General features: G+C 66.4%; 45 protein-coding genes and 1 other RNA gene (1 of these 46 running past the window's edge). 17 read left to right on the top strand and 29 right to left on the bottom strand.

All coding sequences use genetic code 11. The annotated features are described in order from the left end of the window. Window positions 1-456, bottom strand: the 5' portion of a protein-coding gene (locus AVMA1855_RS20595) for a phasin family protein (RefSeq protein ID WP_272568836.1). Its footprint begins 105 nt before the window's first position; the window shows 456 of its 561 coding nt (coding positions 1-456); it begins with the start codon at window positions 454-456; its stop codon lies off the left edge, out of view. Between the two features lie 225 nt (window positions 457-681). Between AVMA1855_RS20595 and AVMA1855_RS20590 the strand changes: the two genes are divergently transcribed. After that, window positions 682-1152 (top strand): acyl-CoA thioesterase, encoded by a 471-nt coding sequence (locus AVMA1855_RS20590; protein ID WP_284427139.1) that lies wholly within the window; start codon window positions 682-684, stop codon window positions 1150-1152. A 113-nt stretch (window positions 1153-1265) separates the two neighbouring features. On the opposite strand, the gene ggt is transcribed toward AVMA1855_RS20590, so the two are convergent. After that, a complete protein-coding gene (gene ggt, locus AVMA1855_RS20585; RefSeq protein WP_272568839.1) occupies window positions 1266-3278 on the bottom strand; it encodes a gamma-glutamyltransferase in 2013 nt (670 codons plus the stop codon). Between the two features lie 317 nt (window positions 3279-3595). On the opposite strand from ggt, the gene pncB reads away from it, so the two are divergent. The 6 genes from pncB (at window position 3596) to AVMA1855_RS20555 (ending at window position 11423) form a co-directional block, all read left to right on the top strand. After that, on the top strand, window positions 3596-4807 hold the full coding sequence (pncB, locus tag AVMA1855_RS20580) for a nicotinate phosphoribosyltransferase (protein WP_284427138.1): 1212 nt from the start codon (window positions 3596-3598) through the stop codon (window positions 4805-4807). A 110-nt stretch (window positions 4808-4917) separates the two neighbouring features. After that, window positions 4918-6327: a sodium:proton antiporter gene (locus AVMA1855_RS20575; protein WP_284427155.1), complete on the top strand. Its 1410-nt coding sequence runs from the start codon at window positions 4918-4920 to the stop codon at window positions 6325-6327. Window positions 6328-6340: 13 nt separating this feature from the next. Beyond that, the gene (locus AVMA1855_RS20570; protein WP_284427137.1) at window positions 6341-7327 is read left to right on the top strand and encodes a 2-hydroxyacid dehydrogenase; all 987 of its coding nucleotides are present in this window, start codon (window positions 6341-6343) and stop codon (window positions 7325-7327) included. A gap of 119 nt (window positions 7328-7446) precedes the next feature. Then, the gene (locus AVMA1855_RS20565; RefSeq protein WP_284427136.1) at window positions 7447-8877 is read left to right on the top strand and encodes a DNA recombination protein RmuC; all 1431 of its coding nucleotides are present in this window, start codon (window positions 7447-7449) and stop codon (window positions 8875-8877) included. A 1-nt stretch (window position 8878) separates the two neighbouring features. Next, a complete protein-coding gene (locus tag AVMA1855_RS20560; protein WP_284427135.1) occupies window positions 8879-10057 on the top strand; it encodes an MFS transporter in 1179 nt (392 codons plus the stop codon). Window positions 10058-10607: 550 nt separating this feature from the next. Next, window positions 10608-11423, top strand: coding sequence for a hypothetical protein (locus tag AVMA1855_RS20555; protein ID WP_284427134.1), 816 nt, complete (start codon window positions 10608-10610; stop codon window positions 11421-11423). Between the two features lie 54 nt (window positions 11424-11477). On the opposite strand, the gene AVMA1855_RS20550 is transcribed toward AVMA1855_RS20555, so the two are convergent. The 7 genes from AVMA1855_RS20550 to AVMA1855_RS20520 all read right to left on the bottom strand — a co-directional run bounded on the left by AVMA1855_RS20550 (window position 11478) and on the right by AVMA1855_RS20520 (window position 18027). Continuing rightward, window positions 11478-12341, bottom strand: a complete 864-nt coding sequence (locus AVMA1855_RS20550) for an LOG family protein (protein WP_272568845.1) — start codon at window positions 12339-12341, stop codon at window positions 11478-11480. A 50-nt stretch (window positions 12342-12391) separates the two neighbouring features. After that, entirely contained in the window at window positions 12392-12772 is a 381-nt protein-coding gene (gene crcB, locus AVMA1855_RS20545) for a fluoride efflux transporter CrcB (protein ID WP_284427133.1), read from the bottom strand. A gap of 90 nt (window positions 12773-12862) precedes the next feature. Continuing rightward, entirely contained in the window at window positions 12863-14176 is a 1314-nt protein-coding gene (locus tag AVMA1855_RS20540; RefSeq protein ID WP_284427132.1) for a TRAP transporter large permease, read from the bottom strand. A gap of 57 nt (window positions 14177-14233) precedes the next feature. After that, window positions 14234-14767, bottom strand: coding sequence for a TRAP transporter small permease (locus tag AVMA1855_RS20535; RefSeq protein WP_284427131.1), 534 nt, complete (start codon window positions 14765-14767; stop codon window positions 14234-14236). Beyond that, window positions 14767-15777: a TRAP transporter substrate-binding protein gene (locus AVMA1855_RS20530; RefSeq protein ID WP_284427130.1), complete on the bottom strand. Its 1011-nt coding sequence runs from the start codon at window positions 15775-15777 to the stop codon at window positions 14767-14769. The genes AVMA1855_RS20535 and AVMA1855_RS20530 overlap by 1 nt, the downstream gene beginning before the upstream one ends. A 364-nt stretch (window positions 15778-16141) precedes the next feature. Further along, on the bottom strand, window positions 16142-17278 hold the full coding sequence (locus AVMA1855_RS20525; protein WP_284427129.1) for a sensor histidine kinase: 1137 nt from the start codon (window positions 17276-17278) through the stop codon (window positions 16142-16144). A gap of 59 nt (window positions 17279-17337) precedes the next feature. After that, the gene (locus AVMA1855_RS20520; protein ID WP_284427128.1) at window positions 17338-18027 is read right to left on the bottom strand and encodes a response regulator; all 690 of its coding nucleotides are present in this window, start codon (window positions 18025-18027) and stop codon (window positions 17338-17340) included. Window positions 18028-18239: 212 nt separating this feature from the next. Between AVMA1855_RS20520 and AVMA1855_RS20515 the strand changes: the two genes are divergently transcribed. The 4 genes from AVMA1855_RS20515 (at window position 18240) to AVMA1855_RS20500 (ending at window position 24828) form a co-directional block, all read left to right on the top strand. Continuing rightward, window positions 18240-19757, top strand: coding sequence for an efflux transporter outer membrane subunit (locus AVMA1855_RS20515; RefSeq protein ID WP_284427127.1), 1518 nt, complete (start codon window positions 18240-18242; stop codon window positions 19755-19757). Between the two features lie 25 nt (window positions 19758-19782). Next, on the top strand, window positions 19783-20601 hold the full coding sequence (locus AVMA1855_RS20510; RefSeq protein WP_284427126.1) for a MipA/OmpV family protein: 819 nt from the start codon (window positions 19783-19785) through the stop codon (window positions 20599-20601). Between the two features lie 76 nt (window positions 20602-20677). Next, window positions 20678-21739 (top strand): efflux RND transporter periplasmic adaptor subunit, encoded by a 1062-nt coding sequence (locus AVMA1855_RS20505; protein ID WP_284427125.1) that lies wholly within the window; start codon window positions 20678-20680, stop codon window positions 21737-21739. Then, window positions 21736-24828, top strand: a complete 3093-nt coding sequence (locus AVMA1855_RS20500; RefSeq protein ID WP_284427124.1) for an efflux RND transporter permease subunit — start codon at window positions 21736-21738, stop codon at window positions 24826-24828. The genes AVMA1855_RS20505 and AVMA1855_RS20500 overlap by 4 nt, the downstream gene beginning before the upstream one ends. 37 nt (window positions 24829-24865) lie before the next feature. Here AVMA1855_RS20500 and AVMA1855_RS20495 read toward each other — a convergent pair whose 3' ends face one another. The 3 genes from AVMA1855_RS20495 to AVMA1855_RS20485 are packed head-to-tail and all read right to left on the bottom strand — an operon-like array spanning window position 24866 to window position 27945. Then, window positions 24866-26650 (bottom strand): M14 family metallopeptidase, encoded by a 1785-nt coding sequence (locus AVMA1855_RS20495; protein ID WP_284427123.1) that lies wholly within the window; start codon window positions 26648-26650, stop codon window positions 24866-24868. Between the two features lie 57 nt (window positions 26651-26707). After that, complete coding sequence (locus AVMA1855_RS20490; protein WP_284427122.1) at window positions 26708-27391, bottom strand: hypothetical protein; 684 nt, start codon at window positions 27389-27391, stop codon at window positions 26708-26710. Then, a complete protein-coding gene (locus AVMA1855_RS20485) occupies window positions 27388-27945 on the bottom strand; it encodes a pesticin C-terminus-like muramidase (RefSeq protein ID WP_284403732.1) in 558 nt (185 codons plus the stop codon). The genes AVMA1855_RS20490 and AVMA1855_RS20485 overlap by 4 nt, the downstream gene beginning before the upstream one ends. Before the next feature lie 210 nt (window positions 27946-28155). Between AVMA1855_RS20485 and AVMA1855_RS20480 the strand changes: the two genes are divergently transcribed. Continuing rightward, a complete protein-coding gene (locus tag AVMA1855_RS20480) occupies window positions 28156-31881 on the top strand; it encodes a hydantoinase B/oxoprolinase family protein (RefSeq protein ID WP_284427121.1) in 3726 nt (1241 codons plus the stop codon). Between the two features lie 246 nt (window positions 31882-32127). Here AVMA1855_RS20480 and mnhG read toward each other — a convergent pair whose 3' ends face one another. From mnhG to gyrA, 16 genes are all read right to left on the bottom strand, one after another. After that, a complete protein-coding gene (gene mnhG / locus AVMA1855_RS20475) occupies window positions 32128-32499 on the bottom strand; it encodes a monovalent cation/H(+) antiporter subunit G (RefSeq protein WP_284427120.1) in 372 nt (123 codons plus the stop codon). Continuing rightward, entirely contained in the window at window positions 32496-32780 is a 285-nt protein-coding gene (locus tag AVMA1855_RS20470) for a K+/H+ antiporter subunit F (RefSeq protein ID WP_284415051.1), read from the bottom strand. The genes mnhG and AVMA1855_RS20470 overlap by 4 nt, the downstream gene beginning before the upstream one ends. After that, entirely contained in the window at window positions 32777-33271 is a 495-nt protein-coding gene (locus AVMA1855_RS20465; protein ID WP_284401041.1) for a Na+/H+ antiporter subunit E, read from the bottom strand. Before AVMA1855_RS20465 ends, AVMA1855_RS20470 begins: the two co-directional genes overlap by 4 nt. After that, entirely contained in the window at window positions 33268-34950 is a 1683-nt protein-coding gene (locus AVMA1855_RS20460; protein WP_284404575.1) for a monovalent cation/H+ antiporter subunit D, read from the bottom strand. The genes AVMA1855_RS20465 and AVMA1855_RS20460 overlap by 4 nt, the downstream gene beginning before the upstream one ends. A 32-nt stretch (window positions 34951-34982) precedes the next feature. Further along, complete coding sequence (locus tag AVMA1855_RS20455) at window positions 34983-35348, bottom strand: Na+/H+ antiporter subunit C (protein WP_272568874.1); 366 nt, start codon at window positions 35346-35348, stop codon at window positions 34983-34985. Next, complete coding sequence (locus tag AVMA1855_RS20450; RefSeq protein ID WP_284427119.1) at window positions 35348-38308, bottom strand: monovalent cation/H+ antiporter subunit A; 2961 nt, start codon at window positions 38306-38308, stop codon at window positions 35348-35350. The genes AVMA1855_RS20455 and AVMA1855_RS20450 overlap by 1 nt, the downstream gene beginning before the upstream one ends. 99 nt (window positions 38309-38407) lie before the next feature. Continuing rightward, window positions 38408-38740 carry a ComEA family DNA-binding protein gene (locus tag AVMA1855_RS20445; RefSeq protein WP_284427118.1) on the bottom strand — a complete coding sequence of 111 codons (333 nt, stop codon included), beginning with the start codon at window positions 38738-38740 and terminating at the stop codon, window positions 38408-38410. Next, window positions 38737-39894 (bottom strand): lipopolysaccharide assembly protein LapB, encoded by a 1158-nt coding sequence (gene lapB, locus AVMA1855_RS20440; protein ID WP_284401038.1) that lies wholly within the window; start codon window positions 39892-39894, stop codon window positions 38737-38739. Before lapB ends, AVMA1855_RS20445 begins: the two co-directional genes overlap by 4 nt. Further along, window positions 39884-40204, bottom strand: coding sequence for a LapA family protein (locus AVMA1855_RS20435; protein WP_272568882.1), 321 nt, complete (start codon window positions 40202-40204; stop codon window positions 39884-39886). Before AVMA1855_RS20435 ends, lapB begins: the two co-directional genes overlap by 11 nt. Before the next feature lie 114 nt (window positions 40205-40318). Further along, on the bottom strand, window positions 40319-40648 hold the full coding sequence (locus tag AVMA1855_RS20430) for an integration host factor subunit beta (RefSeq protein WP_284415059.1): 330 nt from the start codon (window positions 40646-40648) through the stop codon (window positions 40319-40321). A 103-nt stretch (window positions 40649-40751) separates the two neighbouring features. After that, complete coding sequence (gene rpsA / locus AVMA1855_RS20425; RefSeq protein WP_092739611.1) at window positions 40752-42437, bottom strand: 30S ribosomal protein S1; 1686 nt, start codon at window positions 42435-42437, stop codon at window positions 40752-40754. 183 nt (window positions 42438-42620) lie between these two features. Next, window positions 42621-44639, bottom strand: coding sequence for a bifunctional 3-phosphoshikimate 1-carboxyvinyltransferase/cytidylate kinase (locus AVMA1855_RS20420; protein WP_284427117.1), 2019 nt, complete (start codon window positions 44637-44639; stop codon window positions 42621-42623). Further along, window positions 44639-45526, bottom strand: coding sequence for a prephenate dehydrogenase (locus tag AVMA1855_RS20415; protein ID WP_284401035.1), 888 nt, complete (start codon window positions 45524-45526; stop codon window positions 44639-44641). The genes AVMA1855_RS20420 and AVMA1855_RS20415 overlap by 1 nt, the downstream gene beginning before the upstream one ends. 11 nt (window positions 45527-45537) lie before the next feature. After that, window positions 45538-46635, bottom strand: a complete 1098-nt coding sequence (gene pheA / locus AVMA1855_RS20410) for a prephenate dehydratase (protein ID WP_272547924.1) — start codon at window positions 46633-46635, stop codon at window positions 45538-45540. 38 nt (window positions 46636-46673) lie between these two features. Further along, window positions 46674-47783, bottom strand: a complete 1110-nt coding sequence (gene serC, locus AVMA1855_RS20405; RefSeq protein ID WP_284427116.1) for a 3-phosphoserine/phosphohydroxythreonine transaminase — start codon at window positions 47781-47783, stop codon at window positions 46674-46676. Between the two features lie 101 nt (window positions 47784-47884). Next, on the bottom strand, window positions 47885-50524 hold the full coding sequence (gene gyrA, locus AVMA1855_RS20400) for a DNA gyrase subunit A (protein ID WP_284427115.1): 2640 nt from the start codon (window positions 50522-50524) through the stop codon (window positions 47885-47887). A 224-nt stretch (window positions 50525-50748) separates the two neighbouring features. Between gyrA and ompA the strand changes: the two genes are divergently transcribed. The 5 genes from ompA to AVMA1855_RS20375 all read left to right on the top strand — a co-directional run bounded on the left by ompA (window position 50749) and on the right by AVMA1855_RS20375 (window position 55111). After that, the gene (gene ompA / locus AVMA1855_RS20395; RefSeq protein ID WP_284427114.1) at window positions 50749-51414 is read left to right on the top strand and encodes an outer membrane protein OmpA; all 666 of its coding nucleotides are present in this window, start codon (window positions 50749-50751) and stop codon (window positions 51412-51414) included. A 76-nt stretch (window positions 51415-51490) separates the two neighbouring features. Then, on the top strand, window positions 51491-52204 hold the full coding sequence (gene ubiG / locus AVMA1855_RS20390) for a bifunctional 2-polyprenyl-6-hydroxyphenol methylase/3-demethylubiquinol 3-O-methyltransferase UbiG (protein WP_284401032.1): 714 nt from the start codon (window positions 51491-51493) through the stop codon (window positions 52202-52204). After that, entirely contained in the window at window positions 52201-52878 is a 678-nt protein-coding gene (gene gph, locus AVMA1855_RS20385; RefSeq protein WP_284427113.1) for a phosphoglycolate phosphatase, read from the top strand. Before ubiG ends, gph begins: the two co-directional genes overlap by 4 nt. Window positions 52879-52890: 12 nt before the next feature. Continuing rightward, window positions 52891-53267: a transfer-messenger RNA gene (gene ssrA, locus AVMA1855_RS20380) on the top strand. Window positions 53268-53359: 92 nt separating this feature from the next. After that, window positions 53360-55111 (top strand): site-specific integrase, encoded by a 1752-nt coding sequence (locus tag AVMA1855_RS20375; protein ID WP_284427112.1) that lies wholly within the window; start codon window positions 53360-53362, stop codon window positions 55109-55111. Between the two features lie 3 nt (window positions 55112-55114). Here the strand turns inward: AVMA1855_RS20375 and AVMA1855_RS20370 are convergent, their stop codons facing one another. Then, window positions 55115-56620, bottom strand: coding sequence for a hypothetical protein (locus tag AVMA1855_RS20370; RefSeq protein ID WP_284427111.1), 1506 nt, complete (start codon window positions 56618-56620; stop codon window positions 55115-55117). Window positions 56621-57671 lie beyond the last annotated feature (1051 nt).

The raw sequence follows: 57671 nt of genomic DNA, 5'->3' as shown, positions 1-57671 counted from the left end.
CACGGCCTTTTGAACGGATTCGAAGGCGTTGTTGGCGGCAGAGACGGCGCTCTTGAACACGGCCACGCTGGTTTCGGAACCGGCGGGTGCATTCTTGGCGGCGCTGTCCACCAGGTTGCTGAAGTTGCGCTGCACTTCGGACGCCTGGGCTTCGAACGTGCGGCCGAATTCGGCGCTGGTGCTCGAGGCGATGTCGTACAGGTGTCGGTTGTAGGCAGCGGTCTTTTCTGCCAGGGGCTGGAACAGGCTGGCTTGCAGGGACAGCAGTTCTTGCGCATCCTTGGCGCTCAGCACGGCTTGGGTGTGCGTGGCGACTTCGGCCAGGGCAGCGCGGGAAGCGGTGACGTTCAGTTCCACCAGCTTTTCGACGCCTTCGAATGCCTTGTTGGTCAGGCCGAACAGGGTTTCGAGGTGGGCCTTGTGGGATGCGATGAGTTGTTCCGGGGTCAGCGACATGGTGTATCTCCTATTGATGAGTCCTCGAGGGACGGATGGTTGAGACATCTGCGCTGTCGTGACCTGGAAGTCATGTTGCAGTGCAGCATGGGACGGATTCTAGGCGGTTGAGTTCAGGAATCAAGCGATTTTGCTGCGTTGCAACATGATTAGAGTGCATAACCAAAAATGCCCGTCGCCTGAGGCACATCAAAGGGGGCGCCTCCACTGGCAGAATTTGCCGCCATGACTGTCCCCACCGTTTCCACGCCGCTCCGCCGCCTGCCGGAGCCGCGCTCCGCATATTCCGTGTTCCGCACGATTACCACCCGATGGGCGGATAACGACGCGTACGGCCATGTCAATAATGTCGTGTATTACAGCTGGTTCGATACCGCGGTGAATGCCTATCTGATTGAGCGCGGCGCCCTGGATATCCATGCGGGCGAGACGATCGGCCTGGTGGTCGAAACCCAGTGCCATTATTTCGCGCCGCTCGCTTTTCCCCAGACGGTGGAGGCCGGCATCCGCGTGGCGCACGTGGGCCGCTCCAGCGTGCGCTACGAAGTCGGGCTGTTCGCCGAGGGCGCGCCCGAGTCGGCGGCGGGCGGGCACTTCGTGCACGTGTACGTCGGCCGCGAGGACCGCCGGCCCCGGGCCTTGCCGCAGGCGCTGCTGGACGCCCTCGCACCCCTGCGCATTGCGGTCGGCACCTGACCTGGCCCCTTCCATGAAAAAAGCACCGGAACGCTCGCGCGGCCGGTGCTTTTTGGAGGGGGCGCAGCAGGCGGCAGCCTTTCGGCCGGGCCGCCTGGCGCTTCAATGCACGGTCAGGGCTTGTAGGTATCGCCCAGCACCACGCCTTCGCGGCGGGGATCGGCGCCGCCCTGCAGCACGCTCTCGCCGTTGCGCTGTACGCGGATGATGGTGCTCGTGCCGCTCGACTGCGCCGAGGTGGACACCGTGTGGCCCAGTGCCCGCAGGCCCGTGATCAGCGGGTCGTTGTTGCCGCCGTTGCTGCTGTCGATGGCCGGGTGTTCGCCGCCCAGCGAGGTCGTGGGGCTGTTGCTGGCGCCGAAGTCCACCAGCGAGGTGGCCTGCTGCGCATCGAGGCCCCAGTCGAGCGCGCCGACGACCGTCTTCACCACGTACTGGATGATGGTGCCGCCACCGGGCGAGCCCGTGCCCATCAGGAAGTCGCCCATGCGGCCGTCCGCGGTCTTCTTGAACACCAGCGTGGGTGCCATCGAGCTGCGGGGCCGCTTGCCGGCTTCGACGCGGTTCGCCACCACGGCACCGGTGCTGTCGGTCGGCGTGGCCGAGAAGTCGGTCAGCTGGTTGTTCAGCAAGAAGCCTTGCGTCATATGGAATGAACCCATGCCGGCTTCCACCGTCGTGGTCATCACCACGGCATTGCCCTGCTTGTCCACGATGGTGAAGTGCGTCGTGCCCTTCTCGTCGATCAGGCTCACGCCGGCAGGCTTGTTGCTCAGGTCGCCGGCCACGGCCGTGCCCATGCTCTTGGTCATGCTGATCAGGCCCGCGCGGTTGCGCAGGTAGGTCTTGTCCAGCATGGCTGCGGGCGAGCCGCCGGGCAGCGACACGAAGTCGGTGTCGGCGATGTACTTGTCGCGGTCGGCATAGGCCAGGCGCTCGGCCTCGCTTACCAGGTGCACGCCCATCACCGAAGGCTTGCCGCCTTCGATGTCGATGGCCGTGGGCTTGTAGTTGGCGAGGTTGAAGTTCTCCAGGATGCCGAGCGCCGACGCCACGGCGATGCCGCCGGAGGACGGTGGCGACATGCCGCACACCCAGTAGTCGCGGTAGGTCGTGCAGACCGGGTCGCGGCGCTTGGCGCGGTAGTTGGCCAGGTCGCTCATCTCGGTCAGGCCGGGAGTGATCGCCACGGTGGGCGTGCCGCCGCTGGTGACCTTGATCTTGTTCACGATGCCTTGCGCCACGGGGCCGGTGTAGAACGCATCGGCGCCGCCGCTGGCGATGGTGTTCAGCGTGGTGGCGTAGGCCGGGTTCTTGATCAGCGTGCCCAGGCCCTTGGGCGTGCCGTCGGCATTGAAGAAGTAGGCGACGGCCTCGGGATCGCGCGAGAGGCCGGTGGTGGCGCCGGCGATGGCGCTGGCCATGCGGCCGCTGATCTGGAAGCCGTCCGATGCCAGCTTGACCGCGGGCTGGAACAGCTCGCTCCACTTGAGCTTGCCGTGGTCCTGGTAGGCCATCTCCAGCATGCGCACGGCGCCGGGCGTGCCGATGGAGCGACCGCTGGCGCGCGCGCCGCCGGGCTGGGGCAGGGTGCGGTCGCTGTCGCTGACCCAGCGCAGGTAGTTTTCCGTCGCGGCCGCGGGGGCCGTTTCACGGCCGTCATAGGCCTGCACTTTCTTCTGCGCCGCATCGTAGTGCAGCATGAACGCGCCGCCGCCGAGGCCCGACGATTGCGGTTCGACCAGGCCCAGCACCATCTGCACCGCCACGGCCGCATCGACCGCGGAGCCGCCCTGGCGCAGCACTTCGCAGCCCGCGCGCGAGGCCAGCGGATTGGCCGTGCTCACCATGTACTGCTTGGCATAGACCGCGGTCTTGCCGACCTTGTAGCCGGAGGCGGGCTCCGGAGCTGCGGGATCGCCGGGCAGGCCGGAGCCGACCGTGACCGAGCCGCCATCGCTGACGACCGCGCAGGCCGAGTCCTGTCCAGGGGCCGAAGCGCTGCCACTGCCACCCCCGCCACCGCCGCAGCCGGCAAGGACCAGCAGGGCGGCCGTCAGCGTGGCGGTGTAGCGCCAGACAGGGCGCGTGGTGGAGGGTGTGATGGGCGGGCGGGAATGGCGCATTGGAAAAATACCTTTGTTCTTGAGGAAGGAAGTGCCGTCGTCTCTGCGGCGCATCGAGCATACGCGCTGCGCGGGCCCGTTCGGACCGGCCCCATTCCGCCGTGCGACATGTGCGAGATGCGATCGGCGGCGAAGCGGGTGGACACGAGCGCGTGCGCTGCGGGATGCGTGCAGGGCGGCGGCAGCGGTGCGGTGCAAGATCCGGACCAGTGCGGTGCCCGGCAATGGGGCGCCCTTGATGACACAATGCCATGCGACGGTGCGCCGCTGCCGTTCACTGCAGATGCCCAGCCGGCCCGCCGCGGCCGCTTCCACCCATGATCATCACCAGCCTGCTCGACACCGATCTCTACAAGTTCACCATGATGCAGGTGGTGCTGCACCAGTTTCCCGGCGCGCAGGTGGAGTACCGCTTTCGCTGCCGCAACCCCGGCGTTCAGCTGGTGCCTTTCGTCAACGAGATCCGCGAGGAGATCCGCTCGCTGTGCAGCCTGCATTTCAAGGATGCCGAGCTGGCCTACCTGCGGTCCATGCGCTTCATCAAGAGCGACTTCGTCGACTTTCTCGGGCTCTTTCGGCTCAACGAAAAGTACATCACCGTGAGCCCGCTGGCCTCGGGCGAGATCGACATCACCATCACCGGGCCATGGCTGCACACCATCCTGTTCGAGGTGCCGGTGCTGGCCATCGTGAACGAGGTGTACTTTCGCAATACGCAGAAGGTGCCCGACTTTCCCGAAGGCCGCCGCCGGCTCGACGCCAAGATCGCCCTGCTGCAGGCCGATGGCCTGGGCGACCTCAAGATCGCCGACTACGGCACGCGCCGCCGCTTCAGCCGCGCCTGGCACGAAGAGGTGCTGCGCGTGCTGTGCGCGCGCCTGGGCACGGGGGAGCGCCGCACGACAGGCGCGCCTTCGGGGCCGGGGCAGTTCGCCGGCACGAGCAACGTGCTCTATGCCATGAAGCTCGGCGTGACGCCGCTGGGCACCATGGCACACGAGTACCTGCAGGCCTGCCAGGCGCTGGGCCCGCGCCTGCGCGACAGCCAGATCTTCGGCTTCGAGATGTGGGCCAAGGAGTACCGCGGCGACCTGGGCATCGCGCTGTCGGACGTGTACGGCATGAGCGCCTTCCTGCGCGACTTCGACCTGTATTTCTGCAAGCTCTTCGACGGCGCGCGCCACGACAGCGGCGACCCTTTCGCCTGGGGCGAGCGCCTGCTCGACCACTACCGACGCAACCGGGTCGATCCGCTGACCAAGACGCTGATCTTCAGCGACGCCCTCACGGTGCCGCGCACCATCGAGCTGTACCAGCAGTTCCGCGGGCGCTGCCAGCTAGCCTTCGGGATCGGCACCAACCTCACCAACGACCTGGGCTGCGAGCCGCTGCAGGTCGTGATCAAGATGACGCGCTGCAACGGCCAGCCCGTGGCCAAGCTGTCCGACACCCCGGGCAAAGGCATGTGCGACGACGAGAAGTATCTGGCCTACCTGCGCCAGGTGTTCGAGATTCCGGCGCCGCAGTGAACGCATCGATTCGCATGCAGCGCACCGGTCGGCCGCCGGGTGCTCCGATGGCAATCCCCACCCCTGTCCCCACCACGCAGGCTGGCGACACCGTGCCCCTGTCGTTGCCGATGTCCCGCTTGCGCGGTTTGCTGCTGATCGCCGCGGGACTTCTGCCGGGCCTGGCGCGGGCCGCCGAGATCGACGGGAGCGCGCTGTCGGTGCTGTGGGGCGTGCCCTTCGCCGGCCTGTTGCTGTCGATCGCGCTGGTGCCGCTGTTCGCGCCCGCGTTCTGGCACCACCACTTCGGCAAGATCGCCGCGGCCTGGGCGCTGGCGTTCCTGCTGCCGTTCGCGGCGGTCTTCGGGGTCGGTGCGGCGGGTGTGAACCTGGTGCACGCGTTGCTGGCCGAGTACCTGCCGTTCGTGATCCTGCTGGCGGCGCTGTTCACCGTGGCGGGGGGCATCCACATCCGCGGCAACCTGCATGGCGGCCCCGGGCTGAACACGGCCATCCTGGCCATCGGCGCGGTGCTGGCGAGCTTCATGGGCACGACGGGCGCATCGATGCTGCTGATCCGGCCGCTGGTGCGCGCCAACGACCACCGCAAGCACGTGGCGCACATCGTCGTGTTCTTCATCTTCATCGTCTCCAACGCCGGGGGCTCGCTAACGCCACTGGGGGACCCGCCGCTGTTCCTGGGCTTTTTGAAGGGCGTGGATTTCTTCTGGACGGTCGGGCACATCCACCAGGAGACGCTGTTCCTCGTGGGTTCGCTGCTGGCGATCTTCTACGTGATCGACCGCTGGTTCCATGGCCGGCCGGGCGAGGCGGCACGGCCGGACCCCACGCCCGACACGCGGTCGATCGGCTTCGATGGCCAGGTCAATTTCTGGCTGCTGGGCGCGGTGATCGCCCTGGTGTTGCTCAGCGGGTTCTGGAAGTCGCCGGTGGCGTGGAGCATTGCCGGCACGCCCGTGGGCCTGCCCGGTCTGGTGCGCGACGTGGGGCTGCTCGCGGTGGTGGGCGCCTCGCTGTGGCTCACGCCGCGCCAGGTGCACGCGGACAACCAGTTCGGCTGGGCCCCCATGCAGGAAGTGGCCAAGCTGTTCGCGGGCATCTTTCTCACCATCATCCCGGTCATCGCGATGCTCAAGGCGGGCACGCAGGGACCGTTCGGCGCCATCGTGGGGGCGGTGACCCGGCCCGACGGCACCCCCGATCCGGCCATGTACTTCTGGGCCACCGGCCTGCTGAGCGCGTTCCTGGACAACGCGCCGACCTACCTCGTGTTCTTCAACACGGCCGGCGGCGACCCGGCCGTGCTCATGACCACGCTCGCCCCCACGCTGGCCGCGATCTCGGCCGGCGCCGTGTTCATGGGCGCGGGCACCTACATCGGCAATGCGCCCAACCTCATGGTCAAGGCCATTGCCGAAGAGCGCGGCGTGAAGATGCCCAGCTTCTTCGGCTACATGCTCTGGTCGTGCGGCATCCTGCTGCCGCTGCTCGTCGCCATGACATTCCTCTGGTTTCGCTGAAAGGTCCTGATCCATGTCCAAGCCCCGCATCCTGGTCGCCCGCGCCATCTTTCCCGAGGTGGTGGAGCGGCTTTCGCAGCATTTCGAGGTCGAGGCCAACCCCGCCGACGCGGTCTGGTCGCCGGCCGAGCTGGCCGAGCGCCTGCGGGACAAGGACGGCGCCCTGACCACCGGCAGCCAGCGCATCGACGCCGAGCTGCTGGCGCGCTGCCCGCGGCTGCGCATCGTGGCCAACATGGCGGTGGGCTACAACAACTTCGACGTGAACGCGCTCACCGCGGCGGGCGTGCAGGGCACCAACACGCCCGACGTGCTGACCGAAACCACGGCGGACTTCGGCTTCGCGCTGCTCATGGCCACCGCGCGCCGCATGGCCGAGAGCGAACACTATCTGCGGGCCGGCCAGTGGACGAAATGGAGCTACGACATGTTCGCCGGCTCCGACGTGCACGGCAGCACGCTCGGCATCCTGGGCATGGGCCGCATCGGGCAGGGCATCGCCCGGCGCGGCGCGCACGGCTTCGGCATGCGGGTGATCTACCACAACCGCTCCCGCCTCTCGCCCGCACTGGAGGGCGAATGCGGCGCGCGCTACGTCTCCAAGGAGGAGCTGCTGCGCACGGCCGACCACCTCGTGCTGGTGCTGCCCTACACGGCCGAGTCGCACCACGCCATCGGCGCCGCCGAGCTGGCGCAGATGAAGCCGACCGCCACCCTGGTCAACATCGCGCGCGGCGGCATCGTGGACGACGCGGCGCTGGCGGCGGCGCTGCGCGACAAGCGCATCGCAGCGGCCGGGCTGGACGTGTTCGAGGGTGAGCCGCAGGTGCACCCGGACCTGCTCACCGTGCCCAACGTGGTGCTGACCCCGCACATCGCCAGCGCCACCGTGCCCACGCGGCTGGCCATGGCCAACCTGGCGGCGGACAACCTGATCGCGTTCTTCGACGGCCGGGGCGCGCTGACGCCCGTGAACACGCCGGGCGAACGGCCGGTGTGACGGAGGCCGCCACGGTGCTTCCGCGCCGTAGTTTCGAGGCGAATCGGCCGCATGCCGGCGATTTTCATGCCGGTGTAGCTATCAAATAAATAGCAAAAAAGAAGTGTCGGGTTTTGGAAATGTTCGCTGTCCTGGGTTTGCTGGTGCTGGTCGTCCTGATGCTGGGGCTGCTGCTGCTGCTGCGCAGCCCGCGCGCCGAACTGCCCCCCGAGTGGCTGATGCGCCTGCAGCGCCTGGAGGCCACGGCCCAGGCCACGCAGCTGGCGGTGGCCAAGAACGATGGCGCGCTGGAGGGCATGGCCCAGCAACTGCGCGGCTTCACGCAGACCATGCAGGGCACGCTGGAAAGCGTGCGCCAGGCCGTGGACGAGCGGCTGGCCCAGGCGGTGCACGAGTCGCGCAGCGGCCGGGCGGAGCTGCTCGCGGCCTTCACCGCCTTCGAAGGCAAGCTGGAGCAGCGCCTGGCGCTGGGCCAGACCGATGCCGTCGCGGCGCGGCAGGAACTGGTGCAGGCGCTGGGCGCTTTCCGCGCCGAACTCACGCAGACCGGCGAAGCCCTGCGCGGCGTGCTCAACGAGCGCCTGTCCGCCATCCAGGCCGACAACGCCGCCAAGCTGGAGGAGATGCGCCGCACCGTGGACGAGAAGCTGCACGCCACGCTGGAGCAGCGCCTGGGCGAATCCTTCAAGCTGGTGAGCGACCGGCTGGAGCAGGTCCACAAGGGCCTGGGCGAGATGCAGACGCTGGCCGGCAGTGTGGGCGACCTCAAGCGCGTGATGACCAACGTGAAGACGCGCGGCACCTGGGGCGAGATGCAACTGGGCGCCATCATCGAGAACGTGCTCACCGTGGACCAGTTTGCGCGCAACGTGAAGGTCGTGCCCGGCAGCGACGACCTGGTGGAGTTCGCCATCCGGCTGCCGGGCCGGGGCGACGAGCAACCCGTGTGGCTGCCCATCGACTCCAAGTACCCGGTGGAGCAGTACCAGCGCCTGCTGGACGCGCAGGACCTGGCCGACAAGGCGGCGGTGCTCTCCGCGGGCAACGCCTTCGAGACCTCCATCAAGGCCGAGGCGCGCAAGATCTTCGCCAAGTACGTGTCGCCGCCGCACACCACCGACTTCGCCGTGATGTACCTGCCCACCGAGGGCCTGTTCGCCGAGGTGATTCGCCGGCCCGGGCTGGTGGAGGCGCTGCAGAACGACTGCCGCGTGATGATCACCGGGCCCGCCAATCTGGCGGCCATGCTCAGCAGCCTGCAGATGGGCTTCAAGACGCTGGCGATCGAAAAGCGCTCGTCCGAGGTGTGGGGCCTGCTCGGCGCGGTGAAGACGGAGTTCTCCAAGTTCGGCGACGTGGTCGAGGCCACGCGCAAATCCATTGACGCGGCGGCCCGGCGGTTCGACGAGGTGGGCGTGCGCACGCGCGCCATCCAGCGCCAGCTGCGCGAAGTGCAGGCCCTGCCAGCCCCGGGGGCGTCGGTGCCCCTGGCGGGGGCGGGTGCCACGGATGGCGGCCTGCCGCCCACCACCGAAGACGAGGCCGTTTGACATGAACACCGCCTTGGCCCGCCTGATCGCTGGACAGATCTGCATCCACGCCTGCATGGCCGGCATGCGGCTGGCCGCTCCGCTGCTGGCCCTGCGCGAGGGCTACAGCGCGGCGGCGGTCGGCATCCTGCTCGCGCTGTTCGCGCTCACGCAGGTGTTCCTGGCGCTGCCAGCGGGACGCTATGCCGACCGCCATGGCCTCAAGCGCCCGGTCGGCTATGCCGTGGTCGTGGCGGTGGTCGGGGCGGCCGGGGCGCTGGTGTGGCCGGCGTTTCCCATGCTGTGCCTGGCCGCGCTCATGACGGGCGGCGCCACGGGGGCCGCCACCATCGCGCTGCAGCGCCATGTGGGGCGCGCGGCGCACGACTCCACGCAACTGCGCCAGGTGTTCAGCTGGCTGGCCATCGGCCCGGCGGTGTCCAACTTCGTCGGGCCGTTCTGCGCCGGCCTGCTCATCGACCATGCCGGTCCCACGGCCGGCAGCACCGAGGGCTATCGCGCCGCCTTCGCACTGATGGCCGTGCTGCCCATTGCCACCTGGTTCTGGGTGCGGGCCACCGTGGAACTGCCGCCCGTGATCGCGGCGGCCGGCGGCGTGCGCCCCCGGGCCTGGGACCTGCTGGCCGAGCCCGGCTTTCGCCGGCTGCTCATCGTGAACTGGCTGCTGTCGTCGTGCTGGGACGTGCACACCTTCGTGGTGCCGCTCCTGGGCCACGAGCGGGGCCTGTCGGCGTCGGTGATCGGCACCATCCTGGGCGCGTTCGCCATTGCGGCGGCCGTCATCCGCGTGCTCATGCCCCTGGTGGCGGCGCACCTGCGCGAGGCGGTCGTGGTCACCTGGGCGATGATCACCACGGCGGTGCTGTTCGCGGTGTACCCCTTGCTGCCCAACCCGTGGGCGCTGGGCCTGTGCTCGGTGCTGCTGGGCTTCGCGCTGGGATCGGTGCAGCCGATGATCATGAGCATGCTGCACCAGATCACGCCATCGCATCGCCACGGCGAGGCGCTCGGCCTGCGGCTGATGGCCATCAACGGGTCGAGCGTGCTGATGCCGGTGCTGTTCGGTTCGGCGGGAGCGTTGATCGGGGTGGCGGGGCTTTTCTGGGTCGTGGGGGCGGTGGTGGGCCTGGGGGGGCGTATAGCGTGGCGGATGGGGGATTCCGTTTCGGCGCATCACTGATTGCAAGAGGTTGAACGGTGCGCGCCCATCGCGCAGTGATTCGCCGGACGCTGACAATCTTCGTTAACCCACCGGGTGGGTTGGAGTGCTTTTGCCATAGTTTCTCAACGCAATACCCCGAGGAAACCATGGTTCGAGTCAAGTCTCGCAACGCCGATATACCGTCTTCAAGCCGCAGCTCTGACGAGAAAGCCAGTTCATCTAAAAAAGAGAGCAGTTCCGCGTCTCTCTCGCGTGATGGGCAACTCAAGGATCTGCCAAGTCGCAATGCTTCCAGCCGCGCTGGCCAGTCAACATCTGCTCCCCGCGGACGTCTTCCTTCCGGCACTTCGCAGGCGCCAGACCGCGCAACCCCTGCGTCTTCCTTGCTTGGGAGAGCCGCTGAGGTGGCAGGCGGAGCGCTGCATCTCTCGTGGAAAACTTATGTGGGGGTGGCCGCAGTGGCTGCCGGATACGGGTTTTCAAGCAAGCCGGCACTGCGCAACCCAAGCAGTCAGGCCCCGGCCCATTGGTCGACATGCCGACATTACATCAAGCGAAAGCTGAGGTCATGGACCGGCACGCGGCCTTCATCCCGGCTGATAGTGCGTGCCATGCGGTCGAACCCCAGGTGACTTCGAATTTGCCGAATGGCTATCGTGGCCTGGTCAGACGCCACAAGTCTGAGCCAACGAGTTTGTCGGTCAGGGAAGGACTGGCACGCGATGTCGGCATCCACACGGCCCGCCATGAATTCCTGCATTGCTTCAGCCATCCGAATTTCGTGAAGGGGCTGGCGGGTAGCCCTCATCAGAATTCCATTGACGAGGCGTTGACAGAGTATTTCGCCGATCAGTTTCCAGATCATCCCAACACGATGACGGTCGCCGATCTGCCGCTGTCCAACGGAAAAACCGGAGTGGCGGCAGCGGCTGAACTGGAACGCGCTGTCGGTAAAAAAACGCTACAGCGCGCCTATTTCCAAGGCGAGCCTCGTGCCATGGCCAAGGTCGTTGACGCCCTCGTGGATATCTTTCCCAAAGAAACGACGCCGATGGCCTGGATCAGCATCATGCGGTTCGATCAGCAACCTGCCAAGCAAGCGTTGGCGGAGTGTTTCATTGGCGCAGCGCTTCTGTACACCGACCGCATGCCCGAGGAAAAAGAACGATTGGTCGTTCCGGGTCATTTTCTGCCACTGAGACATTTTGCAGATATCACTCCATCGCAGGCAGCCTCCCTCAGACAGCAGGCTGAGGCGGCCCAAGCGCGGCATGGGCGCATCTTCGATCAGGCCTTTTGTAATTTCGAGCCAGCCCGGCAACGTGCCGCGATGGACAAGATCGCTCAGGAACTGCAAGCCCAGTGGCGGCCGGTTTTGGCCTGACGCAGGACCCGTCCGTGCATTCGACAGCGAGGTTGCGTCGGGCCTTAACTGCCATCAAAGCTTGTAGAACGCCTTGACTATGTTCCAGGCTTCCTGCGGATCGTCCGTGTAATGGAACAGCTTCAGGTCGGCGGCGGAGATGGTCCCTTGTTCCACCAGGGCGTCGAAGTTGACGACCTTTTTCCAGAAGTCGGTGCCGAACAGCACGATGGGCACAGGCTTGGCCTTGCCGGTCTGCACGAGGGTGAGCACTTCGAACAATTCGTCCAGCGTGCCGAAGCCGCCGGGGAATGCCACCAGGGCCTTGGCGCGCATCATGAAGTGCATCTTGCGCAGCGCGAAGTAGTGGAACTTGTAGCTCAGCGAGGGCGAGATGAAGCGGTTGCCGCTTTGCTCGTGGGGCAGGGCGATGTTCAGGCCCACGTTGAGCGCGCCGACGTCGTGCGCGCCGCGGTTGGCGGCCTCCATGATGCCCGGCCCGCCGCCGGTGCACACGTAGATGCGGTCCGCCGGCTGCTGCTGTTCGCTGTGCTCGGCGACCACGCGCGCGAACTGCCGCGCCAGGTCGTAGTAGCGGGCGTTGCGCACGGCGAGCCTGGCGCGCGCGATGCGGCTGTCGTCGCCGCTGGCCTCGGCATCGGCCAATTGCTGCTCGGCTTCGTCGGGGGCGATGAAGCGCGCGCTGCCGTACACCACTACGGTGTTCTCAATGCCCTGTGCGGTCTGGCCCAGATCGGGCTTGAGCATTTCGAGCTGGAAGCGGATGCCGCGCGTTTCGCGCCGCAGCAGGAACTCGGGGTCCGCGAACGCCAGCCGGTAGGCATCGGCGTGCAGCGGGTTGCCGTTCACGGCGTGGTTGTTCAATTCGGCCCAGGCATTGGCCAGGCGGCTGTCGTTGAGTTCGGTATTGGAATCCATGGGGTGAGATTGTGGGGGCAAAAAAGAAGGGCCCGTTGCCGGGCCGTCGGTCAGCGGGCCGCCCACCACAGGGCCGTGCGCATGCCGGCCCAGGTGAGGGTGAAGGAGCCGCCCACGTGCAAAAGCAGCGTGGCCAGCGCGATGCCGTAGCGCTGCTGCAGCAGCATGGTGACGACTTCGGCAGAGAAGCTGGAGAAGGTGGTCAGGGTACCGAGAAAGCCGGTGATGATGAGCAGCCGCCAAGCCGGGTCGATGTCCGGCCGCTGGGTGAACACGGCGATGGCGATGCCGATCAGGTAGCCGCCGATGAGGTTCACCGCCAGCGTGCCCCAGGGCAGCAGGCCGCCGGGGTTGAGCCACAGGGCGAAGCCCCAGCGCAGCAGGGCGCCCAGGCAGGCGGCCAGGCAGATGACGGCGACGTTGAGCAGCATGCCGCAAAGTATCGCAAAAACCCGGGGCCTCGCCGCCGAGGCGCTGTCATCCGTGGAGTGGCGGCGGCCAGCGGCCCCGGCGGCCGGCGCCTAGCCGCCGTCCTTGCCCATCACCAGGTCCGGCAGCACGGTGACGATCTGCGGGAACACCGTGATGATCGCGATGCACACCACCAGGCAAAGGAAGAACGGAATGGCCGCGCGCGCGATCGTGTTGCTGTCCTTGCCGGTCATGTTCTGCAGCACGAAGAGGTTGAAACCCACGGGCGGCGTGACCTCGGCGATCTCCACCAGCAGCACGATGAAGATGCCGAACCAGATCAGGTCGAAGCCGGCCTTCTGGATCATGGGCAGCACTACCGCACTGGTGAGCACGATCATGCTGATGCCGTCCAGCGCCGTGCCCAGCACGAGGTAGACGATCGTCAGCACGCCGATCAGTGCGAAGGGCGAGAGGTTCATCGCATTGACCCATTCGGCCAGCTCGCGCGGAATGCCGGTGAAGGCCATGGTCTTGGTCAGGAAGGCCGCGCCGGCCAGGATGAACATGATCATGCAGCTGGTGCGCGTGGTGCTCATCAGCCCTTCGGTGAAGTTCTTCCACGTGAGCGAGCGGCTCCACAGCGCCAGCCCGAGCGAGCCCGCCACGCCGTAGGCGGCGCACTCGGTGGCGGTGGCGTAGCCGGCCACCAGCACCCACACGATGAAGACGATCAGGACCGCCACCGGAATCAGGTTGCCGGACTGCCGGATCTTCTGGCGGAAGGTCGTCGGTGCATCGGCCGGCGGCACCTTGTCGGGGTTGCGCAGGCTCCACCAGCCGATGTAGCCCGAAAACAGCAGCATCAGCAGCAGGCCCGGCAGGAAGCCCGCCAGGAAGATGCGGATGATGGAGGCATCTGCCGCCACCGCATACACCACCATGGTGATGGATGGCGGAATGAGAATGCCCAGCGTGCCTGCCGTGGCGAGCGAACCCAACGCCAGGCGCTCGTCGTAGCCGCGCTTGAGCAGCTCGGGCAGGGCCACCTTGCTGATGGTGGCGCAGGTGGCGGCGGACGAGCCCGACACCGATCCGAAAATACCGCACCCCAGGATGGTGGTGTGCATCAGCCGGCCCGGCACCCGGTTGAGCCAGGGGCGCAGGCCCTCGAACATCTCTTCGCTCAGCTTGGTGCGAAAGAGGATCTCGCCCATCCAGATGAACAGCGGCAGCGCCGCCAGCTCCCAGCTGGCGTTGCTTTCCCAGAAGGCCGAGAACAGGTTTTTGCCCGGCTGCGTGTTCGTGAAGAACGCCTGTCCGACCCAGCCGCAGATCGCCAGCGTCATCGCGATCCAGACGCCGCCCGAGAGCAGCACGATCATCAGCAGCAGCAAGATGCCGCCCACCATCAGAATGTCCATGGGATTCTTCTTTCGGGCCCGGCCGGGCCGCAGCGAGGGTTCAGGTCGGGTGGAGGGTCAGATGTCGGAAGAGAAATCGCCGCGCGCATGCCGCTCCTCGATCTCGCGCACGAAGGTGGGCACGCCGCCGCGCAGCACGATGATGAATTCATCGACCACCGCGACGAACAGCTGCACCGAACCCAGCGCGAAGCTCATCTGGGGAATCCACATCGGCAGCGGCAGCAGGCCCTGGGCCACATCGTTGAATTCCCAGCTTTCGTAGGTGAAGAGGCACGCCGACCAGGCCAGGTAAGCCACTGCCACCGAGCCGATGGCCAGCGAGACGATCTCGAACTGCCGGCGCCGGGGCGGCGAGAGCTTTTCCAGCAATAGCGTGACCCGCACGAAGTCGCCGTGCTTGAACGCATGCGCCATGGCGAAGAACGCCGCGGCGGCGCAGAACCACGCCACCACGTCGTTCAGCGCCCCGGTGCGCACCCCGACCTCGCGCAGCACGCTCTGCGCGATCATCAGCACGCAGATCAGGGCCACGAACGTGGCGCCCAGGGCGCCCGCGCCCAGGTACAGGCGGTCCAGGAAGCGGCGCATCACTTGGCTGCCACGGGGGCCGGCTTGCGGTAGGCGGCGATGATGGCCTCGCCATCGGGCCCGGCCTTCTTGAGCCAGTCGGCCAGCATGATGTCGCCGACCTGGCGCAGGTCGGTCACCAGCTTCGGCGGGGGCGGGAGGATCTTCATGCCCTTGTCGGTCAGAGCCTTCTTGTACCACTCGTTCTTTTCCGCGCTGACCTTCCAGCCGCGGGCCTCGGCCGCGGCGGCGCTCTTGAGCAACTCGTACTGCGTGGGCTTGTCGAGCGCGTCGAAGGCCTTCTTGCTCACGATGACCGCGTTCTTGGGCAGCCAGGCCTGGGTGTCGTAGAAGTACTTGATGCTCTCATAGAGCTTGCTGTCGTAGCCGGTGGAGCCGGAGGTCATCATCGATTCGACCGCGCCGGTGGCCGTGGCCTGCGACAGCTCGGCCGCCTGGATGGTGACGGGCTGCGCGCCGATCAGTTCGGCGATCTTGGCCGTGGCGGGGCTGTAGGCGCGCCATTTGATGCCCCGCAGATTGGCTACCGAGGTGATTTCCCGTTTGGAGTAGATGCCCTGCGGAGGCCAGGCCACGGTGTAGAGCAACCGCAGTCCCTGCGCATTCAGCAGCTTTTCCAGCACGGGTTTCTGCGCTTCGTACAGCCGCTTGGAATCGGCATACGAGGTGGCCAGGAAAGGAATGCCGTCCACGCCGAAGATGGGGTTCTCGTTTTCGAAGTTGGGCAGCAGGATTTCACCTGCAGGGGCCTGGCCGCCCTGCACCGCGCGCTTGATCTCGTTGGCCTTGAACAGCGATGCATTGGCATGCACCGTGATCTTGAGCTTGCCGCCCGTGGCGACGTCCACGTCCTTGGCGAACTCCGCCAGGTTCTCGGTGTGGAAGTTGGTGGCGGGATAGGCCGCGGCCAGGTCCCATTTGGTCTGCGCGAACGCGGTGGGGGCACACAGTCCGCAACCCAGGGCGCCGGCGAGGGCCCATGCGGACAGAGGGAGAGCGCTACGCTTCATCGATGAACTCCACAGTGGTAGTGAGACAGGGAAACGAAAGACCGCATTCAATGTAACCGCGTGTTTGCGATCCCACCCTCAGGTGTTTACCTGAACGACCGGCTGGCTGGAGCCCCGCCCTCGAGCCATCGCAATCACCTGGCCAGCTATGCACGGAGCATGCCAAGGGCGGGCTCCTGGGAAAACGGGGCGGTTCGCAAGCAGGGGGCTGCAGTGGCCGCGCGGTGGTGCGTCCGGCATGCACCAAGGCAGGGAGGAAGGGGCTCGGCATCGGACCGGCGACCGTCACCAAAGGGCGGCAAGGGCACGGCGGCGCAGGTGGCCGCGCCGCTGTGGCGCCGCCCCCTCGGTATGAACGACGGACCTAGGACGCGCGCTGCGGCGGATGCGGGAGTCGGACCCGGGCACACAATCCGCCCCCGCTGCGGCCGACCATTTCCAGGGAGCCGCCATGGGCCTCGCAGATGGCGCAGGCAATCGACAGACCCAGCCCGCTGCCGCCCAGATGGCGGTCGCGGGAGTGCTCGGCCCGCCAGAAGCGTTCGGTCATCCGGGCCAGGGATTCGGCCTCCACGCCCGGCCCCCGGTCGCAGACCGAGAGGTGGATATCGCCGTTCGATGCCTGCACGTCGATGGACAGCTGTTGGCCGGAAGCGGCGTATCGAATGGCGTTGTCGACCAGGATGAGCAGCACCTGGCCGATCCGGTCGCGGTCGCCGGTCAGCCGGGTGCCTCGGGGGATGGACACCTGCGGTGCGAGTCCCACGGCGTTCAGCCGCTGCGAGGCCCAGGCCAGCCGCTCCTGGATCAGGTCCTCGAGGAGGAAGTCTTCATGCTCCAGCGACAGCTGGCCTGCGCGGGCCAGGGAGAGCAGGTGCAGATCGCCCACCAGCCGGTTGAGCTGCTCCAGCTGGCGATGCACCATCAGCAGTTGCGATTCGTCGCAGGGGAACACCTGGTCCAGCATGCCCTGGAGCCGGCCCATGGCGGCGTTCAGCGGCGTGCGCAATTCGTGCGCGACCATGGCACTCGATTCGCTCACCTCGCGTTCGTAGCGCTGCAGCCGGGCCGTCATGTCGTTGAAATCCACCGCCAGCCCGATGAGTTCCTGCGGAGCGTCGGTCACCACCGTCGCCCGGGCGGAGAAGTCGCCCTCGCTCACGCGGCGTGCCGCGTGAGCGACCATGGTGAACTGCCGCGACAGCGGGCGCGAAACGTAGAGGCCGCACAGGACGATCACCGGGATGGCACCGATCACCATCGCCGCAAGCAGCCACCAGTCCCGGTTGGCGATGCCTGGCAGGAAATCGACGACGTCGTAGTACTGCGCAAACAGCTGCCACAGCCGCGAGGCATTGTGGTGCGGGTCGGCACGCAGTTGCAGCATTTCCTGACGGGCTTCGGGCGGCAGCTGGCCGAGCGCCACCGCGTCCGAGATCGCGAATCGAAACCACATCGCGAGCGCGATCGCGATGACGGTCACCACCGCCAACGCACTCATGCGAAAACCCACCCACCGCCAAAGCGGGGTGTGCCGGGGGCGTGGGGAGAACAGGCCTTTCATTGGAAGCGGTAGCCCACGGCCCGCACCGTGACCAGCACCCCGGTGATGCCGCGCTGCTCCAGCTTGCGGCGCAGGTTGTGGATGTGCGCATCGACCACGCGCTCCAGCGCATCGCTCTCGGGCAGGCACGCTTCCAGCAGCTCGCTGCGGGTGAAGGCCTTGAACGGCGTGCGCAGCAACGACGCCAGCAGGTTGAATTCGGTGGGTGTCAGTTCGAGCGCCACGGGCTGGCCATCGGCGTCGCTCACGGCCGCCACGAAGGCACTGGTGTCCACCGTGAGTCGGCCATGTTTGAGCGCGCCCTCGGGCGAGCGGGCCGCACCGGTGCGGCGCATCACCGCATACACGCGCGCCACCACTTCCTTCGGGCTGTAGGGCTTGACGACGTAATCGTCCGCGCCGTAGCGCAGCGCCCCCAGCTTTTCCGGCTCGTCGCCAATGGCGCTCACCATGATGACGGGCGTATCGCCCGCACGCCGGATGGCGGAGAGCACTTCGGTGCCGCCCAGCTTGGGAAGCATCACATCCAGCAGGACCAGGTCCGGTTTCCACTGGGCATGCCAGGTGACGGCCTGCTCGCCGTCGTTCGCCACGGCCACCAGGAACCCCTCCCGTTTCAAGTAGGCCTCCAGCACGCTGGCGCTGTCGGGATCGTCCTCAACCACCAACACTCGTTTTTGATTCATGGGTTTCGTGCGCCTTCGAAGCACTTGGCAAAACGCGCCGGGCACCGGTGCCCGGCTTTGCCGTGCGAATCGTACTGCCAGCCGCCCGCCGCGCGGTCGAATGCGAGCGGCCATTTTTTTGCGCGCGTCTTGATGAAATCTTGAAGATTCCCGAAAGCAATCTTGATCCCGCCTGGGGACACTGCCCGCCGAGTTGTCACCCACCCATCGACATGATTTCATTGCCCGCACACCCCGCACACCCCGCACACCCCGCACACCCCGCACACCCCGCACACCCCGCACACCCCGCACACCCCGTCCGCAGCGGCCTCTCGCTGGCATGCGCCACCTTGGCCTTGCTGGTCGGCGGGTGCTCGTTGACCCCGCCTTTCGAGCGCCCCGTTCCCCGGGTTCCGGCGACCTTCATGGCGGACCCGGCCGGGCGCGGCATGGCTTCCGAAGCGGCGACGGCCGAACTCTCGCAAGACGAGCGCCGGTTTCTTCAAGCGTTCTCGCCTGCGCGGGACCTCGCGCCGATGGTGGCCCGCGCGCTGGCCCACAACGCGGATTTCCGCCTGGCTGCGCTGAAGGTCGAGCAGGCCCGCGCGCAATATGGGATCGAAGACTCGGCGCGCCTGCCGCAGGTCGGACTCCATGTGCAGCGCGACCGGCAACGGTTCGGCAGCGATGCGCTGCAGGCGCGGTATGGACAGGATCAGGCCTATGCCAGCGTGGGAATTTCCGATTTCGAGATCGATTTTTTCGGCAAGATGAAGGCGCTGTCCGAAGCCGCCCGGCAACGGTACCTGGCATCGGCGCACGGGCAGCAGGCGGCGCGGGGCGCCTTGATCGCCGAGGTGCTGCAGGCCTACAGCCGGAAGCTGGCGGCGGCCCAGGCAGCGGGGCAGATGGCCGCCATTGACAGCGACAGCGCCGCGCTGCTGTCCATCGCCCAACGCCAGCACGAGGTCGGCACGATCTCGGCGGACGAACTCGATGCCCAGCGCACGCAGGCCGACCGAATCCACATGCGTGCGCTGCAGGCCGCCGACGACGATGCGGCGGCCCTGCGGGCCCTGCAACTGCTCACTGGCTACAGCACCGGCCGTGCCGAGGGGGACATCGATGGCCTGCTCCCTCGGGGCGCCCCGGTGGCGGCGCTGCGCAACCTGGACTCCCAGGTGCTGCTGCAGCGGCCCGACATCCAGCAGGCCGAGGCCGAACTGCGCGCAGGCAATGCGGACATCGGCGCTGCGCGTGCGGCCTTTTTTCCGTCCATTCGCCTCAGCACGTCGGTGGGCGTGGCCAGTGACAGCCTGAGCGGCCTTTTCAATGCCGGCAGCCGCATGTGGGCCTTCACGCCGCAACTGGTGTTGCCGATCTTCGACCACGGCCGCAACAGCGCGGGCCTGCAACTGGCCGAAGTGCGCCAACGGGCCGGCATCGCCGAATACGAAAAGGCGGTCCAGTCCGCTTTCCGCGAAGTCGCCGATGCCCTGGACAGGCAGGCCACGCTGGCCGCTTCCGAAACGCATGCGCGGGACAACGCCATGCGCGAGCGCGCGCGGATTCAGCGCTTGGCGGCCCGTACCGCCCAGGGCCTGCAAAACCGCAGCACCTTGCTGTCCGAACGGGTGCGGGCGAGCCAGTCCGAACTCGACCACCTGGGCATTGCCCGCGACCTCGTGCTGAACCGGATCGCGCTGTTCAGCGCGTTCTACGGCGTTCAGCTTCCGTCTTCCCTTTGACTCGACCACACCTCGCGAACCCATCATGAAACCAACTGCTCTGCGCCTCGCTCCCTGCCTGCTGGCGTCCGTTTTCGTGGCGATGCCCCACGCCGGGCATGCCCAAACGCTCGCGGGCTGGGGCTCCCGCCTGCTCGGGGACACGACCGATTTCAGCATCGGCGCCGCTGCGAGGGTGACCCCCCGCTATCCGGGGTCCGACGACCACCGCGTGGAGATTCTTCCGGTGCTGTCTGTCCAGCGAGGCATCTTCTTTGCCGATACCAGCCGCGGCATCGGCCTGCAATGGCAGTCCGAGAGCGGTTTCTACGCATCGCAATCGGTGTTCTACGACTTCGGCCGCGTGCAGCGCAACAGTCCGTTCCGCCCGGGCTCCAGAAAGCTGGCGGGCCTGGGCGACGTGCCGGACTCGGTCACCACCCGCACCTTGCTCATGCAGCAGTTCACTCCCGATTTCTCGGTCAGCGCTGAAGCGGAATTCGCCCTGGAAAGCGGTGCGCGCCGCAACCGGTACCGCCTGGGGGCCGAATACAACCTGCTGAAAACCTCGGCCGATACCGTCTCGCTCAGTGCCGACGTCCATGCGGGCGACCTGCGATACAACCAGGCCTATTTCGGCGTCACGCCGCAGCAGGCTTCGCGCACGCGCTTCGCCGCATTCAACGCCGGCTCCGGTGTGTACGGATATGCCATCGGCGCGAGCTGGAGCCACGCCCTGGCCCCGCACTGGACCACTTCCCTGCAGGTGTCCGCCTTGCGGTATGTCGACAACGCGGAGCACAGCCCGCTGGTCGTGCGCCGCACCTCCGTCACCGGCGGTGCCGCAGTGACCTACACCTACTGACGCATCGATGAACAGGAAGGCCACTGCCGTGAAATCCGTTCCTTGTCTTTTTCTCCTCCTTTGCGGATGGGCTTCCATGCTCCTGCTGACTGGCTGCGACGGGCAGGCCGCCCCTGCCGACACGGTTCCCCGGGCCGTCAAACTGGAAACCGTGGGGGCGGCCGCATCGGTCGAAACCCGGTTCACCGCCGTGGTCCGCCAGGAGCAGCGCGCCCAACTGGGGTTCGAGGGCGGCGGCCGCATTGCCGAGGTTCGCGTGGACGTCGGCGATCGCGTGCGCAAGGACCAGCTCCTGGCCCGCCTCGATCCGCAGCCGGCGCGGCTGAAGTGGGAGCAGGCCGACGCCAGCGTCCAGGCCGCCGTGGCGGATCTGGACGAGCGCAGAAGCCAGCTGCGCCAGCAGCAGGCCCTGTTCGAGGATGGGTCCCTTTCCGCCGCGGCATTGATCACCAGCCGGACCGCGTTCGAGGCCGCCCAGTCCAAGGTGCGCGCGGCGGAATCCGACCGCGCCCTGGCCCGGCGCGCCTTGCGGCAGGCGGACATCCGCGCGCCGTTCGCGGGCACCGTGGTCGCGCGCTTGCTGCAACCGCAGTCGGATGCCGCGCCGGGTCAGGCCGTCCTGCAGCTCGATGGCGAGGGCCGTGCGCAGGTGCTGACCATGCTGCCGGCCGATGTGGGTGCCGGCCTGGCCCCGGGTGCCTCGGCGACGGCCTACCGCAGCGGGGAGGGCGACCGGCCGTTCGCACTGCGGCTTCGCAGCGTGTCGGCCCAGGTCGAAGGCGGCGCCACCGTGCAGGCGATTTTCGATTTGCCCGAACAGGAGCGGCTCCCGCGCAGCGGTGAAAACCTGATGCTGGCGCTGCCCTCCGCGCCGGCCGGTCTGACCATTCCATTGACCGCGGTGGTTCCCGCCGCGGAAAAGGACAAGGCCGCTGTCTTCGTCCACGACGCGCTGACGGGGCATGTGCAGCGCCGCGAAGTGGTGCTGGGCCCTTTGGAGGGCACCCGCTTTCCTGTGCTTCGGGGGCTGGCCCCGGGCGAGCGCATCGTCAGCAAGGGCGCTGCCTTCCTGGTCAATGGACAGGCGGTCGCTCTGTTTCGTCCTGAAACCCGCCTGGGTGCCGGTGTGCCGCGATGAACCTCACCCGTGCAGCCCTTTCCTCCAGCCGCCTGACGCTGTTCGCCGCGCTGTTCATTCTGGTCGCTGGCATCGTCGCTTTCTTGGATTTTCCCTCGCAAGAAGAGCCCTCGGTCACGGTGCGCGATGCCCTTGTCTCCGTGGCTTTCCCTGGCATGCCCAGCGAGCAGGTCGAGAACCTCCTGGCCCGTCCGACCGAGGAGCGCCTGCGCGAGATTGCCGGCATCAAGAAGATCGTCACGACGGTGCGCCCGGGCAGCGCGATCATCCAGTTGACGGCCTACGACGATGTCAAGGACCTCGGCGCCCTGTGGCAGCGGGTGCGTGCCAAGAGTCTCGAAGCCGGCACCGCCTTGCCGACGGGCGCGCTGGGCCCCTTCGTGGACGACGATTTCGGCCGCGTCTCGGTCGCCTCGATCGCCATCGTGGCCCCGGGCTTCAGCATGGGCGAGATGCGCGGCCCGCTGCGGCGAATGCGCGAGCAGCTCTATGCCTTGCCAGGGGTCGAGCGGGTGACACTGCACGGCTTGCAGGAAGAGCGCGTGTATGTCGATTTCGGCCGGGGCCGCCTTCTCCAGGCGGGCCTCACGCCGGCCGCGGTGATCGGGCAGCTGCGCGCCCAGAACATCGTGGCGCCCGGCGGGCAGATCGCAGTCTCCGGTCTGGCGATGACCGTGGCCGTCTCCGGCGAATTGCGCACCCTCGATGACCTGCGCCAGTTCCTGGTGTCGGTCCCGGCCGGCAGCGGCCCTCGGGAGGTGCCGCTGTCCCAACTGGCCCAGTTGCAGGTCATGCCCGCCGATCCACCGGAAAGCGCCGCCATCTACCAGGGGCAACCCGCGGTGGTGGTGGCGGTGTCGATGGCCCCCGGCCGGAACATTGCCGCGTTCGGGAAGGCGCTGCGCCAGAAGCTCGACGAGACCGCCACCTTGCTGCCTGCGGGCTTCGAGCAGCACATCGTGACCTTCCAGGCCGACGTGGTCGAGCGTGAAATGGACAAGATGCACCACGTCATGGGCGAGACGGTGGCCATCGTCATGGCGGTCGTCATGCTGTTCCTGGGTTGGCGCACCGGCCTGATCGTGGGCGCCATCGTGCCGCTGACCATTCTTGGCGCGCTGGTGGCGATGCGCGCGCTCGGCGTGGAACTGCAGACGGTCTCGATCGCCGCGATCATCCTCGCGCTCGGCCTGCTGGTGGACAACGGCATCGTCATCGCGGAGGACATCGAGCGCCGGCTCGGCATCGGCGAGGACCGCCGGGCCGCCTGCATTGCTGCCGGCCGCACGCTGGCACTGCCGCTGCTCACGTCGTCGCTGGTGATCGTGCTGGCGTTCTCGCCGTTCTTCCTGGGCCAGACCAGCACCAACGAATACCTGCGGTCGCTCGCGATCGTTCTGGCGACGACGCTGCTGGGCTCGTGGCTGCTCAGCCTCACCGTCACTCCCTTGCTGTGCCTGTATTTCGCGCGGGCGCATGCGGCCGACGCATCGGGGAGCGCGGCCTACGATTCCTCGTTCTACCGGGGCTATCGCCGGGCCATCGAAAGCCTGCTCGCGCACAAGCCCTGGTTCGTCGGGGCGATGCTGGCGCTGCTGGCCGGCGCCATCGCAGTCCTCGCCAGCATTCCGTACGACTTCCTGCCGAAATCGGACCGCCTGCAGTTCCAGATGCCGGTCAACCTGCAGCCCGGCAGCGATTCCCGCCAGACGCTGCGGACAGTGCAGGCGATCAGCCAGTGGTTCGCCGACAAGACGGCGAACCCGGAAGTGGTGGACAGCATCGGCTACGTCGCTGATGGCGGGCCCCGCATCGTGCTGGGCCTGGCGCCGCCGCTGCCTGCGGCGGGCATGGCCTACTTCACGGTCAGCGTTCGGGCGGGCACCGACATCGACGCGGTCATCGCCCGCACCCGCGCCCATCTTCGCGCTCAGCATCCCGAAGCGCGTGCCGAACCCAAGCGCTTTTCGATGGGATCGACCGAGGCGGGCGTGGCGATCTACCGCGTGATCGGGCCGGACGAGACCGTGCTGCGGGGCGCTGCCGAGGCGATCGCCCAGGCCCTGCGCGCTTTGCCCGGTACCGAGGATGTCTACGACGACTGGAATGCGCGGATTCCCCGCTACCAGGTGCGCGTCGACCCACTGAAGGCGCGCCGCGCCGGCGTGACCAGCGAGGGCATCGCCCAGGCGCTGCAGATGCGGTACAGCGGCACGGACGTGTCGATGGTTCGCGACGATGGCGTCAACGTGCCGATCGTGCTGCGCGGCGATGCGGGCGATCGCGCCGGGCACGGCGATCCGGGCGACACCCTGGTGTCTGCGCAGGGCGGCGGATCGCCCGTGCCGCTGGCTTCGGTGGCCACCGTCGTGAGCGGCACCGAGCCGTCCGCCATCGTGCGCCGCAACCTGAGCCGTGCCATCACCGTGACCGGACAGAACCCCGGCCTGACCGCCACCGAGATCGTCAACCGCCTTGCCGGCCCCGTGGCGGCGATCCGGTTGCCGCCCGGCTACCGCATCGAGCTGGGGGGCGAGATCGAGGACTCGCGGGAAGCCAACGGCGCCTTGCTGCAGTATTTTCCGCACGCGCTGGGCGCCATCCTGCTGTTGTTCGTCTGGCAATTCAACTCGTTTCGCAAGCTGTTCATCGTGATGGCGAGCGTGCCGTTCGTGTTGATCGGCGCAGCGCTGGCGCTGCTCGTCACGGGGTATCCCTTCGGCTTCATGGCGACGTTCGGGCTGCTGGCGCTGGCGGGCATCATCGTCAACAACGCGGTGCTGCTGCTCGAGCGCATCGAGGAAGAGCTGCGCGAGGGCCTGGAGCGCCGCGAAGCGGTGGTGGCCGCGGCCATCAAGCGGCTGCGGCCGATCGTGATGACCAAGCTCACCTGCATCGTCGGGCTGGTTCCGCTGATGCTGTTCGCCGGCCCTTTGTGGACGGGCATGGCCATCACCATGATCGGCGGCCTGGCGCTGGGCACGCTGGTGACGCTGGGGCTGATTCCCGTTCTCTACGATCTGCTCTTTTCCTTGCGCATCGGCCGCGATGGTGGCGGTTCATCGCATGGGCCGGGAGCCACTTCGTGAGGGCCGAGCGTGCGGGCTTGCCCGGCCGTCCTGCCGGTCAGCCGCGTGCGGAAAGAATGGCCAGCCAAGCGTCCACCGCGGCCAGCACGGCGGCCTTCTGCACGCCGTGCGCGAAGCGGAAGGCATCGCCCGACACCGTCTCGTCGGGGAACTCGGTGATGAGCGTGACCGGCGCACCGCGCGGGTTCTCGGACTGCGTGCAGGCCGTGCCATGGATCACCTCGAACGGCAGCGCCCCCGCATGGTGCTCATACAGCGCCATCTGGCGGGCGTTGTACTCGGGCAGGCCGGGAACGGCCTGCAGCGCCGCGGCCACCTGCTCCAGCAGCGCACGGCCTTCGGCCTGCCAGCCCGGGTGGTGGCGCAGGATCAGAAAGAACCCCTTGGGCACCGTCCACAGGCCGAAGCCACGCGGCACATAGCCGGACAGCGGCCGGGTCCACTCGTGCGCGGGGTAGCCGTGCAGGTTGATGTGCAATTGCGCGCCGGAAAGGGCCAGGGCCTGTTCGCGGGCTTCGCGCTCGTAGAGCGGCGCCGTCTCGCGGTATTCGATGTCGTCGCCCAGCGCGCTGTAGCGCGCGGCATGCTGCATGTGGTGGGCGTGGTGCGCGCCCAGTTCGCGGTGCAGCGCATAGCCGTCGGGGTTCTCCAGCGCGATGAGGGCGAAGTGCGCGCCGGGCCGCGCATGCAGCGCCTCGGCCGCGCGCAGGGCCCCCACGACGCCGGAGGTTTCGTTGGCGTGCTGGCCGCCGCTCAGCAGGATCGGGGCCTCGGTGCCGGTGCGGTACAGGCCCAGCACCTCGCGCCCCTGGCGGCTGCGCGCGGAAAAGCGCTGGCCGCCCAGCCGCGCCATCGCTTGTGCGATGCGCTCGGGCGGCGGGGCCTGGCCCATGTCGTCCAGGGCCTGTCCGGCCGTGGTGTCCGCCCAGGCGCCAGCGTCCTGTGCGGCCACGTCGAAGGCGCGCAGCGCGATGCGCAGGCGTGGCGGGCCGTCGTGTTGGCGGATGTCGGGCACGATCTGCCCGGGCTGCAGCCGGCGGTCGCCCGCCGGGCGGCCGGAGTGCTGCTGAAAGAACTCGAGCAGCGAAAAATACAGGTCTTCGTGCAGGGCCTCGTGCAGGCTCATGCATTCGTGCGGCGTGGACAGCGGCTGCTCGAAGCCCGGCAGGTCGACGCGGATGTCCAGCCGTTCGAAATAGGGCTCCTGCGCGGGCCAGGCATGCTCCCGCAGCGTGCGCATGGCGTGCGCGAAGAGGTCTTCGAAATCGGTGGATTCGGCCGCATCCTGGTTGCTGTCCGGCGCACCGGACGCGTCCACGCGCAGCCAGCCCGTGGGCGACAGCAGCGGATCCGGGCTGGTGGGGTCTTCGTGCACCCGGTTGGGTGCGAAGACCCGATCGACCGTTTCGCGGCCATCGCGAAAGCGCAGCGCCACGCCGTAGTGCAGGTCGTCGCCCCCGGGTTCGAACCGCAGGTCGCACCCGGCCAGCAGGTCGGCCAGCGGATACGCCTCCAGCAGAAAACGCCTGGGCGAGCCAGTGGCCGGCACCGGGTAGCGCACCGTGGCGGCGGCCAGCTGGGCGGTATCGACCTCTTCCAGAAAGTAGTGCACCAGGGGCTTGTAGGCACTGCGAAACCGCGCCACCACGCCCACCGCCGCAAGGCGTTGCTCGGCCGCGCGCCGTGCGACCACGCCCTCGAACAGCCAGCCTTCGATGCGGGCGCCGCGAAACACGGGTTGGCCCAAACGTTCCACCCAGGCGGACAGGGTGCGGGGAAAGGTCTGGTCCAGCAAGGGACGGTGGGGGACGAAAGAGGCCATGCGATTCGGTACCTGCGGCGCCCCGGTGACGGGGCTAAAGGAAAGGAGCGCCCATTGTCATCGGGGCGATGCCGCCGCGGTGTACAGGCCGGACGCCGCACGGGGCGGATGCACGACGATGTTGCTGTACCCGCGGTAGGTGCCGTTCTTGAGCTCGTCCGTCACCCAGACGATCCATTCGGGCGGGCGGCCCCTGCCGTGGTCGATGGTGCCCACGACCTCCAGGCGGAAGAACTGCTCCGGGGTTTCCACCTGGACGGCGGTGCCTTCGGATTGTGGCGTGCCGGGCAGCAGCGCCTGGAGCGTGTGCTTTTTGCCATCGGCGCGATTGCGCAGCGACGAGGGGAACGACCGCAGGTCCAGTTTTTCGTACAGGGTTTTGCCCTGCTTGCCGGAGGCGGCGGCCTTCTGCGCGACGAAGTGCTTGCCGGTGATCACGCGGATGCTGTCGCACAGCCGGTATTCGCTGCGGATCTCGAAGTTGCGGGTCGACTCGACCGGCTGGCTCTTCGACAGCAGGTCCGAATATTCAAGGCAGTTCTTGGCCGACGCGCCGTTGTCGAACGCGAGCGGCGTGCGCTCTGCCGTGAGCGATGCCTTGAGGTTCTGCAGCGCCGAAAGCAGTTCCGGGTTGGTGACATGCACCACGCCGACCGCGTGGTCGGCGCCAGGGTTGGCAGGTGCAGCATGCAGGGCGGCGCAAGCCATCGCGGCGCTGGCCAGGGCGATCCATCGTTTCATTTGACTTTCTCCAGCAGGGCGGCTTCCTTGCCGCGGCGGGTGGGATACACATCCCCGAAGTTCTTGAGCAGCTTGACCGCTTCGGTCCAGTCCTGTTCGGTGACGGCCTTCCAGAATTTCGGCGTGGCGGCATCCAGGTTGACGCCGTACTGGAACGACACCGACGCGATGACGGTCTGCGCTTCCGCCGGCAGGTCGATGAAGTTCTTCTTGGCGGCCGTGGCCGAATCGTATTTGAGCTTCACGCTCGCGATGTGGCTGGCCTTGGTGGCCTTGTCGATGGATTCGGCCTCGGCGGCAGTGATCGTCAGCGGGGTCTTCTCGATCAGCGTCTTGGCGTCGGCGCCCTTGGTGCCGAGGTAGGGTTTGAGCTTGGTGACCAGGCCGCTGGCCAGGCCCAGGTTCTTCAGATCGCTCTCGGAGCGCTGGCCCAGGTCGAACCCGGTCGCGATGGTCACGCCGCTCTTGCTCACGTTGGCCGCCGGCACGTAGCCGGTGGTCAGCGAGCCGCCCTCCAGGGCGCTCAGGAAGGCATAGTCGATTTGTTCTGGCATGTCTGGTGGATGAAGGGGATCGGTGGCTGCCGCACTCGTTGGAATGGGCTGGTTCGTTGAGGGGGCAAGCGGGCCGCAGCGGCGTGCCGCGGGCCGAAGATATCATCGAAAAAGGTCGGCAGATCGTGGATGATCTCCTGTCTCGCAGGTGATGCCTGCGTCAATGTTGTCCAACCATTTCATTCGTAACAGGCTGAGGAAAGCATCGACATGGCAACGCAACTGTGGCAGTTCTGGGTGGACCGTGGCGGCACCTTCACCGACGTGGTGGGCCGCCGGCCCGACGGCACCCTGGTCACTCACAAGCTGCTGTCCGAAAACCCCGGGCACTATCGCGATGCCGCGGTGGCCGGCATCCGCCACCTGCTGGGCCTGCAGCCCGGCGCGCCCGTGTCGCCCACGCAGGTGGAGTGCGTGAAGATGGGCACCACCGTGGCCACCAACGCGCTGCTGGAGCGCAAGGGAGAGCCCACGCTGCTGGTGACCACGCGGGGCTTTCGCGATGCGCTGCGCATCGCCTACCAGAACCGCCCCCGCCTGTTCGAGCGCCGCATCGTGCTGCCCGAGCTGCTGTACAGCCGCGTGATCGAGGCGCAGGAGCGCGTGGGGGCCCATGGCGAGGTCGAGCAGGCGCTGGACGAGGCCCACCTGCGCGAGCGCCTGTGGGCCGCCCACGACGCGGGCCTGCGCAGCGTGGCCATCGTGTTCATGCATGGCTACCGCTACACCGCGCACGAGCAGGCGGCGGTGCGGCTCGCGCGCGAGGCGGGCTTCACGCAGGTGAGCACCTCGCACGGCACCAGCCCACTGATGAAGTTCGTGAGCCGGGGCGACACCACGGTGGTGGATGCCTACCTGTCGCCCATCCTGCGCCGCTACGTGGAGCAGGTGGCCGCCGAGATGCCGGGCGTGCCGCTGTACTTCATTCAGTCGTCGGGCGGGCTCACCGATGCGCACCGTTTCCAGGGCAAGGACGCAATCCTCTCCGGCCCGGCCGGCGGCATCGTGGGGATGGCGCGCACGGCGGAGCTGGCCTTCGCGGGCGAGGCAGGCGGCGCAGGAGGTGCAGGAGGTGCAGGAGGTGCCGGCGGGGCCGCGGGCCCGGGGGATTCGGTGCGCGTGATCGGTTTCGACATGGGCGGCACCTCCACCGACGTGAGCCACTACGCGGGCGAGTTCGAGCGCGAGTTCGAAACCCAGGTGGCGGGCGTGCGCATGCGCGCGCCGATGATGAGCATCCACACCGTGGCCGCCGGTGGCGGCTCGCTGCTGGAATACGACGGCGCGCGCTTTCGCGTGGGCCCGCAGAGCGCGGGCGCCAACCCGGGGCCGGCCAGCTACCGCCGGGGCGGGCCGCTGGCCGTGACCGATGCCAACGTGATGGTGGGCAAGATCCAGCCCGCGCACTTTCCGCACGTGTTCGGCCACGGTGGCAACGAGCCGCTCGATGCGGGCGTGGTGCAGGCCCGCTTTGCTGACCTCGCGGCGCAGGCCGGCCGCCCCGCGCACGACGTGGCCCACGGCTTCATCCAGATCGCGGTGCAGCAGATGGCCAATGCCATCAAGAAGATCTCGGTCGCACGGGGCTACGACGTCACGCGCTACACCCTGCAGTGCTTCGGCGGCGCGGGCGGGCAGCATGCCTGCCTGGTGGCCGATGCGCTGGGCATGCAGCGCGTGTTCGTGCACCCGCTGGCCGGCGTGCTGTCGGCCTACGGCATGGGCCTGGCCGACCAGAACCTGATCCGCGAGCAGGCGGTGGAGGCGCGCCTGTCGCCCGAGGCCCTGGGCGGAATCGCCCACACGCTGGATGCGCTGGCCCAGGCGGCCCGGGCCGAGATGGCACAGCAGCAGCAAGGCGGTGCGCCGGTGTCGGTGCGCCGCCGGGTGCATGTGCGGTACGAGGGCTCGGACGCGGCGCTGGTCGTGCCCGTCGGCGAGGTGCCGGAGGTGGCGGCCATCACGGCGGGGTTCGAGGCCGCCTACCGCCAGCGCTTCGCCTTTCTCATGCGGGGCCGGGCGTTGATCGTGGAGGCGGTCTCGGTCGAGGCGGTGGTGGCCGGCGACGCGCCGGTCGAGCCGATGCAGGCCCTGCAACCGCCGCGCGAGGCGCCGCGCCGTGGCACCGTGCGCATGTACACCGTGGGCGTGGACGGCATGCCCGCGTGGCACGACGCGGCCCTGGTGGTGCGCGAGGACCTGCGCCCCGGCGATGTGATCGCCGGCTCGGCCATCATTGCCGAGAAGAACGCCACCACCGTGGTGGAGCCGGGCTGGCAGGCCGCGCTGACGGCCCTCGACCATCTGGTGATCGACCGCACCACCGCGCGCAGCGTGCGGCATGCGCTGGGCACCACGGTGGACCCGGTGCTGCTGGAGGTGTTCAACAACCTCTTCATGAACATCGCCGAACAGATGGGGCTGCAGCTGCAGAACACCGCGCACTCGGTGAACATCAAGGAGCGCCTGGATTTCAGCTGCGCACTGTTCGACGCCGAAGGCCACCTGATCGCCAACGCGCCCCACATGCCGGTGCACCTGGGCTCGATGGGCGAAAGCATCAAGGCGGTCATCCACCGCAATGCCGGGCGCATGCAGCCGGGCGACGTGTACGTGCTGAACGACCCGTACCACGGCGGCACGCACCTGCCGGACATCACCGTCATCACGCCCGTGTACCTGGCGGAAGAGGCCGAGCCCACGTTCTACGTCGGCAGCCGCGGCCACCATGCCGACGTGGGCGGCACCACCCCCGGCTCGATGCCGCCGTTTTCCACGCGCATCGAGGAAGAGGGCGTGCAGATCGACAACGTCAAGCTGGTGGAGCGCGGCGTGCTGCGCGAGGCCGAAATGGTGGCCCTGCTGCAAAGCGGCGAATACCCCAGCCGCAACCCGCAGCAGAACCTGGCCGACCTGAAGGCGCAGATCGCCGCCAACGAGAAGGGCGTGCAGGAACTGCGGCGCATGGTGCAGCAGTTCGGCCTGCCCGTGGTGCAGGCCTACATGGGCCATGTGCAGGACAACGCCGAGGAGTCGGTGCGCCGCGCCATCGCCCGCCTGGCCGCCCGGCTCCAGGACGGTGCCTTCACGCTGCCGCTGGACAACGGCGCGCAGATCCAGGTCGCGGTGCGCGTGGACGCCGCCGCCCGCAGCGCGGTGATCGACTTCACCGGCACCTCGGCGCAGCAGGCCAACAACTTCAATGCCCCCACCGCGGTGTGCATGGCCGCGGTGCTGTACGTGTTCCGCTCGCTGGTGGACGACGACATTCCGCTGAACGCCGGCTGCCTCAAGCCACTGGAGGTCATCATCCCGCCCGGCTCCATGCTCAACCCCTTGCCGCCGGCGTCCGTGGTGGCGGGCAACGTGGAGACCTCCACCTGCATCACCAACGCGCTGCTGGGCGCTTTGGGCGTGTCGGCGGGCAGCCAGTGCACGATGAACAACTTCACCTTCGGCAACGACCGCCACCAGTACTACGAGACCATCTCGGGCGGCAGCGGCGCCGGTGGGGTGTTCGGCGACGGAGGGGAATTGGTGGAGGGTTTCGACGGCACCGGTGTCGTGCAGACGCACATGACCAACTCGCGCCTGACCGATCCCGAGATCCTGGAGTTCCGCTTTCCGGTGCGGCTGGAGAGCTACGCCATCCGCGCCGATTCGGGCGGGGCGGGGCGCTGGAAGGGCGGCAATGGCGGCGTGCGCCGGGTGCGTTTTCTCGAACCCATGACGGCTGGCATCCTCTCCAACGGGCGCCGCCACGGCGCGTTCGGCATGGCGGGCGGCCAGCCGGGGCAGCCGGGCATCAACCGCGTGGTGCGTGCGGACGGCCGGGTGGAGGTGCTGGAGCACATCGGCCAGGCGCAGATGGAGCCGGGCGATGTGTTCGAGGTGCACACGCCGGGTGGCGGCGGCTTCGGCGGGGCGGGTTCTTGATTCGAGCGGAAAAGGCCGCCAGCGCAGATTCCACTAGGGCATCAATGCTATTGAATTGGTAGCGTTCGGCTGTGTCCAGCCACCGATGCCGCTCGTCCGGTACGGACCGTTCGGCATGTGGTCAAACAGGCCGTGGCGGCATATTCTTCTAGGGGATCTTGCTATAAATTTGGTAGCAAATGCGTCGAAGAAGGCGCCGAGAAGATACGCCGAGAAACACGCCGAGAAGATGCGCCGACGATCGCCTCAGGAGTCTCGGTCGGTGCTCTCGTGCAGGCGGCTCAGGCTGGGCGGCACGTTCTGGCCGGCCCGGCGCGCGCGGAACAGGGCGGCGCGCATCAGGAAGATGTTGGTCACCGGCACGGTGACCGCCACGAACAGGCCGATGAGCAGCGCGTGCAGCGCCAGCCCGGCGCCCTGGACCGAAAAGTGCAGCAGCGTGGCCAGCACGATGCACCAGCACCCGAGGGTGGCGATCACGGACGGCGCGTGAACCCGCTCGAAGTAGGTCGGCAGGCGCAGCAGCCCGAGCGACCCCAGCAGGGCGATGCCGCACCCGGCCAGCACCAGGGCCGCGATGGCGATCTCGGCCCACAGGGGCAGGGTGGTGGCGGTCATTCGATCACCTCGCCCCGGAGCAGGAACTTGGCCATCGCCGTGGAGCTGGCAAAGCCCAGCAGCGCGATCAGCAGCGCCGCCTCGAAGTAGTTCGTGCTGCCGTAGTAGATGCCCAGCACCAGCATGCACAGCATGCCGTTCAGGTACATGCAGTCCAGGGCCAGCACCCGGTCCTGCGCCGACGGGCCCTTGAGCATGCGCACCAGGGCGCAGGACATCGCCAGCACCAGCAGGAAGACGGCGACCGGCAGCGCGATGGACAGGATGGAACCGTTGGTCATGATTCGAAAATCTCCATCAGGGGGCGCTCGTAGCGCGTTTTGACGTGATCGATGGCGGCCTGCTTGTCGTCCAGCTCCAGCACGTGCAGCATCAGCACCGAACGGTCCAGCGACAGTTCGGCCCACGACGTGCCGGGGGTGATGCACACGATCATCGCCAGCACCGCCAGGGCGTTCGGGTCGCGCATCTCCAGTGGAATCTGCACGAAGCCCGGCGGGTGCGGCCGGTGGCCCGATGGCGTCGCCAGAAAGCGCAGCAGCCGCAGGTTGGACACCACGCTGTCGGCGATGACGGACGCCACCAGCCGCAGCACGGTGCCGGGCCGGCGGATGCGCACCGGCAGGGGCCGCAGGCCACGCGTGAGCACCGGGATGGCGATGGCCACGCACGCCGCCAGCACGAGCTGCCCGGCACTCACCGAGCGGTTGAGCATCAGCCACATCACGAACAGCGCCACGGACAGCAGCGGGGCCGGGAACAGGCGCTTCATGGCGTTTCCTTCGCGGGCGGCTGTGCCGGCGTGACCGGCCCGGGCACGGGCCGCGCCGACATCACCGCGCGGATGTAGCTGGACGGGGTGTGCAGCGCGTTGGCGGTGGCCTGCGTGAACCGCATCACCGCGCCGGCGTACAGCGTGAGGCCGATGCACCCGGCCAGCAGCAGCGCGATCGGCAGGCCTTCCAGCACGCGCAGCTGGGGCGGGCGGCGGTCGTGCGTGGTCCAGAAATAGCGGATGCCGGTGCGGGTGAGGGCGATCAGCGCGAACAGGCCGGTGACGATCATCAGCGCCAGCAGCACCCATCCCGGCGTGCCGGGCTGGTAGCCGGACGACGAGCCCAGGCCCAGCGGGTTGAGCAGCGCCGTCAGCATGGCGAACTTGCCCACGAAGCCCGACAGCGGTGGCAGCCCGGCGATCACCAGCGTGCACAGCAGGTAGGCCAGGCCCAGGAAGGCGGCGGCGGCGGGAATGACCCGGCCGATCAGCACAGTCTCGTCCTCGTCGAGGTTCAGGCCCGCGGCGGGCACCAGCTCGGCCGTGAGGAAGGGTGCGTCGTCGTGCCGCTCGTGCGGCGCGAGCGTGGCGCCGTCGTTGCGCCAGCGGTCGATCAGGTCGCCCAGCAGGAACATCGCGCTGATCGCCAGCGTGGAGCTGGGCAGGTAGTACAGCAGCCCGGCGGTCAGCACGTTCTGCCCGAAACCGGCCGCCGCCAGCAGCGTGCCGGACGAAAGAATGGCCGCATAGCCCGCCAGGTGCGTGAGCCGCTGCGAGCCCAGCATGCCGATGCCGCCGAAGGCCATGGTGATCATGCCGCCGCCGATCAGCCACAGGCTGCCGAACAGCGCGGAGGCGCCGGCCTCGCTGCTGAACATGAGCGTCCACAGCCGCAGGATGGTGTACACGCCCACCTTGGTCATCAGCGCGAACAGCGCGCCGGCCGGCGCGGTGGCGGCGCTGTAGGCCGGCACCAGCCAGAAGTTGAGCGGCCACATCGCGGCCTTGATGAGGAAGGCCGTCGCCAGGATGGCTGCCGCCGCGTGCAGCAGGCCCCGGTCCGCCGCCGCCACCTTGGGAATGCTCTGCGCCAGATCGGCCATGTTCAGCGTGCCGGTGATGCCGTACAGCATCGACACGCCAATGAGGAACAGCGACGAGGCCGCCAGGTTGATGGCGATGTAGTGCAGCCCGGCCTGTACCCGAGTGCGTCCGGAGCCGTGCAGCAGCAGCCCGTAGGAGGCGGCCAGCATGATCTCGAAGAACACGAACAGGTTGAACAGGTCAGCGGTGAGGAATGCGCCCGCCAGCCCCATCAGCTGGAATTGGAACAGCGGGTGGTAGTGCACCCCGGCGCGGTGCCAGCGCGCGGCCGCGAAGACGATGGAGCACAGGGCGACGGCACTGGTCAGCACCAGCATCATGGCCGAGAGCCGGTCCAGCGCCAACACGATGCCGAATGGCGCGGGCCAGTTGCCCGGCAGGTACACGCCCATGGTGGTGGGCACGGTGGCCTGGGCCGTCCACAGCAGCAGCGCCGTGGCCACCACCAGGCCGAGGAAGGTGGATGCGATGTTCAGGCCCAGCTTGAGCCGCTGGCGCTCTTCGCGCAGCAGCAGCATCAGCGCGGCGGTGAGCAGCGGCAGCACGATGGGCACCAGCATCAGGTGCGGCATCCATGCGGAAAGGGCGTGCGCGAGGGCCGGGGTCACGGCATCTCCTGCACGTCGTGCGAGCGCGTGCCGTCCACATGGTCGGTGCCCGACATGCCGCGCGATGCCAGCAGCACCACGAGAAACAGCGCCGTCATGGCGAAGCCGATCACGATGGCAGTCAGCACCAGCGCCTGCGGCATGGGGTCGGCATAGTGCAGCAGGTCCTTCGGAACACCTTCCACCAGCACGGGCTCCTTGTTGATGGCCAGGCCCAGGCGGCCCATGCTGAAGATGAACAGGTTGACCGCATACGACAGCAGGGCCAGGCCCATGATGACCTGGAAGGTCCGCGGGCGCAGCAGCAGCCACACGCCGGAGCCGGTGAGCACGCCGATGGCAATGGCGAGAACGATTTCCATCAGCGGGCTCCTCCTTCGGGGGCGGTGGCGTCGGGGCTGGCCGCCAGTTCGGCCTCACGCTCCTCGGCCAGGCGCGCGTGGTAGCGGTGGCCCCGCACCGATTGGTGGGCGATGGCGGTGAGGATCAGCAGCGTCGAGCCGACGACCAGGGTGAAGACGCCGATGTCGAAAAACAGCGCGCTGGCGATGTGGATCTCGCCGATCACCGGCAGGCGCAGGTGCGCGGTGTGGCTGGTCAGGAACGGATAGCCCAGCGCGATGGCGCCCAGCCCGGTGCCCAGGGCGAACAGCAACCCCGTGCCGATCCAGCGGCGCGGGTACAGCGGCAGATGCGCCTCGACCCAGTGCGTGCCCGAGATGATGTATTGCAGCAGCAGCCCCACCGACAGCACCAGCCCGGCCACGAAGCCGCCGCCCGGCTCGTTGTGGCCGCGCATGAACATGTAGAACGACACCAGGGCCGTGAATGGCAGCAGCAGCCGCACCAGCACGGCGGGCACCATCAGGTAGCCGATGGCGGTGTCGGTCGCATTGCGCGGGTTGAGCAGGTCGGTCTGCAGATCGGCCGGCATGTTGCGCTGCTGCTCGGGCAGGTCCATGGTCTCGCGCGCGGGGCGGAAGCGGCGCAGCAGCGCATACACCGTCAGGGCGACGATGCCCAGCACCACGATCTCGCCGAAGGTGTCGAAGCCGCGGAAGTCCACCAGCATCACGTTGACCACGTTGGTGCCGCCGCCCTCGGTCTGCGCGCGCTCCAGGAAGAAGGTGGAGGTGCTTTCGGGGAACGGCCGGCTCATCATGGTGAAGGCCAGCCAGGCCATGCCGCCGCCGGCGGCCAGCGCCACCGCCATGTCGCGCAGCCGCCGTGCCCGCACGATGCCCGGGTGGGTGGTGTCCACGCCGCGCAGGCGCTCGTCGCGCCGTGGCAGCCAGCGCAGGCCCAGCAGCACGAGCACGGTGGTGACGATCTCCACCACGATCTGCGTGAGCGCCAGGTCGGGCGCCGAGAACCACAAAAAGGTGATGCAGGTGCACAGGCCCGCGCCGCCCATCAGTGTCAACGCCGCCAGCCGGTGGTACTTGGCCTGCCACGCGGCGGCCACCGCGCAGATCGAGCCCAGCGTCCACAGCACCACGAAGGCCGGCGACAGGGGCAGCGTGCCGCGGTCGCCGAGCTGCAGGCCCTGCGTCCACAGCGGCAGGGCCGCGCCGGCCAGCGCCGCCAGCACCAGCCACAGCATTTGCCACTGCAGCCGCGGCGTGGCCATCAGCCGCCGCCCGTTGTGCCCGCACAGCGTGAGCCAGGTGAGGGCGATCTCGAACAGGCGCCGTCCGCTCACGCGGTAGATGAGCGGGGGCGCATCCACCTTGCCGGCGGCGCGCTGGCGGCGCAGCAGAAGGTAGAGCGCGGTGCCGCCGCCCAGGGCGACCAGGCTCATCACGAAGGGGGTATTGAAGCCGTGCCAGATGGCCAGGCTGAACTCGGGCAACGGGCCGCCGACCACCGGCCGTGCCGCCGCGTCCAGATACTGGCCGACCGACCACGCGGGAAAGATGCCGACCACCAGGCAGGCCAGCACCAGCAGTTCCACGGGCACGCGCATCCAGTGCGGCGGCTCGTGCGGCTGGCGCGGCAGGTCTTGCGCGCGCGGGCCCCAGAACACGTCCACGATGAACCGCAGCGAATAGGCCACGCTGAACACGCCGGCCAGCGTGGCGGCGACGGGCAGCACGGTCGCCACCAGCGGCGAGGCGTCGAGGAACACCGTCTCGGCGAAGAACATTTCCTTGGACAGAAAGCCGTTGAGCAGCGGCACGCCCGCCATGGAGGCGCTGGCCACCATCGCCAGGGTGGCCGTCACCGGCATCATGGTGCGCAGTCCGGACAGGCGCCGGATGTCACGCGTGCCGCTTTCATGGTCCACGATGCCCGCCGCCATGAAGAGCGAGGCCTTGAAGGTGGCGTGGTTCATGATGTGGAACACCGCAGCCACCGCCGCCAGTGGGCTGTTCAGCCCCAGCAGCAGCGTGATCAGGCCCAGGTGCGAGATCGTGGAATACGCCAGCAGCCCCTTGAGGTCGTTCTGGAACATGGCCGCATAGCCGCCCACCAGCAGCGTGCACACGCCCGCGCCGCCCACCAGCCAGAACCAGGGCTCGGTGCCGCCCATCACGGGCCACATGCGCGCCAGCAGGAAGACGCCCGCCTTGACCATCGTGGCCGAGTGCAGATAGGCCGATACAGGCGTCGGCGCGGCCATGGCGTTGGGCAGCCAGAAGTGGAAGGGAAACTGCGCGCTCTTGGTCAGCGCACCCAGCAGCACCAGCACCAGGGCCGCCAGGTACCACGGGTGGTTGCGGATCTGCTCGCCGGCGGCCAGCACATGGTCGAGGTCGTAGCTGCCCACGATGTGCCCTATCACCAGCATGCCTGCCAGCATGCACAGTCCGCCCGTGCCCGTCACGGTGAGCGCCATGCGAGCGCCCCGGCGCGCGTCCTGGCGGTGGTACCAGTAGCCGATCAGCAGGAAGGAGAACAGGCTGGTGAGCTCCCAGAAGAAGGCCAGCTGGATGATGTTGCCCGACAGCACCACGCCGGCCATGGCGCCCATGAACGCCAGGAAGAACGAGAAGAAGCGCGGCACCGGATCGGCCGGCGACATGTAGTAGCGCGCATACAGCACCACCAGCGAGCCGATGCCCAGGATCAGCATGCAGAACATCCAGGCGAATCCGTCCATGCGGATCACCAGGTTCAGCCCCAGCGCGGGCAGCCAGGGGATTTCCTGGCGCAGCACCCCGCCCGCGGCGATCTCCGGAAAGTACAGCGCAGCCTGCACCGCACAGAACAGCGCGATCGCACCGGCGAGCGTGGATTCGGTGTTGCGCGCGTTCGACGGCAGCACCGCCGCCAACAGGCTGCCGATGAAGGGGAGGAGGACGAGGAGGATCAGGGGCATGCCCGAACGATTCTACGGGCATGCCTTTCGGACATGCTATGAATACCCTAGCAGAGCCCGGAGATTGGGCGTGCTGCGGGCTCGCAATCCGTTGGGTGTCTAACGCGACGCGCCCGCCATGGGCAGCGATGGAACGGCTGCGGCCCGCGCGCCGTCGAACGCGGCACCGTTCACCGTGAGGCCTTCGCTGGACAGGCGCGCGGCGGAGGCCTTGCCCAGGCCCGGGACGCGGCCGACGAGGTCCGGCCAGTTCTGGAACGGACCTTTCTCGCGCGCCTGGAGAATTTTGGCCGACAGCGCCGGGCCGATGCCTTTGACCCCGTCGAGGTCGGCGACGGACGCCGTGTTGACCTCCACGGCCGCCACGGCCGCCGCGCAGCGAACGGCCGCAGCCGCGGCCACGAGCAGGGCCTTGATCCCCGGAAGCTTCATAGCTCTTCCACGCGCCGGGCGGGGTAGCTGTCCCAGGTCTGGCAGCCGGGGCATTGCCAAAAATGCTGCCGGGCCTCAAAGCCGCAGGCCGCGCAGCGGTAACGGGTGAGCGGCTTGGTCGCCTGATCCAGCGCCTTTTGCACCTGGGGATGGAACTGCTCGTGCTCCAGTGTTTCCTGCGCCAGCCACTTCGCGGCCGCCACCAGCGAGGGCTCCTTGTCCAGATGGCGCACGTACCACTGCGGCCCGGGCCGGGACGCGTCGCCCGAGGCGGCGTCCATCGACACGATGGCCTCCAGCATGTCCAGCGACGGCGCCCGCTCGTAATGGCCCAGCAGCAGCTGGTAGGTTTCCTCGGCGCGCTGGGTGGCTGCGCCCACCTCGACCAGCAACGGGGCGGCCAGGGGCAGGGCGCCGGGCGATTCGCGCGACAGCTCCAGCAGCGTGGAAAACGCCTGTTCCGGCCGGCCGCAGCGGTGGTGCAGGCGGGCCAGTTCGATGCGCGGGCGGGGCGCGTGGGGCGCGGCGGCCACGGCCTCTTCGAACTGCGCCTGCGCGGCTTCCTGGTCGCCTTGCGCGGCCCGTGCGATGGCCTGTTCGCACAGGTAGTGGGCCTGCCGCGTGCTGAAGTCGCCCTGGTGCGATCCGTGCATCTTGCGGGCGATGGCCGCCGCCTGCGGCCAGTCACGCGAGCGTTCGTAGATGGCCAGCAGGGCCAGGCGCGACTGGCTCTCGAACGGAGTGTTCTCCAGCCGCCGCAGGGCATCTTCGGCGCGGTCGAGCAGGCCGGCCTTGAGGAAGTCCAGGGCCAGCGCATGCTGCGCCCGGTCGCGGTCGGTGCGGCTCAGGTCGCCGCGTGACAGCAAGTGCTCGTGCACTCGGACGGCGCGGTTGTACTCGCCACGGCGGCGAAAGAGGTTGCCCAGCGCGAAATGCAGCTCGGACGTGTCTGGATCGTTCTGCACCGCCTCGATGAACGCATCGATCGCCTGGTCCTGCTGCTCGTTGAGCAGAAAGTTCAGGCCCTTGAAATAAGCCTTGGGCGCGCGGCGGTTCTCCTCGCGCAATTGCCGCAGGTCGAAGCGGGAGGCGAACCACCCCAGCACGAACGCCAGCGGCAGGCCCAGCAGCAGCCAGCTGAAATCAAATTCCATGGATGGAGGGCGGTTGTTGTTGCAGGTCCGGCACGGCTGGAGCCGCGACCGGTGCGGGGGCCGGGGCTTCAGCCGGCAACGCGGCCTGTGCGCGCCGGGCGGCGCTGCGGTGCTTCCACCAGCGGGGCACCATGCCCAGCACACCCACGACGACCCCGGCCGCGAAGGCCGTCAGCACGACGAGCACCAGGGGGGCGCTCCAGTGCGTGCCGAAAAAGAAGTGCACGGTGGCGTCTTGCTGGTTGTTCAGTGCAAAAGCGAACAGGGTAAAAAAAATGGCTGCCTTGAGCAGCCACAGGAGGTATTTCATGCGTCTCCCCGGTGGTGTGGGGGCATTCTACGGGCACGCCGTGGCGCGTCTGCCATCTGCGCCGATACCCGTGCCACGGGCTCCTGGCGCTTGACAGCCAAGCGCAGGCAGCTATCAATTTTGATGTTTTTGCGACGGTGCATCGACGATGCCCATTTCGACCGTGCGCTGGTCTACGGCTTCGCGCAGGGCCTTGCCGGGCTTGAAGTGGGGCACGCGCTTTTCCGGGATCGCCACGGCTTCGCCGCTGCGGGGATTGCGGCCCATGCGGGGCGGGCGGCGGTTGACCGAAAAGCTGCCAAAACCCCGGATCTCGATGCGGTGGCCACGCACCAATGCGTCGCCCACGGCGTCCAGAATGGTCTTGACGGCGTATTCGGCATCGCGCTGGGTGAGCTGGCTGAACCGTGCCGCCAGTTCTTCAACGAGGTCTGATCGGGTCATGGAATCCTAGTCTTTGCAACCTGGGAAACAGAACAAAAAGAAGCGGGCGCACGAGGCGCCCGCCATTCACAACCGCCGAAGCGGTCGTTGCCTGACTCTCGGATTACTTGTCCGAGTTGTCCAGCTTGGCGCGCAGCAGGGCGCCCAGGCTGGTCGTGCCGGCGCTTTCGCGGCTCGATTGCTGGCTCAGGTTGGCCATGGCGCCTTGCTCGTCGGCCATGTCCTTTTGCTTGATGGACAGCTGGATGTTGCGGGTCTTGCGGTCCACGTTCACCACCACGGCCGTGACTTCGTCGCCTTCCTTGAGCACATTGCGGGCATCTTCCACGCGGTCGCGGGAGATTTCCGAAGCGCGCAGGTAGCCGATGATGTCTTCGCCGAGGTCGATCTCAGCGCCACGGGCGTCCACGGTCTTGACCTTGCCGGTCACCGTCTGGCCCTTGTCGTTCACCGTCACGAAGGTGGTGAATGGGTCGCCGTCGAGCTGCTTGATGCCCAGCGAGATGCGTTCGCGGTCCACGTCCACGGCCAGCACGATCGCTTCGACTTCCTGGCCCTTCTTGTAGTTGCGAACGGCGGCTTCGCCGGTTTCGTTCCACGACAGGTCGGACAGGTGCACCAGGCCGTCGATGCCGGCAGCCAAGCCCACGAACACGCCGAAGTCGGTGATCGACTTGATCGGGCCCTTGACGCGGTCGCCGCGCTTGGTGTTTTGCGCGAACTCTTGCCATGGGTTGGCCTTGCACTGCTTCATGCCCAGGCTGATGCGGCGCTTGTCTTCGTCGATTTCGAGGACCATGACTTCGACTTCGTCACCCAGCGACACGAGCTTGGAAGGAGCGATGTTCTTGTTGGTCCAGTCCATTTCGGAGACGTGCACCAGGCCTTCGATGCCGGGTTCCAGTTCCACGAATGCGCCGTAGTCGGCAATGTTCGTGACCTTGCCGAACAGGCGGGTGCCCGAAGGATAGCGGCGCGAAACGCCCATCCATGGATCGTCGCCCATTTGCTTGAGGCCCAGGGACACGCGGTTCTTTTCGGTGTCGAACTTGAGGATCTTGGCCGTGATTTCCTGACCGGCCGTGACCACTTCCGAGGGATGGCGAACGCGGCGCCATGCCATGTCGGTGATGTGCAGCAGGCCGTCGATGCCGCCCAGGTCCACGAACGCACCGTATTCGGTGATGTTCTTGACCACGCCCTGGACGATGGAGCCTTCCTTCAGGGTTTCCATCAGCTTGGCGCGCTCTTCGCCCATGGAGGCTTCCACCACCGCGCGGCGCGACAGCACCACGTTGTTGCGCTTGCGGTCGAGCTTGATGACCTTGAATTCCAGGGTCTTGTTTTCGTAAGGCGTCAGGTCCTTGATCGGACGCGTGTCGATCAGCGAACCTGGCAGGAAGGCGCGGATGCCGTTGACCAGCACCGTGAGGCCACCCTTGACCTTGCCGCTGGTCGTGCCGGTGACGAATTCGCCGGATTCCAGGGCCTTTTCCAGCGCCAGCCAGGAGGCCAGGCGCTTGGCGGTGTCACGCGACAGAATGGTGTCGCCGTAACCGTTTTCGATCGAGCCGATGGCCACGGAGACGAAATCGCCCACTTGGACTTCGACTTCGCCCTTATCGTTCTTGAACTCTTCCAGGGGCACGTAGGCTTCGGACTTGAGGCCGGCGTTCACCACGACGAAGTTGTGTTCCACGCGCACGACTTCGGCGGTGATCACTTCGCCCGGACGCATTTCGGTGCGTGTCAAGGACTCTTCGAAAAGGGCGGCAAAAGATTCAGACATGTATTTCCTAAAGCCGCAAACAGGGTTCCGACAGCACCATTGCCATCGTTTTTAGAGCTGCCTGCGGAGGTTTCTTGCGGCAAAACCGCGGTTAGGTTGGAGAGCCGCACGGTCTGGGCACTGGGTGCCTGTGGGGCCGGGCGGGCCTGTCCGGGGCGTGAGCCTCGGGTTGCAACCCCGTGCCTAGGTGGCGAAGGGCTGTCGTTCCTGCCACCAGGCAAGTACTTGCTCGACAGCCGCATCGACCGTGAGCGAGGAGTTGTCCAGAACCAGGGCATCCTGCGCCGGCTTCAAGGGCGCAACGCTGCGGGAACTGTCCCGGGCGTCGCGCGCCTCCAAATCGGCGCGAAGGTCTGCGATGCTAGCCGAAATCCCCTTTGAAATCAACTGTTTATGCCGGCGTTCGGCCCGGCATGCCGCGCTGGCGGTCAAGTAGACCTTCAAGGCGGCGTGGGGAAAGATCACGGTGCCCATGTCGCGCCCGTCCGCCACCAGCCCCGGAAGTCGCCGGAAGCTGTGCTGCAGGGCCACCAGGGCCTCCCGCACGGCGGGCAGTGCGGAAACGCGCGACGCATTCATGCCTGCTTCTTCGGTGCGGATGGTATCGGTCACATCGTCGACGCCGAGCCAGATCCGCCCGCCTTCGAAACGCACGGGCAGCCCGTGTGCGAGCGTGGCGATGCGCGGCTCGTGCGCCGCATCGATCTGCAGGCCCGCCCGTAGGGCAGCCAACGCCGCGATGCGGTACATGGCGCCCGAGTCCAGAAACCGGTAGCCCAGCCGCTGCGCCACGGCGGCGGCCACGGTGCCCTTGCCGGATGCGGTGGGGCCGTCGATGCAGATCACCGGAATGCGTTCCGTGGGGGTGTACGTGACGGAAAACAGCGCCTCGAAATAATCCGGAAACGTCTTGGCCACGCACTTGGGGTCTTGGATGCGAACGGGCAGCGCCGCCGGATTGAAGGCCGCCAGTGAAAAGCACATGGCCACGCGGTGGTCATCGTAGGTGTGGATGCTGGCGGCCCGCCAGCCGGCAGGCGCAGCCGGCTGCGTGACGCGCAGGAAGTCCGCGCCTTCCTCCACCGTGGCGCCGAGTTTGCGCAGCTCGGTCGCCATGGCGGTCAGGCGGTCGGTTTCCTTGACGCGCCAGCTGGCGATGTTGCGCAGCGTGGTCGTGCCTTCGGCATAGAGGGCCATGACGGCCAGCGTCATGGCGGCGTCGGGAATGTGGTTGCAGTCCAGGTCGATGGCCTTCAGCGGCCATGCGCCGCGGCGGATCTTCAGCCAGTTGGGCCCACCCGTGACCTGTGCGCCCATGGCCTGCGCGGCCTCGATGAAGCGGATATCCCCCTGGATGGAGTCTTGCCCCACGCCCAGGATCTGCACGCCGTCGTCCTGCTCGGCAACGCCGGCGATGGCGCCCAGCGCAATGAAATAGCTGGCCGAAGACGCGTCGGCCTCGACGTGGATGCTCCCGGGCGAACGGTATCGGCTGCCGGCCGGGATGGTGAACCGCTGCCACTGGTCATGCTGCACATCGATGCCGAACCGCGCCAGCAACTGCAGCGTGATGTGGATGTAGGGCCGGGAGATCAGCTCGCCCACCACCTCGATCACCACGTCTTGCTGGACTGCGACCAGCGGCAGGGCCATCAGCAGGGCGGTGAGGAACTGGCTAGACACGTCCCCGCGCACGGGAATGGGCCTGGACAGCGATAGCGGCGGCACGCCTTGGGCGTGTGCGATGCGCAGGGGCGGAAACCCTTCGTTGCCCAGGTAGTCGACGCGGCAGCCGAGCTGGCGCAGCGCATCCACCAGGTCACCGATGGGCCGCTCGTGCATGCGCGGCACGCCGGACAACTCGAACTCGCCGCCCAGCAGTGCCAGCGCGGCCGTCAGCGGGCGCATCGCCGTGCCGGCATTGCCCAGGAAGAGGGCGGCCGGGGCGTTGGCGGGTTGTGTGCCCAGCCCCGTGATGCGCACGCTGGCGCCTTGCTCGTCCACCGTGCAACCCAGTTGCCGCAGTGCATCGAGCATGACCCGGGTGTCATCGGATGCCAGCAGGTCGTGGATTTCGGTGGTGCCTTCGCTCAGTGCCGCCAGCAGCAAAACACGGTTGGAAATGCTTTTGGAGCCCGGAAGCTGGATGGCGCCACCCGCCGTGGCCAGGGGCGGGAGGTCGAGAAACTCGGTGCTGAACATCAGGAATTGGGGGTGGGTGTGCGCTGCGCGCCCATGCGCCAGTGCGCGCGGGTTTCGCTGGCCAGGGTGATCAGGTCTTCCAGCGCCTGGGAGTTGCCCTGCTGCATGGTCTGCTCCAGCTGCTGCAACGCCTGCTGGAAGAGCTGCGACTGCGCCAGCAACTCTTCGCGATTGGACAGCAGAATGTCGCGCCACACCTTGGGGTCGCTGGCCGCGATGCGGGTGAAATCGCGAAAGCCCGGTCCTGCCAGGGAGAGAAACAGGTCGCCATGGTCTTGCGCCGTGATGCTGTTCATCATGGCGAAGGCCAGCAGATGCGGCAAGTGGCTCACGGACGCGAAGGCGGCGTCGTGCGACTCGGGCGACATGCTTTGCACCCGGCAACCCAGTGTGCGCCACACTTCTTCGGCCTTTTGCAGATGGGCGGTCAAGGTGCGCTCTGTCGGCGTGAGGATGACCTGGCGCCCGCTGTACAGCTCGGCTTCCGCGTATTCCACGCCGGACACCTCGCGCCCGGTGATCGGGTGGGCCGGAACGAACGAGCCGACCTGGTCGCGGAGGGCGCGGCGTGCGGCCTGTACCACATCGGCCTTGGTCGAGCCTACGTCCATGATCAGCATCTGCGGTGTGACGAGGTGCTTGATGGCTTTGAGCGTGGCCTCGGTCGCGGCCACGGGGACGGCCACGAGCACGATGTCGGCGCCCGCCACGGCGAGCAAGGCGGACGGTGCCTCGACATCGATCACGCCCATCTGGCGGGCGCGGTCGGTGGTGGACGGCGACTTGCTGTATCCGACCACGCGCTTGACGAGGCCGGCCTTCTTCATGGCCAGGGCGAACGACCCTCCCATCAGGCCGCAGCCTATCAACCCCAGCTGTTCAAACATGGCGGGCCCGCTCATGGCGCGACCGGGTAGGTGCCCAGCACCTTGTAGAACGCGCACAGCGCACGCAGTTCTTCGAGGGCCCGAGCCACGTGGGGCAGGGACGGGTGGCCGTCGAGGTCGATGTAGAAGTAGTACTCCCACTGGCCCGTGCGGGCCGGCCGGGATTCGAATCGGGTCATCGACACGCCGTGGGTCTTGAGCGGCACCAGCAGGTCGTGGACCGCGCCGGGACGGTTGGGCACCGAGATGACCAGGCTGGTGCAGTCCTTGCTGGACGGCGGTGGCGTCTGCAGCGTGTGCGGCAGGCAGATGATGGCGAACCGGGTGCGGTTGTAGGCATCGTCCTGAATGGCATGCGCGACCAGGTGCAGGCCGAATTGCGTGGCGGCACGTTCGCTCGCAATGCCCGCCCACGCCGGATTGGTGGCGGCCAGCCGGGCCCCTTCCGCATTGCTGGACACTGGGCGGCGTTCCGCGTGGGGCAGGTGTTTGGAGAGCCATCCCTGGCATTGCGCCAGCGCCTGCGGGTGTGCCAGCACCGCTTCGATGCCTTCGAGCGAATCGGACTGCCGCATCAGGTTGTGGCGCACCAGCAGGCTCACTTCGCCGACCACGTGGCAAGGCGTGTGCAGGAACAGATCGAGCGACCGGGTCACCACGCCCTCGACCGAGTTTTCCACGCCGACCACGCCGTATTGCGCGCTGCCTGCCGCCGTGGCGTGGAACACTTCGTCGAAATTGGCGCAATACATGAGGTCGGCCGCGCCCCCGAAGAACTCCACGGCCGCCTGCTCGCAGAAGGTGCCGGCCGGGCCGAGCACGGCCACCCGCTGCGGGGACTCGAGTGCCAGGCAGGCGGACATGATCTCGCGCCAGATGGCTGCGACATGCGGCCCCTTCAATGGGCCGGGATTGGCGGTCTGGATCTTCTCGATGACCTGGGCCACCCGGTCGGGACGGAAGAAGGGCGTGCCTTCGCGCTTCTTGATCTCGCCCACCCGTTCAGCGACCAGGGCGCGCTGGTTCAGCAGTGTGAGCAGCTGCTGGTCGATGTTGTCGATTTGGACGCGCAGGCTGGCGAGGTCCGGAGAGGCTTGCGGGATGGTCATGAAAGGTGTGGGGGCGTTTTCTCTGGACTGTCAGGGCTTCAGGCGTGTTTGCGCTCAAATTCTCGCATGTAGGCCACCAGGGCCTCGACGCCCGACAGGGGCATGGCGTTGTACAGGCTGGCGCGCATGCCGCCCACCGATTTGTGCCCCTTGAGCTGCAGCAGGCCGCGTTCCTTGGCGCCTGCCAGGAAGGCATCGTTGCGCGATTCGTCGCGCAGGAAGAACGGAATGTTCATGCGGGACCGGGCGTTCTCCGACACCTTGTTCACATAGAACTGCGACTGGTCGATAGTGTCGTACAGCAGCCGGGCCTTTGCGATGTTCCGATGCTCCAGCGCCGCGATCCCGCTCAGTTCGCCCTCGCGCTGGCGCTTGAGCCACTGGAAGGTCAGGCCGGCCACGTAGATGCCCCAGGTGGGCGGGGTGTTGAACATGGACTGGTTGTCCGCCACGATCTTGTAGTCGAAGGCGCTGGGGCAGGCGGGCAGGGCGTGCCCCAGCAGATCCTCCCGCACCACCACCAGCGTGAGGCCGGCAGGGCCCAGGTTCTTCTGCGCTCCACCGAACGCCAGGCCCACGCGCGACCAGTCGACGGCGCGCGATGCCACATGGGAAGAAAAATCGATGACCAGAGGCGCATCGCTGCCCAGCGCCTTCAGGTCGGGCAGTTCGTGGAATTCAATGCCGTGGATGGTCTCGTTGCTGCACAGGTGCAGGTAGCTCGCGCCGCGGCTCAGCTCCCAGCTGGCTGGCTCGGGCAGCGTGGTGAAGTGGCTGGTCTCGCCCGACGCGGCCACGTGCACTTCCGCTGCATATTTGCGGGCCTCCTTCACCGACTTCTGGCTCCAGCTGCCGGTGACGACCATGTCCACCGTCGCCGCGCGCGAAAGGTTCAGCGGCACGATGGCGTTCTCAGCCAGACCGCCACCCTGCATGAAAAGGATCTTGAACTGCGAAGGCACCGCCAGCAGCTCACGCAGGTCGGCTTCGGCCTGTTCGTAGATCGACACGAATTCCTTGCCGCGGTGGCTCATCTCCATGACGCCCATGCCGCTTCCGTGCCAGTCCAGCATTTCGGCAGCCGCTTGCTGCAGGACTTCGGCGGGAATGGCGGCCGGGCCGGCGGAGAAGTTGTACGGGCGATTCATGGTTTCAAGTGAAATAGGGCCTCAGCGCATATTTATCTAAGGCTGATTGCTATGGTTGTGATAGCAAAGCGTCCTTCGGAGCGCTTCGCATGGGGCATGGATCAGGCGTCTGCGGGCGGCGTGCCACCTTCTTCATCGGCGTCGATGTCCGGCACATTGGCATCGTTTTCCACGATGCGTTGCAGGCCGCTCAACTGCGAGCCTTCGTCCAGCGCGATCAGCGTCACGCCTTGGGTGGCTCGGCCCAGTTCGCGGATCTCCGACACGCGGGTGCGAACCAGCACACCCTTGTCGGTGATCAGCATGATCTCGTCATCGGCGTGGACCAGCGTGGCCGCCACGACCTTGCCGTTGCGCTCGCTCTGCTGGATCGCGATCATTCCCTTGGTGCCCCGGCCATGGCGCGTGTATTCGACGATGCTGGTGCGCTTGCCGTAGCCGTTCGCAGTGGCGGTGAGCACGCTCTGGGTCTCGTCTTCGGCCACCAGCATGGCGATCACGCTCTGCCCGTCTTCCAGCATCATGCCGCGCACGCCGCGTGCCTGGCGGCCCAGGGGGCGCACGTCGTTTTCGTCGAAACGCACCGCCTTGCCGCCATCGCTGAACAGCATGACATCGTGCGCACCGTCGGTGAGCGCCGCGCCGATCAGGTAGTCGCCATCATCCAGGTTGACGGCGATGATGCCGCCCTTGCGGGGGTTGCTGAATTCATCGAGCGCCGTCTTCTTAACGGTGCCCATGCTCGTGGCCATGAACACGTAGCGATCAGCCGGGAACGTCCGCATGTCGCCGGTCAGCGGCAGAACCACATTGATCTTTTCGCCTTCTTGCAACGGGAACATGTTGACGATCGGGCGGCCGCGCGAGCCGCGGGAGCCGGCCGGCACTTCCCAGACCTTGAGCCAGTAGAGGCGACCGCGGTTGGAAAAGCACAGGATGTAGTCGTGCGTGTTGGCGATGAAGAGCTGGTCGATCCAGTCGTCTTCCTTCGTGGCCGTCGCCTGCTTGCCCCGCCCGCCGCGTTTTTGCGCCCGGTATTCGGACAGCGGCTGGCTCTTGATGTAGCCCGTGTGGCTGAGCGTGACCACCATGTCGGTGGGCGTGATCAGGTCTTCGGTAGACAAGTCTTGCGCGCTGTATTCGACCACGCTGCGCCGCGCCCCGAGCTTGTGCTGGCCGAACTCCTGCTTGATGGACGTCAGCTCTTCGCCAATGATGACGGAGACGCGTTCTGGATTGGACAGGATGTCCAGCAGGTCTTCGATCACGGCCATCACGTCCCGGTATTCGGAAACGATCTTGTCCTGCTCCAGGCCGGTCAGGCGCTGCAGACGCATCTGCAGGATTTCCTGCGCCTGGGTGTCGGACAGCCGGTACAGGCCATCCTGGCCCATTCCGTATTCACGCTCCAGCCCTTCAGGGCGGTAGTCGTCCGCATTCACGGTGCCGCCGTCGGCCCGGGTGCGCGTGAGCATTTCGCGCACCAGTTTGCTGTCCCACGAGCGGGTCATCAGTTCCGCCTTGGCCACGGGGGGCGTCGGCGACTCGCGAATGATCCGGATGAAGTCGTCGATGTTGGCCAGCGCCACCGCCAGGCCTTCCAGCACATGGCCGCGTTCGCGTGCCTTGCGCAGTTCGAAGACCGTGCGGCGCGTCACCACTTCGCGGCGGTGCTGCAGGAAGACGCTGACCAGTTCCTTCAGATTGCAAAGGCGCGGCTGCCCGTTCACCAGGGCCACCATGTTCATGCCGAACGTGTCCTGCAGCTGCGTTTGCTTGTACAGGTTGTTCAGCACCACCTCGGGCACTTCGCCGCGCTTGAGTTCGACCACCAGGCGCATGCCCGACTTGTCGGACTCGTCCTGGATGTGGCTGATGCCTTCGATCTTCTTCTCGTGCACCAGCTCGGCCATCCGCTCCTGCAGCGTCTTTTTGTTGACCTGGTAGGGCAGCTCGTCCACGATGATGGCCTGGCGCTGGCCGCGGTCGATGTCCTCGAAGTGGCAGCGCGCGCGCATGACCACCTTGCCGCGGCCCGTGCGGTAGCCGTCCTTCACTCCGTTGATGCCGTAGATGATGCCGGCCGTGGGGAAATCGGGCGCCGGAATGATCTCCATCAGATCGTCGATGGATGCATCGGGGTGGTGCAGTAGGTGCAGGCAACCGTCCACCACTTCATTGAGGTTGTGCGGGGGGATGTTGGTGGCCATGCCCACGGCGATACCGCCGGAGCCGTTGACCAGCAGATTGGGCAGCTTGCTGGGAAGAACCAGCGGCTCTCTCTCGCTGCCGTCGTAATTGGGGCCGAAGTCGACGGTTTCCTTGTCGATGTCCGCCAGCATTTCATGGGCGATCTTCGCCAGGCGGATTTCGGTGTACCGCATGGCGGCCGCGTTGTCGCCATCAACGGAACCGAAGTTGCCCTGGCCATCGACGAGCAGATGGCGCATGGAGAAGTCTTGCGCCATGCGCACAATCGTGTCGTACACCGATTGATCGCCGTGCGGGTGGTATTTACCGATCACGTCGCCCACGATACGGGCGGACTTCTTGTAGGGCCGGTTCCAATCGTTGTTGAGTTCGTGCATTGCGAACAGCACGCGCCGGTGTACCGGCTTGAGGCCGTCGCGCGCATCGGGCAGCGCGCGACCCACAATTACGCTCATCGCGTAATCGAGATAACTTCGCCGCATTTCCTCTTCAAGGCTGATGGGCAGGGTTTCTTTGGCGAACTGTGTCATGGAGAACTGCGTGGACGGCGGAGGAGGGCCATTCTAGGCGGAACGTCTTGTCGCAAGTGCGCAACACATCAGGGGTAAAGCGCTTTTGTCCTACCGTGCGCGCCCCGTCTGCAACCACTTTGCGTTGTTACGTATGGCACAATCATTTCAACGTTTTTAGTGATGGTCACTGATGACGTCCATATTCGCAGCGCGGCTGCGGCTTTTTCCCCAAGAGGAGAACCATGAAGAAACTGAACAAAGTGGCGATGTTGTTGGCCTCTGCTGTGCTTGCTACCTCGGCTGGCGCTCAAGTCAAAGCAGCCGACGGCGGCAAGATTGTTGACAACTGGCAGAACGGTACCGGCGAACTGGTGTGGAAGAACGGCACGAACGAACTGTGCTGGCGCGATGCCAACTGGACCCCTGCTACCGCTGCTGTCGGTTGTGATGGTGCTCTGGTTGCTCAGGCTCCTGCTTCTACCCCTGCCGCTGCTGCTCCTGCACCTGCTGCAACGCCCGCTCCTGCAGCGCCTCCTGCTCCCGCAGTGGCCAGCAAGGTGACGTACGCTGCCGATGCGTTCTTCGACTTTGACAAGTCCGTGCTCAAGCCAGAAGGCAAGGCCAAGCTGGATGACCTGGTCTCCAAGGTCAAGAGCGTGAACCTGGAAGTCATTATCGCCGTGGGTCACACCGACTCCGTCGGTACCGATGCCTACAACCAGAAGCTGTCGGTTCGCCGCGCTGAAGCTGTGAAGGCTTATCTGGTGTCCAAGGGCATCGAAAAGAACCGCGTTTACACTGAAGGCAAGGGCGAGAAGCAACCTGTCGCCGACAACAAGACCAAGGAAGGCCGTGCGAAGAACCGTCGCGTGGAAATCGAAGTGGTCGGTACCCGCGCTTCTAACTGATTTCCGAATCAGTCACGAAAAAGCCCCGGAAACGGGGCTTTTTTTATGGGCCATCTCTTTTGGAGCACCTACCCACATGAGCGATCACATTAATGCCGATCCAGCAGAGCTGGCCAAATTTTCCGCACTCGCCCACCGCTGGTGGGATCCGGAAAGTGAATTTCGCCCATTGCATCAGATTAATCCGTTGCGCCTGGAATGGATCAATGGCATATCGCGTTTGGAAGGGCAGCAGGTGCTGGATGTGGGATGTGGTGGCGGCATCCTCTCGGATTCGATGGCCAGAAAAGGCGCACAGGTAACGGGCATCGATCTGGCCAGCAAATCATTGCGCATCGCGCAACTGCATGCCTTGGAAACCGGGACACCCCATGTGCAATACCGCGAAATCAGCGTGGAGGACTTGGCTGCGGAAGTGCCTGGCACGTTCGATACCGTCACATGCATGGAAATGCTGGAACACGTGCCTGACCCCGCCTCGGTGATTCAAGCGTGTGCGCGTCTGGTCAAGCCCGGCGGCTGGGTCTTTTTCTCCACCATCAATCGCAATGCCAAGGCGTTCATGCTGGCAGTCGTCGGCGCCGAATACATTTTGGGCATGCTGCCCAAAGGCACGCACGAGTATGCGAAATTCATCAAGCCCAGCGAATTGGCGTCCGCCAGTCGGCTGGCGGGCCTCGATATCGTTCACAGCCGGGGACTGGAGTACAACCCGCTGACCAAACGCTATTGGCTGAGTGCCGACACTTCGGTCAACTACATGCTCGCTGCACGCCGCGCCGCCGTATGAGTTCACCTGTCTTTACCCATGTTCGTGCCATCTTGTTCGACCTCGACGGCACATTGATCGATAGTGCTCCTGACCTGGGTGCTGCCGCCGACAAATTGCGAACGGACCGTGGCTTGCCTTCTCTGCCTGCCGAGCGGTATCGGCCCATGGCAGGGGCCGGAGCCAGGGGCATGTTGTCCGTGGCATTCGATATGGACACGGCCCATCCCGACTTTCCGGCGTTCCGGGAAGAGTTCTTCGTCAACTACGAGGCCTGCATTCAGCAGCGCACGAAAGTGTTCGATGGCGTGGAAGCATTGATCGCCGAGTTGACCCGGCGTGGCATGCCCTGGGGCATCGTCACCAACAAGGCGGCACGATTCACTGACGTCTTGGTGGCGGCCACGCCGCTGTTCAGCAGCGCTGGAGCGGTGATCAGTGGCGACACCACCGCGCACAGCAAACCACATCCTGAGCCCCTGCTCGAAGCCGCCAGGCGCCTGGACATCGAGCCAGCGCATTGCGTTTACGTCGGCGACGATGAGCGCGACATCGTCGCGGGCCTTGCGGCTGGCATGCACACCGTGGCCGCTTTATACGGCTACCTCGGTACGCAGACCGCGGTGCACGAGTGGGGCGCACAGGCCGCAATTAAATCTCCGCTCGAGGTCTTGCAATTGATCTCTGCGCCTTAAAATACGAGGCTTGGGGCTGCCCTGGTTTCGACGTGGGTTCGGAATCGGTGTGGTGCATGTCGAGCTTGAGTGGCGCTCGTAAATCTGCATTCAAAAAACTAACTGCAAACGACGAACGTTTCGCACTCGCCGCTTAAACCGGTGAGCCTTGCAACAGCATGCTAGCGGGCTGGGCAAGGGGGTCGTAAGACCTCCCGGCTGCAAGGTTATTCACGCTGGCTGGTTCCGTGCCGGGTACCTTGGCATGGAGCGAGATCCAAGGGTACTGGTGACCCACGTAGCGTGCGACTGCGCGACGTGGGCCATGAGAATCAAAACAGACCGCTAAACATGTAGATCTGCCCGAAGAAGGCTTGCGGACGCGGGTTCAATTCCCGCCAGCTCCACCATATTTCTAAGTTGTTGTTTTCAAAGGAATTTTTAGGGCTCTGTTACAAGGACACTGCGGGGAGACGCCAAGGGGCACACCCGGAGCCCTTCTATGCTGTCCTCGTCGTACCTTCAAAAGTCCCGAAATGGCGTCTACTTCGCCCGGTTTGTCATCCCCGCGCCGCAGAGGGTTGCAAACGATAGCCGGGACTTCAAGCTGTCCACGGGCACGAAAGACCCGCGCCATGCGAAGACCACCGCCCGCCTGCTGCGTGTGCTTTTCGATGGCTTCTTGTTGGAAAATGCAACGGTATCGCGCACCAGCGTGATCGCATACCTTCAAGCGCGCATGAAAAAACCGACAGAACCGCCCATTCCCTTCGGCGTGAAGATAAAGGGGCAGGGGTTCGACATCGAGTTGACCGACCTTGGCCCCCAAGACGTGGGCAACATGGATGCGCTCATCGAGAGCGCCACACGCGGGGCTACCCGTGGCATCCCTTCAACCGTGGCTATTTGGGACAAACCCGACCCCAGCCCGGCAACCCACGCCCCTGCCATCAACGAGCCCGGACGCCTCTCCCCAGTAGCGGCAAAGACCGTGGGCCGACTGGTCAAGGAATACGTCAAGTACGAAGAGGAGCGGGCCACCGCGAAGGAAGTCGGGGCCAAGAAAGTCCCTCAAATCCAGACCCGCCTGAAACCGTTCATCGACCGTTTCAGCGCACGGCACGTTGGCACCCTCACGCCGTTGGACTTGGAGCAGTACCGCAAGGACTTGGCCTACTACCCCAAGAACCTGGACAAGCTGCCGGGGGCCGCTGGGCTACCGCTCGATACCCTCATCAAGCGGGTACGCGCCAAGACGCTGTATCGCGTCGATGGGCAACTTGCCGAGACAATCACCCAAAGCACTCTGGATGGCTACTTGAACGTTGCCGCCAACTTCCTCGACTTCTGCAAACGGCAGTACGCGGTCAACCCAACGCTGTTGGAAGGCTTCAAAGTGAAAACTATCCAGGCCCGCAAAGGTGTCAACCGCCGAGCGTTCACGCAAAAAGAGCTGCAAAAAATCTTCGGCTCAGACTACTACCGCGACGGGGCGTACAACCGCAGCTATCAGTATTGGGTCATTCACTTGGCCGCGTTCACGGGTGCCCGTGTCAACGAACTGTCCCAACTGTCCACCGACGACGTGAGGCAGGACGACGAGGGACTCTGGTACCTCAATATCACCGCCGCAGAAGACGATGGCCAGAGCCTCAAAACGGAAGAAAGTCGCCGTCTCATCCCGGTTCACCAGAAGCTGATTGACCTGGGTTTCATCACCTACGTTCAGGCAAAGAAGGCGGAGGCCAAGGACGGTCCGGCGAATCTGTTCGCCCTCAACAGGGCGAAAGCTGATGGCTATGGCAAAGCGGCGAGTCAGTGGTTCAACACAAAGTATCTTCGGGACTACCTGCAGATCGTGGACCCCGATGTGGTGTTTCACTCGTTCCGCCATCGGTTCATCAGTTCGCTGGCCCAAGCCATCCTCGACGCTTCGGGCGTATCAGAGGAAACCGCCATCAAAGAGCGTATCCCAGAGGCCCTGATTCTTCGCCGCCTTGCCGGCCATTCCGTGGCGCACTCGCTCACCTCTGGCCGGGGGCAGTTCGACATTCACACGGACACGTACACGGGAGCTTTCTCCATTCGGAGCATGAAACGGGTCATCGACCGTCTGGACTATCCAGGTGTAGTTTTCCATACGTACATCAGCCCCGACGATGCGAAGCGCCAGCGCATGAAAAAGCCCGCCGACAAGGCGAGCTTGGTCGAAGTATCTTCCGAGGATTTGGGCGCTTTGCTCTCGGAAGATTAGCCGCTACATGCCGAAGTCCAGCCCTGAGCCTTTGGCCTGGGGTTGAGCTTGGGCCTCTCGCTCCCGTTCCCGCTCCGACTCCAAGTAGGCAGCCGCAGCCCTTGATAAATCGCTTTGCCAAGGTGCTTGCGCGCTGTTACCTATGCCTCGATAGACATCGATACTCGCGGCCATCACGCGGAACATCTCCGGGTCGGACTTCATGAAGTCCAGCAGCTCGCGGGCTTCAAGGGTCTTGTCGATGAATTCGAGCATGGCGACCAGTTCGGGCCTGCCCACCAGGGCGCGCACATCCTCGACGGCCCCCAGGCCAGCCAACCTGCCCTCGTAACGCCTGCTTATTGCCACGGCGCGCGCCTTCTCCGCGCGCAGCGCGTCCGCCTCTTGGTCGCGCGCTGCCGTGGCCTGAGCCAGCCGCTCGGCCTGCTTGTCCAGGCTCGCCCGCTCCCGTTTCGCAGACTGCTCCAAACGTCGGGCCGCGTTCTCCGACTGCTCAGCAGCGGCCCGCGCATCACGGGCGCGCGCCCACTCCTCATCCACGGCAGCGCGGTCGCTTTGCGTCCTGTCGCGTAGCTTGTCCAACTCCGCACGCTCAACAGCCAGGGCACCCGCTTCGCGCTCCACCTCCCGGCGTTGCTCTGCTGCCTTCTTGGCTTCGATGGCGGCCCCGTTGAGCAAGTCCGCATGGACTTGCGACACCTCTGCATTGAGCGCAACGCGCTCCCTGGCCTCTCGCTGGATGGCCTTGTATGTGGGCCGGTCCATGCGCTTGCGCTTGGGGCCATCGCGCAGCAGGCCGGCCGCGTGGCCTACCTTGGCGTAATAGTCGCTCTGGAAGTCGCGCATTGCATCGTTGAAGACCTGCTTGTTCTCTTTCGACAGCAATGGGAGATGAGCCACAGCGGCATAGCCGTCGTGCAGTTCCTTCGCATTCACGCGGGTGCGATCACATACAAAAAAATGGATATGCGGATGGGCTTCGTCGTTGCCGTGCCGCAGCACGCACCGGAGGTTCTCGCCGTACTTTTCGCGCAGCCACCGCACCGTGGCTTTTTCCCAGCAGTCGTAGCCCGCTGGGTCCGCATCGGAGAGGGCACGGGGATACGACGCGACGCCGGCCAGCAGCACATGGGCATCCTTGCGCACCGCAGGCCCGCCCGTCCGCTGGCTGTATGCCACGCAGTTGCGCTCAATCTCAGCCGGCAGGCCACGCAACACCGCTTCATCGCCCACCAGGAAGGTGGGCGGCTCGGGCTGGGCGACGTGGGCGCAATGGCCGTCATCGCGGAGCGCTTCGGCCAGTACCTCCGCCATCGTGCTCTTGCCCTTTTTGCCCTTCGACCCGTCCGCCTGGGTGAACACATCCATGCCTTTCGGCACGACGGCATCGGACACGGCGGCGGCCGGCTTGGCCTTCGCGCCCTTCTTCGCGCCGCCCTTCGGCTTGCTCGGCTTGGTCTTCTTCGACGCCGACCGGGCGTATGTCTCAATGTGGATAAACTGGTACATGTTGAATCGCTTTCTCGCTGATTCAACCTACCATTATTCGCTGGCTTTGTCGAAATATAGGGACCGACTATATTTCGCAATATCACCCCTTGCGGGGTTCATTACGAAATGCGGCCAGGATTCTCCTGGACTGACCCTGCCGGGGGCCTTGCTTCGCAAGCACAAGCCCTTGGAATAGCCTTGCACGCCGGGTTCTGCCATGCAATGGCACTACCCCAGCCAGTGCCAGTCATCTCGCTTTCTGGCTATGCCGTATAGCGAGCATTCAGAAAACCCTGCTTTTCATGGCGCGGAAATAACGGGCCTGGCTCGCCAGGATTCCGCCCCGCGTATAGCGTCAGTTGTATATTGACGCTGCCGGCTTCCGCTTCGCTCTCATGGGGCCAGCCCCATACCCCGGACGAATTCCATATCGGCGCTTGTATATTTTGAATTGCTTGATTCAGCCATCGACACCCTTCCGGCTCCCCGCGCTTGCGTGGGGGCGGGGAGGGTCGGAAGCGCGCAGCGCTCCGGGGAGGGGGTGGGGGCTAGGGAATAATAGAGATACTCCACCCAACCCATCCAATTGCATTTTTGGCGTCTCACCCATTGCCACGGGTGGTTTTGATATCACACCCCGGCATAACTTGTTTTTTGCCAAAAAATAGGAGTAGTTTAGAAAAAAGAAAACCCGCCGGGTGGCGGGTCAGGTTGAATGAAGGATTGCGCCCTCCAAACAACTGCATGAATAAATACTGCCTATTTGATAGGCAAATGTCAAGCACAAGGGCGCATCTATCAGTCAACGCAACGTTGAATTGAAAGATGCAAATGGCCCCCGAAAATACCAACCCCCAAAAGACCAGGACGTTCAACCGGAACGCCATCCGCATGTCCACCATGTCGCGGCTTTTCGCTGGGCATTACAAGACCACCGGCACGAATGGGAACCTCTCAAAACCCATCCGGTCCCTTGTTGATCGAGAACGCGTGCTCCATCCTTTGCCATGATCACTCCCCGTAGCGCCCTGAAGTTCGACCTGTTCGCTGAGGCCTCGCGCCAACACAA

Source organism: Acidovorax sp. SUPP1855, assembly GCF_030158955.1.
Taxonomy (GTDB): domain Bacteria; phylum Pseudomonadota; class Gammaproteobacteria; order Burkholderiales; family Burkholderiaceae_C; genus Paracidovorax.
Note: the sequence above shows the minus strand (reverse complement) of the source record. Positions and strands in the feature narration are given on the sequence as shown.

Excerpts from the sequence above, each read along its gene's own strand:
- AVMA1855_RS20590 (WP_284427139.1), top strand. The coding sequence starts at position 682 with ATGACTGTCCCCACCGTTTCCACGCCGCTCCGCCGCCTGCCGGAGCCG.
- ggt (WP_272568839.1), bottom strand. The coding sequence starts at position 3,278 with ATGCGCCATTCCCGCCCGCCCATCACACCCTCCACCACGCGCCCTGTC.
- pncB (WP_284427138.1), top strand. The coding sequence starts at position 3,596 with ATGATCATCACCAGCCTGCTCGACACCGATCTCTACAAGTTCACCATG.
- AVMA1855_RS20575 (WP_284427155.1), top strand. The coding sequence starts at position 4,918 with ATGTCCCGCTTGCGCGGTTTGCTGCTGATCGCCGCGGGACTTCTGCCG.
- AVMA1855_RS20570 (WP_284427137.1), top strand. The coding sequence starts at position 6,341 with ATGTCCAAGCCCCGCATCCTGGTCGCCCGCGCCATCTTTCCCGAGGTG.
- AVMA1855_RS20565 (WP_284427136.1), top strand. The coding sequence starts at position 7,447 with ATGTTCGCTGTCCTGGGTTTGCTGGTGCTGGTCGTCCTGATGCTGGGG.
- AVMA1855_RS20560 (WP_284427135.1), top strand. The coding sequence starts at position 8,879 with ATGAACACCGCCTTGGCCCGCCTGATCGCTGGACAGATCTGCATCCAC.
- AVMA1855_RS20555 (WP_284427134.1), top strand. The coding sequence starts at position 10,608 with ATGGACCGGCACGCGGCCTTCATCCCGGCTGATAGTGCGTGCCATGCG.
- AVMA1855_RS20550 (WP_272568845.1), bottom strand. The coding sequence starts at position 12,341 with ATGGATTCCAATACCGAACTCAACGACAGCCGCCTGGCCAATGCCTGG.
- crcB (WP_284427133.1), bottom strand. The coding sequence starts at position 12,772 with ATGCTGCTCAACGTCGCCGTCATCTGCCTGGCCGCCTGCCTGGGCGCC.
- AVMA1855_RS20540 (WP_284427132.1), bottom strand. The coding sequence starts at position 14,176 with ATGGACATTCTGATGGTGGGCGGCATCTTGCTGCTGCTGATGATCGTG.
- AVMA1855_RS20535 (WP_284427131.1), bottom strand. The coding sequence starts at position 14,767 with ATGCGCCGCTTCCTGGACCGCCTGTACCTGGGCGCGGGCGCCCTGGGC.
- AVMA1855_RS20530 (WP_284427130.1), bottom strand. The coding sequence starts at position 15,777 with ATGAAGCGTAGCGCTCTCCCTCTGTCCGCATGGGCCCTCGCCGGCGCC.
- AVMA1855_RS20525 (WP_284427129.1), bottom strand. The coding sequence starts at position 17,278 with ATGAGTGCGTTGGCGGTGGTGACCGTCATCGCGATCGCGCTCGCGATG.
- AVMA1855_RS20520 (WP_284427128.1), bottom strand. The coding sequence starts at position 18,027 with ATGAATCAAAAACGAGTGTTGGTGGTTGAGGACGATCCCGACAGCGCC.
- AVMA1855_RS20515 (WP_284427127.1), top strand. The coding sequence starts at position 18,240 with ATGATTTCATTGCCCGCACACCCCGCACACCCCGCACACCCCGCACAC.
- AVMA1855_RS20510 (WP_284427126.1), top strand. The coding sequence starts at position 19,783 with ATGAAACCAACTGCTCTGCGCCTCGCTCCCTGCCTGCTGGCGTCCGTT.
- AVMA1855_RS20505 (WP_284427125.1), top strand. The coding sequence starts at position 20,678 with ATGCTCCTGCTGACTGGCTGCGACGGGCAGGCCGCCCCTGCCGACACG.
- AVMA1855_RS20500 (WP_284427124.1), top strand. The coding sequence starts at position 21,736 with ATGAACCTCACCCGTGCAGCCCTTTCCTCCAGCCGCCTGACGCTGTTC.
- AVMA1855_RS20495 (WP_284427123.1), bottom strand. The coding sequence starts at position 26,650 with ATGGCCTCTTTCGTCCCCCACCGTCCCTTGCTGGACCAGACCTTTCCC.
- AVMA1855_RS20490 (WP_284427122.1), bottom strand. The coding sequence starts at position 27,391 with ATGAAACGATGGATCGCCCTGGCCAGCGCCGCGATGGCTTGCGCCGCC.
- AVMA1855_RS20485 (WP_284403732.1), bottom strand. The coding sequence starts at position 27,945 with ATGCCAGAACAAATCGACTATGCCTTCCTGAGCGCCCTGGAGGGCGGC.
- AVMA1855_RS20480 (WP_284427121.1), top strand. The coding sequence starts at position 28,156 with ATGGCAACGCAACTGTGGCAGTTCTGGGTGGACCGTGGCGGCACCTTC.
- mnhG (WP_284427120.1), bottom strand. The coding sequence starts at position 32,499 with ATGACCGCCACCACCCTGCCCCTGTGGGCCGAGATCGCCATCGCGGCC.
- AVMA1855_RS20470 (WP_284415051.1), bottom strand. The coding sequence starts at position 32,780 with ATGACCAACGGTTCCATCCTGTCCATCGCGCTGCCGGTCGCCGTCTTC.
- AVMA1855_RS20465 (WP_284401041.1), bottom strand. The coding sequence starts at position 33,271 with ATGAAGCGCCTGTTCCCGGCCCCGCTGCTGTCCGTGGCGCTGTTCGTG.
- AVMA1855_RS20460 (WP_284404575.1), bottom strand. The coding sequence starts at position 34,950 with ATGCCGCACCTGATGCTGGTGCCCATCGTGCTGCCGCTGCTCACCGCC.
- AVMA1855_RS20455 (WP_272568874.1), bottom strand. The coding sequence starts at position 35,348 with ATGGAAATCGTTCTCGCCATTGCCATCGGCGTGCTCACCGGCTCCGGC.
- AVMA1855_RS20450 (WP_284427119.1), bottom strand. The coding sequence starts at position 38,308 with ATGCCCCTGATCCTCCTCGTCCTCCTCCCCTTCATCGGCAGCCTGTTG.
- AVMA1855_RS20445 (WP_284427118.1), bottom strand. The coding sequence starts at position 38,740 with ATGAAGCTTCCGGGGATCAAGGCCCTGCTCGTGGCCGCGGCTGCGGCC.
- lapB (WP_284401038.1), bottom strand. The coding sequence starts at position 39,894 with ATGGAATTTGATTTCAGCTGGCTGCTGCTGGGCCTGCCGCTGGCGTTC.
- AVMA1855_RS20435 (WP_272568882.1), bottom strand. The coding sequence starts at position 40,204 with ATGAAATACCTCCTGTGGCTGCTCAAGGCAGCCATTTTTTTTACCCTG.
- AVMA1855_RS20430 (WP_284415059.1), bottom strand. The coding sequence starts at position 40,648 with ATGACCCGATCAGACCTCGTTGAAGAACTGGCGGCACGGTTCAGCCAG.
- rpsA (WP_092739611.1), bottom strand. The coding sequence starts at position 42,437 with ATGTCTGAATCTTTTGCCGCCCTTTTCGAAGAGTCCTTGACACGCACC.
- AVMA1855_RS20420 (WP_284427117.1), bottom strand. The coding sequence starts at position 44,639 with ATGTTCAGCACCGAGTTTCTCGACCTCCCGCCCCTGGCCACGGCGGGT.
- AVMA1855_RS20415 (WP_284401035.1), bottom strand. The coding sequence starts at position 45,526 with ATGTTTGAACAGCTGGGGTTGATAGGCTGCGGCCTGATGGGAGGGTCG.
- pheA (WP_272547924.1), bottom strand. The coding sequence starts at position 46,635 with ATGACCATCCCGCAAGCCTCTCCGGACCTCGCCAGCCTGCGCGTCCAA.
- serC (WP_284427116.1), bottom strand. The coding sequence starts at position 47,783 with ATGAATCGCCCGTACAACTTCTCCGCCGGCCCGGCCGCCATTCCCGCC.
- gyrA (WP_284427115.1), bottom strand. The coding sequence starts at position 50,524 with ATGACACAGTTCGCCAAAGAAACCCTGCCCATCAGCCTTGAAGAGGAA.
- ompA (WP_284427114.1), top strand. The coding sequence starts at position 50,749 with ATGAAGAAACTGAACAAAGTGGCGATGTTGTTGGCCTCTGCTGTGCTT.
- ubiG (WP_284401032.1), top strand. The coding sequence starts at position 51,491 with ATGAGCGATCACATTAATGCCGATCCAGCAGAGCTGGCCAAATTTTCC.
- gph (WP_284427113.1), top strand. The coding sequence starts at position 52,201 with ATGAGTTCACCTGTCTTTACCCATGTTCGTGCCATCTTGTTCGACCTC.
- AVMA1855_RS20375 (WP_284427112.1), top strand. The coding sequence starts at position 53,360 with ATGCTGTCCTCGTCGTACCTTCAAAAGTCCCGAAATGGCGTCTACTTC.
- AVMA1855_RS20370 (WP_284427111.1), bottom strand. The coding sequence starts at position 56,620 with ATGTACCAGTTTATCCACATTGAGACATACGCCCGGTCGGCGTCGAAG.